Below are 57671 nucleotides of genomic sequence, written 5' to 3'. Positions count from 1 at the left end.
TCGGGTGCGAAGTAGCCGGAACGCCGTCAGCTGCGGCCTCACTCACGGACTTAACCGCGTCCACGATGACGGCCAGTTCGCCGGCCATCCTGTCCAGCTCTTCAGCACTCATCTCAATGTGCGCGAGCCGCGCTAGGTGCGCGACGTCGTCGCGGTTGATCGCAGCCATGGATCTCCCTGCAAGTTCGGAATGGGTTTCCGAACTAGTCTACTGTCACGTTGCCCTGCCGACTTCCGCCCCCGACAACGCCAAATGGCAGTTCGCGGCGGTGTTTTGCATAAACACTGCCGCGAACTGCCATCTCGCCGTCCGGGGGCCGGCTGGTTTGTTAGTGGATGCCGATGGCGCCGGTCAGGATTCCTACTCCCAGCATGACCAGGGCCACCACTGCGCTGCGCCACAGGACCTTCTTGTGGTGGTCGCCCAGGTCCACCTTGGCCAGGGAGACCAGCAGCAGGATGGCCGGAACCAGCGGGCTCTGCATGTGGAACGGCTGGCCGGTGATGGAGGCGCGGGCCATCTCGGCGCCGCTGATGCCGTAGTGGGCAGCGGTCTCGCTCAGGACGGGCAGCACACCGAAGTAGAAGGCGTCGTTGCTCATGAAGAACGTCATGGGAATGCTGAGCAGGCCGGTGATGACGGCCATGAACGGCCCCATGCTGGACGGGATGATCTGCACCAGCCAGGCGGACATGGCCTCAACCATGCCGGTTCCCTTCAGGACGCCGGTGAGCACCGCAGCGGCCATCACCATGCTCACGACGGCGACGATCGACGGCGCGTGGGCAATGAGCTGTGCGCCCTGGTCCTTGACGTGCGGGAAGTTCACCAGCAGGGCGATGGCGGAGCCCACCATGAAGACGTACGGCAGGGGCACGAGGTCGGCGACGAGCATGCCCATGACGGCGACGGTCAGGGCCAGGTTGAACCACTGCAGCTTGGGGCGCAGGGTCTTGCGGTTGGGGTCCAGGGCGGTGTCCGCCATGGCGGTGTCAGTGTCATCGACCAGGATCTCGGTGCGTTCCAGGACGGCTACGGACGAACCTTCAGGGGAACCGCCGACGGCGGGGCCTCCCGTTGCGGGGACAGGTGCGGAACCACGGCCCGAACCACCGCGGCCGGTGCGGCCGCCGACGGCGGGGGCGCCGCCGTCGAACCCTTCAGCCGTTTCCGGCGTTCCCCAGATCTCCGGCTGGGTGGCGCGGAGGCGGTTGCGTTCCTGCAGGCCGAGGATCCAGGCGAAGACCAGTACGACGGCGAGGCCGGCGATCAGCGAGGGGACCATCGGAACGAAGACGTCGTTGACGTCGATCTTCAGGGCGCTGGCGGCGCGGGCCGTGGGTCCGCCCCAGGGAACGATGTTCATGGTGCCGTTGGCGAGGCCGGCGACGCAGGTGAGGACCACCGGGCTCATCTTCAGGCGGAGGTAGATCGGCAGCATGGCGGCCGTGGTGAGGATGAAGGTGGTGGAGCCGTCGCCGTCGAGGGACACGGCAGCAGCCAGCAGCGCGGTGCCCAGGACCACCTTGGCGGGGTCATTGCCGAGCTTGCGCAGGATGAACCGGACCAGCGGATCGAACAGCCCGACGTCGATCATCAGGCCGAAGTAGATGATGGCGAACATCAGCAGCGCTGCGGTGGAGGTCATGGACTTCATTGAGTCCATGACCATGTCGCCGATGCCGAGGCCGGCGCCTGCGAAAAGACCGAAAACGGTGGGGACGATGATCAGCGCCAGCACCGGCGTCAACTTCTTCGTCATGATCAGCACCATGAAAACCGCGATCATGGCGAATCCAAGTAATACCAGCACAGCCGGCTCCTTCTAAGTGAACAGCACCACCCCGGTGTGATGCGTACTACAGAGGTTAGAGTGGCCCCGGTCACGGCAGTGCCTTTGGCTCAATTGATTGGCATACTGCTTATTGGGAGCATTTTGCGCATTTTGCTCAAACGCCCTGCTGCCAGCCTGAAACCCGTCCTGCAGCCCGTTCGACCTACGTCAGGAGCGCCATGATGAGCCCCGCCGGCAGGCTTCCGCTCAGGTTCTCCACCCAGACCTTGCTGCTGCAGCTGGGCGTGGTTCTGCTCGTTGTGCTCCTCAGCGGCGCGGTGCATGCGTGGCTGACATTCGAACGGCTGGGCCGCGAGGCGGAGAACCAGGCTCTGACCCTGGCCCGGACTGTGGCCTCGGACCCCTCGGTACGCGCCAACGTGCAGGCCATCAGCCGGCAGGCCGGCACTCCCCCGCCCGCGGAGCTGAAGGCCGGCCCGCTGATGGCGGTGGCAGAAGGTGCCCGCGCCCGTACCGGTGCCCTGTTCGTGGTGATCACCGACGAAACGGGGCTGCGGCTGGCCCATCCCGACGCCGACCGGCTGGGTGAGCGGGTCAGCACCGACCCGTCCGAGGCGCTTGCCGGCCGCGAGGTGACCACCCGCAACACCGGCACGCTGGGCCCGTCGGCCGGGGCTAAGGTCCCGGTTTTCGCGCCGGGCGCGGCCTCTGGTGCGGGTTCGGGCCCGGGTCCGGGTCCCCGCCCGGATTCCCGGACCGTCGTCGGCGAGGTGAGCGTGGGTTACTCCACGGAGTCAATCGGGCAGAGCCTGGCCCGGGACATCGTGCCGATCGTGCTGACCGCGGCCGGCTCGCTGGCCGCCGGCGTGCTGGCTTCGTTCCTGCTCCGGCGCCGGCTGCAGCGGCTCACGCTCGGGCTCGAACCCGAGGAGATCGGCGCGCTGGTGCATGACCAGGTGGCGGTCCTGGAAGGGGTGGACGAGGGGGTCGTGGGCCTCTCCGCCGACGGCCGGATCAGCGTGTTCAATGCCGCCGCCCAGCGCCTCCTCGGCCAGCCCGACCTCGCCGGCCAGGTGTGGCAGGACGCCCCGGTACCGGCCCGGCTCAAGGCCCTGACCCTGCCCGATGCCCGCGAGGGCGAGGCGGTGGAACTGGTGGCCGGCGAACAGGTCCTCGTGGCCAGCGCCCGGAAGGCGCTGCACCGCCGCGAGGACCTGGGCTGGGTGGTCATGCTGCGCGACCGCACCGAACTCCAGCACCTGACCCGTCAGCTCGACGCCGTGGGGACTATGTCCACCGCCCTGCGCGCGCAGCGGCATGAGTTCGCCAACCAGCTGCACACCATCGCCGGGTTCATGAGCATTGGCCAGCACCAGCAGGCGCGCGACTACCTTGAGCGACTGGCCGCCACTGGCCCGCTGAAGTTCCCCGTGGACCAGGCCGAACTGCTGCAGGACCCGTACCTGCAGGCGTTCATCGGTGCGAAGGGCGTGGAGGCCGACGAGCGCGGGGTATCGTTGCGGATCGGGCCGGAAACGCTGGTGCGCGGCCAGGTGACGGAGCCGCAGGACGTCACCACGGTACTCGGAAACCTCATCGACAACGCCGTCAACGCCGCAGTGGCCGGCGCCGCCGCCGACCGCTGGGTGGAGCTTGAGCTGCTGGATGAGCCGGGCGACGGCGGCGGTACCCTGCACGTCGTCGTCGCCGATTCCGGGGACGGGCTGACGGACGGCGGCAATCCGGAGGCGGTATTCGCGGAGGGATTCACGACGGCGGCCGGCAATGGTCTCCGGGGGCCGGTCCGGGCCGGGGGCGGCCAGGGCCTGGGCCTGGCCCTGGCGCGCCAGCTGGCACGGCGGCGCGGAGGCGACGTCACGGTGCTGGAGCTGGGGAACGTCGGCGGCCCGGGCGCCGTGTTCATGGCCACACTGCCGGGCACCACGACGGCAACAACCCCGGCGCGGAAAGACTGATGAAGACCGGACAAGACTGATGCAGACCGGACGGAAGGACGAGGATGTCTGAGGATTTCAGGGTGCTGATCGTGGATGACGACTTCCACGTCGCCAAGCTCCACGCGGCCTATGTGGATTCCGTGGCAGGGTTCCTGGCGCTGCCGCCGGCGGGTTCGGCGTCGCTGGCGCTGCAGTCCATCCACAGCCTGCGCCCGGACCTGGTGCTGCTGGACGTGTACCTGCCGGACGCGTCGGGGCTGGATCTTCTGCATCAGCTGGACGTGGACACGATGATCCTCAGTGCGGCATCGGACGCCGCGTCGCTACGGACGGCTTTCCGGCGCGGCGCGCTCGGGTACCTGCTCAAGCCATTCACGGCCGAGTCGCTGTCCCAGCAGCTGCGCTCCTATGCCAGGTACCGGCGGATCCTCGGCCAGCCGGGCGCCGTGGACCAGGAAACCGTGGAGCGGGCGAAGCGGGCGCTCATTCCGGGCGACGTCTCTCCGTCGGCGAAGCCGAGGTCCGCGACGGAGGCGGCGGTGCTGGAGTCGCTGATTCCCGGCGAGCAGTATTCGGCGGCCGACGTCGCAGGACGGGTTGGCGTGTCCCGGGCCACCGCGCAGCGGTACCTGTCCTCGCTGGCCGACGACGGCGCCGTCGAGATCCAGCTCCGCTACGGCACTACCGGCCGGCCCGAGCACCGCTACGGCCTCCCGGCTTCGTAAAGCGCCACGACCTAGCGCGAACTGGCAGCTAATGCCCTCAAAATGCGGATTTGGGGGCATCTGCTGCCAGTTCGCGCGTGGTGGGGAGGCTAGCTGGCGCTCTTCTGGGCGACGAGTTCAATCTCCACGAGCATTTCCGGGTCCAGGAACGGCAGCACGTGGACCAGCGACAGCGTCGGGCGGATCTCGCCGAAGACTTCGCCGTGCGCACGGCCGGCGTCCTCCCACTTGCTGATGTCCGTCAGATACAGCTTCGACTGCACGACGTCGGCGAGCGCAAATCCGGCGTCCGCCAGGACGGTCTCCAGCTTCTCCAGGATGAACTGGGTCTGCTCGTAGAAGTCGCTTCCGACAATGCCGTTCTCGCCGCTGGCAGAGGTGGCCGAGATGTAGAGCGTGTTGTCCACCTGGACAGCGCGGGAATAGCCGAGCTTCTGTTCCCAGACCGAGCCGGTGCCAAACGTCTTGCGCATGCTGCTGCGCCTTTCACTAGGGGTTTTAAGTCGGCTCCACTCTAGGCGGGCTGGACGTCCAGCCTGAAAACCAGCAGCTTTATGTCGGTGCCGGGCACATACCAGTCGCGCTCGGGCGCCCGCCGGAAACCTGTCTTCCGGTACAGCCCGTGGGCGCTCTCCCAGTCCCCGCCGGTGGTCAGTGCCACGGCACGGATCCCGTCCAGCGATCTGGCGTGCGCAATGATCGCTTCGACCATGGCACGGCCGGCGCCGCTGCGCTGCACGGCCGGATCCACCACCAGCATGCGGAACTCAAGTTCGTCGTCCAGCGCGATATCGGCATACTTCTCACCGGCCAGCGCCAGAGTCACCGAGCCGACGATCGTGCCGGCGCGCTCCGCCACCCAGATGGTGGCCCGGTCGGCACGGGTGGCCACGTCCTGGATCTGCTTCATGTACGGATGGTCCGCGGTCTCGAAGTAGCCGGCCGCCAGATAGGCGTCCCGGGTAATGCGGGCGATGGCCGCAAAGTCGGCGGGGACGGCGGGACGGACGGTGATCTGCGGCTGCACCCGTCAATGGTAGTGCCGGCTAACCGATGCGCCCTGCGAAACAGCTGTTTCCGTGACTGATCTATCACGTTCCCGACAGTGTTTCCGGCCGCGGTCCGGCGAAGTTCCAGCGACCTTGCCGAAGGGTCCCGGAGAGGCTTCCGGTGTTACGCAGCGAGGCTCCGGAAGGCTTCGAATAACCCGACATTGCGCCTTTCTTGCGGCGGATTTCCGGGAGTTTCGGCATGCGACCCGCACACTGGCGGCACGCATCAGGGACGTGTTTAGTGGTGTCCACCCACCCGCACCGCCAACCGAGGAGGATCCCCATGCCGCCGCACTTAAACCATCCGAAACGTCCCACCCGCCGCCAACTGCTGGCCTGGGCCGTTGCGCTTCCCGCCATTGCCGCCCTGACAGCCTGCAGCGTCCAGGCCACTGCAGCCGGGGAAACAGACTCTGATGCGCTGAAGGCGCCGCTGGCTTCCGAAGTCCCGGCCGGCACAGAATTGGTGGTGGGCGATCCGACCACGCAGGTGGCGCTGGAGCTGTCCGGCGAGATCGACAATTTCACTTTCCCCATCAAGTTCGCCAATCTGTCCGGCGGCCCCCAGACCACGGAGGCGTTCCGGGCCAAGGCCCTCGACGTCGGCTCGGTGGCGGACATCCCGCCGATCCACGCAACATGGACTGGCCTGGACGTGAAGATCGTCGCCAGCCAGTACCGGGCCGACGCGGTCCGGTTCCCCGTCTACGAACTTGGCATCGCGCCGAAGGCGGGAATCAGCAGCCTGGCCGACCTTCGGGGAAAGAAAATCGCCTACAGCCCGGGCCAGGCGCAGGGCGCCCTGGTCCTGCGGATTCTGGAAAAGGCGGGGCTCAAGCAAACCGACGTGAAGCTCGTGGAGCTGCCCAGCACCGGAGACGTCTATCCCACCGCGCTGGCGGCAAAACAGGTTGACGCCGCGCCTTTGGGCGGGGTCAACATCAAGCGTTACCTGGCCAAGTACGGCGGCGAAGGTGCCACCACCATCAGGCACGGCCTCCGCGACGATCCCGGCCACCTGTACGCTCCCGTCCAGGTGCTGCAGGACCCGGCTAAGGCGGCCGCCCTTCGCGAATACGTGCAGCGCTGGGGTGCCGCGCAGCGCTGGATCGAGGACCACCCCAAGGAGTGGCGCGACGGATACTACGTCCGCAACCAGAATCTGGGCGCCGAGGACGGCGACTACCTCATCAAGGCCGCCGGGCGGAAGGACATCCCCACCTCGTGGACGGAAGCCATCGCCCGGCACCAGCAGACCATCGATCTGCTGGCGCGGGAACAGCAAAAACCGCAGTTTGACGCCCACAAGCTCTACGACACACGGTTTGAATCCATCGGCGGCACCGCTTTCGCAGGTGCGGGCGCCTCGCCGGCAGCGTCGGCCGCCACTCCATCTACGGCGGCCACCGGAGCCAAGCCGTGACCGCTACCGTGCTGGTGCGGAAACTGGCCGCAGGCGCTGCACGAACCACCCACGCCTCCGGTCAGCCGGGCCGAGGACCCGGCGGCGGGGAGGAATTTGGCCCGTCCAGGGCTGCCGACCGCCGCCCGCTGACCAGGCGGCTGGGCCCTGGACCGCGGCGCCGGTTCGCCGCCCTCGCCGGCCCCGCACTGCTTCTGGCCGCCTGGTGCTTCGCCTCCGGCACGGGCCTGCTTGACCCGCGCATCCTCTCCGAACCCTGGACCGTCGTCGCCACCGCCGGCGAGCAGCTTGCCTCCGGGAAACTGCAGGAGCACCTGGGCATCTCGGCGCAGCGTGCGGCCCTGGGGCTGTTCTTCGGGATCGTCCTCGGCGTCGTCCTGGCCCTGGCTGCCGGGCTCAGCCGCGTCGGGGAGGCTCTGGTGGACGGACCCGTGCAGATCAAGAGGGCCATCCCGTCCCTGGCGCTCCTGCCCCTGCTTGTCCTGTGGTTCGGGATCGACGAGACCATGAAGGTCCTCACCATCACCCTCGGCGTGTTCGTTCCGATCTACCTGCAGACCCACGCCGGACTACGCAGTATCGAAACCAAATATGTGGAGCTGGCCCAGACAGTGCGGCTGAGCCGCCTGGCCTTCATCAAGAAAGTGGTGCTGCCGGGGGCCCTGCCCGGGTTCTTTCTGGGCCTGCGCTTCGCGGTCACCGGCGCCTGGGTCTCCCTCGTCGTCGTCGAACAGATCAACTCAACCAGCGGCATCGGCTACATGATGGAGCTCGCCCGCACGTACGGCCAAACCAACATCATTGTCCTCGGCCTCGCCGTCTACGGGATCCTCGGGCTCCTCTCGGACGGCGCCGTCCAACTCCTGCAACGAAAGGCACTGTCATGGCAACTAACGATGGCCGGCTGACCCCAAACGCCGAAACGGCAACGGTCAGCGTGCGCGGCCTCGTCCGCGGCTACGGACCGAAGGGCGTCCTGAACGGTGTGGACCTGGACATCGCCCCCGGCGAGTTTGTGGCGCTCCTGGGCCCGAGCGGCTGCGGCAAGAGCACCCTGCTCCGGGCCCTGGCAGGGCTGGACCATGAGGTGAGCGGAACCGGAACCGTCACCGTTCCCGCCAAGGTCTCCGTTGTCTTCCAGGACTCCAGGCTGCTCCCCTGGGACTCAGTGCTGGGCAACGTCACCCTCGGCCTGCAGGATCACGACGCCGAGGAACGCGGCCGCCGTGCGCTCGCCGAAGTGGGACTCGCCGGACGCGAACGGGCCTGGCCCCATCAGCTCTCCGGCGGGGAACAGCAGCGCGTTGCACTGGCCAGATCCCTGGTCCGCGACCCCGAACTGCTGCTGGCGGACGAGCCCTTCGGGGCGCTGGATGCACTGACCCGCCTCAAGATGCACAGCCTGCTCGCGGACCTGGTGGCTGCCCACCAGCCTGCCGTGCTGCTGGTCACCCACGACGTGGATGAGGCTATCGCGCTGGCGGACCGCATCGTGGTGCTGGACCACGGCAAGGTGGCGCTGGAACGCAAGGTTATCTCGGGAACCAACCGCGCTCCGGACGACGCCGGCTTTGCGGGCCTGCACGCCGACCTGCTGGGAGCCCTGGGCGTAAACCGCCACCGCGTAGAAGCCGCCGCCTAGAAACCGCTGCTTGGAAACCCACAGCCCGGCAGCCCACGCCACGGCACCCCGACACCCCAGACACTTCGAAAAGGACCGCACCATGAGCACCCCAGACCGCACGCTGCACCTGAACGCCTTCCTCATGAGCACCGGACACCATGAGGCATCCTGGCGGCTGCCGGAAAGCAACCCCCTGGCAGGGACCGATGTCCGTCACTTCCAGAACCTCGCCGCCATCGCCGAACGCGGAAAGTTCGATTCCGTGTTCTTCGCCGACTCCCCCGTCATCTTCGGCGATGTGGGCCGGCGGCCCGCCGGACGGCTGGAGCCCACCGTGCTCCTGACGGCCCTGGCCGCCGTCACGGAGAAGATCGGCCTGATCGCCACGGCCTCCACAACGTACAACGATCCCTACAACCTGGCGCGGCGTTTCGCCTCGGTCGACGTGGTCAGCGGCGGCCGCGCCGGCTGGAATGTGGTGACGACGGCGGGCCCTGACGCCGCCCGCAACTTCGGCATCGATGACCAGCCGTCCCATGCAGCACGCTACGAGCGGGCGGCTGAGTTCCTCGATGTGGCCGGCAAGCTGTGGGACAGCTGGGACGATGACGCCGTGGTCGCGGACAAAGAGTCCGGGGTCTGGGCCGATCCCGGCCGGGTCAGGCCCATCAACCATGCCGGCAAGCACTTCAGTGTGCAGGGGCCGCTGAACGTACCGCGCTCCCCGCAGGGCTATCCGCTGCTGGTTCAGGCGGGCTCGTCCGAGGACGGCAAGGACCTCGCGGCCAGGTATGCCGAGGCGGTGTTCACCGCCCAGCAGACCCTTGAGGATGCGCAGGACTTCTACTCTGACCTGAAGAGCCGTGCCGCCGCAGCGGGGCGGGATCCGGAGGGGATCAAAATCCTCCCGGGCATCGTGCCGGTGATCGGATCCACCGAAGCCGAGGCCCGGAGCCTGGACCAGCAACTCGAGGACCTCATCAAGCCGGAATACGCGAGGGCCCAGCTGGCAAAGGCTCTGCGAGTGGATCCTGACGATCTTGCCCTGGACCGCCAGCTCCCGGCAGATCTTCCCAACGAGGATGAGATCGAGGGCTCGAAGAGCCGGTACACGCTCATTGTCCAACTGGCCCGCCGGGAGAACCTGACCGTCCGGCAGCTGATCGCCCGGCTCGGCGGCGGGCGCGGGCACCGGACCTTCACGGGGACGCCGGAACAGGTGGCGGATGCCATTGAGCTGTGGTTCCGGAACGGGGCCGCGGACGGCTTCAACATCATGCCGGCGGTGCTTCCGTCCGGGCTGGAGACGTTCGTCGACCACGTGGTCCCGGTGCTCCGGGCAAGGGGCCTGTTCCGCACTGGGTACACGGGGAACACGCTGCGCGAGCACTACGGGCTGGAGCGGCCCCTGAACCGGTACTCCGGCGCGCCCGCCGTAGCGGGAGTGGCAGGCGCATAACCGCAGCGCTTTGTTTTCGGTATGGACCTGCAGGGTTGGCGGGACCATAATGCCTGCACCGCACCATCCGATGGAGTGCACAACCCATTGAAGTGCACCACCCGGAGGACTTCGCAGCGCATCGGAACGAAGGGAAATCCCATGAACGAGGAAGGGGCTCCGCGACTCGCTGTCGTTCAGCCCGGTCAGGGACGGGAAGCACCGCTCGGCGGCATCGGCGTCGTGTTCAAGCTCTTTGGCGAGGACACAGATCAAAAACTCTCGATCGTGGAACACCCGTTTCCGGTCGGTGCGCTGGTGCCGCCGCATATCCACACCCGTGAGGATGAATACTCCATCGTGATTGAGGGGGAGATAGGATTCCGGTCCGGTGACCGCGAGGCGGTCCTGGGTGCGGGCGGGTACATCACCAAGCCACGGAATGAACTACACACCATGTGGAACGCGGGCAAGGTGCCTGCCCGGATGATAGAGGTGATAAGCCCGGCCGGGTTTGAGCACTTCTTCTGGGGGCTTGCCAACCACATCGAAGCCGGGCTCCCGGACCCCGAGACGATCGAGAAACTCGCGGCCCACTTCGGCCTGCGCTTCGCTGAGGCGCCCTGGCTGCCGGACATTATTGCGCGCTACAACCTGACTCCGCCGCGCATGTGAACCACAAGCCCGGGCCGTAACTGGCCCGGGCCCCGGCGGAGCACCCGGCTAGAGCGGGAACTTGCCGGACATCTCCAGCGTGCCCGCGCAGGTCCAGGCTGACAGCCGTTCCTCGGCGGAGGGCCCGCCGTCGAGCGGGCTGGTGAGCCGCGGCCGCCGCACCCAGCAGCCGGCTTCTTCGGCCACCAGCGCACCCGCGGCGAAGTCGTGCTCGTTCAGGCCCCGCTCACCGAAGGCATCGACAGTTCCGTCGGCGACCATGCACAGGTCCAGGGCAGCTGAGCCGAGCCGCCGCACGTCCGCAAAGCCGTCCACGAAGCCGCCCAGCGCCGCGAACTGTTCCGCGCGCACCTCCGGGTCATAACTGAAGCCGGTGGACAGGATCTGGCCGGTGCGGCCGGGAACCGGACCGGTGAGCTGCACCCGCTTCCCGTCCTGTTCCAGCCACGCGCCCTGGCCCTTGGAGGCGTAGTACACGCGGCCCAACGCGGGTGCATGCACGACGCCGGCCAGCCATGCGCCGTCGGCATCGGCAACAGCCACGGAGGTGGCGTAGTAGACGATGTTGCGGATGAAGTTGGTGGTGCCGTCAAGCGGATCGATGGACCACCGCAGCCCGGTCGGCTTCTCGGGACGTGTGGTTCCGTGCTCCTCGCCGGTAATCGCGTCACCCGGGCGCGCGGTGCGGATGGCCGTGCGCACGGCTTCCTCCGCGGCTACATCGAAGGCCGTGACCCAGTCGCCGGCTTCGCCCTTGTTGCTGACCGTCCCTGTGTCCAGGGCGCCGTTGCTGCGCCCGGCAAGGACCCCGGCGCCGGCGGCCGCGGCGGCCCTGGCCACGTCGAGGAGCCCGGTCACGTCCACGGGGTCAGTTGAAACTTGCGTCATTCGGAATCCTCCTGGTCGCCGGAATCGGCGGTTGCCTCGGGGTCGTCAGGTTGGTCTTCCCCGGCAGGCGCCGGGCCGGTGGCCAGCAGCTCCCGGAAACCGTCCTCGTCCAGGACAGGCACGCCCAGCTGCTCGGCCTTGTCCCGCTTGGTGCCGGCGTTGTCACCGGCCACCAGATAGCTGGTCTTCTTCGACACCGACCCTGCCGCCTTGCCGCCGCGGACCAGGATGGCCTCCTTGGCCTCGTCGCGGCTGAAGCCTTCCAGGGTTCCGGTGACCACCACGGTCAGCCCCTCGAGGGTGCGCGGAGTGGACTCGTCCCGCTCATCCTTCATCCGGACCCCGGCGGCCGCCCAGCGGTCGATGATGTCGACGTGCCAGTCCTCGGCAAACCATTCCTTGAGAGCTGCGGCAATGGTGGGGCCGACCCCGTCCACGCCCGCGAGCTCCTCCTCGGAGGCCTGCCGGATGGCGTCCATGGTGCCGAAGTGGTTGGCCAGGGCGCGCGAGGCCCGGGGACCGACGTGCCGGATGGACAGCGCCACCAGGACGCGCCACAGCGGCTGGGTCTTGGCCTTTTCCAGTTCGATGAAGAGCTTCCCGGTGGTGGCCGTCGGTTTTGAGGGCGTCTTGGCCGTGCCCTTGCTGTAGAAATACGGCACGAGCTCGAACTCGCCGGTGGGAACACTCTTGGACCGCTTCTCGCGCCGGATCCTGACAGGTTCCAGGTCCTCCGGCGTCAGGTCGAAAAGGGCCGCTTCGCTGACCAGCGGCGGGACCTCAGGTTCCGTCGGCTGGGTCAGTGCGATGGCGGCCTCCCAGCCGAGGGCCTCAATGTCGAACGCTCCCCGGCTGGCCACATGGAACACGCGCTCACGCAGCTGCGAGGGGCATGACCTGGCATTGGGGCAGCGGATGTCCACGTCCCCTTCCTTGCCGGGAGCAAGGGGCGTGCCGCAGGACGGGCATTCCGTGGGCATCACAAAATCCCGCACCGGCGGATCCTGCTGGTCCCGGAGTGCCAACACCGGGCCGACGATCTCCGGAATCACGTCGCCGGCCTTGCGCAGGACCACGATGTCGCCGATCTTGACGCCCTTGGCCTTGACGACGTCCTGGTTGTGCAGGGTGGCCATTCCCACGGTGGAGCCCGCGACCTTGACCGGCTCCATGATCCCGAACGGCGTGACCCGGCCGGTGCGGCCGACGTTGACGGCGATGTCCAGCAGCTTGGTGTGCACTTCCTCGGGCGGGTACTTGTACGCGACGGCCCACCGCGGAACGCGCGTGGTGTAGCCCAGGGCGCGCTGGGTGGCGAAGTCGTCGATCTTCACCACGATGCCGTCGATCTCGTGGAGCAGGCTGTGCCGCTTGTCCCCGTATTTCCCGATGAATGCCAGCACCTCGGCCGGGCTGCCGAGAACCTCGAAGTACGGGCTGACCGGCAGTCCCCACTCCGCCAGGAGCCGGTAGGTCTCCGACTGGCTGGCAGCCTGAAGGCCCTCGCGGGCTCCGATCCCGTGCACGAACATCTGCAGCGGGCGCTTGGCGGTTTCGGCCGGGTCCTTCTGGCGGAGCGAGCCGGCCGCGGCATTGCGCGGGTTGGCCAGCGGAGCCTTGCCCGCCTCAATCAGGGCCTCGTTGAATTCAGCGAACGCTTTGGACGGGATGAACACCTCGCCGCGGATTTCCACCTCGGCGGGAAAACCGGTGCCGCTAAGCTGCTGCGGGATCTCCTTGATGGTGAGCACATTGTGCGTGATGTCCTCGCCGGTGGTGCCGTCGCCGCGGGTTGCGGCCCGGACCAGCCTGCCGTCCCGGTAGAGCAGGTTGACGGCGAGGCCGTCGATTTTCAGCTCGGTCAGCCAGGCGGCATCCGGATTACCGGACTTGGCAACCCCCGCCTCCGCCTTGGCGATCCAGGCCTGCAGTTCCTCGATGGAGAACACATCCTCCAGGCTGTACATCCGCTGGAGGTGTTCGACGGCGGCAAACGCCGCGGACGCTTCCCCGCCAACCTCCTGGGTGGGCGAATCATTGGAGACGAGTTCCGGATGCAGCGCCTCGAGTTCCTCCAGCCGGCGGAAGAGCGTGTCGAACTCGGCATCGGAGACGAGGGGCTCGTCCTCCTGGTAGTACGCGAAGCGGTACTTCCGGACGAGGTCCGCCAGGTTCTCGTACTCATCCCGTACCGACCCGGAGGGAATGGCTTCCGGCTCAAGCTGGTCAGTTCCGGTGGCTGCGCTGTCTGTGCTCGATATCTGCTCTGTGGGGCCTGATGGTGTGCTCACAGACCTATCTTGCCTTACGGCCCGGACATTTTGCCGAGCCGGCAGGCCTCCCGTGCCGGTAAAAGCCCTACCAGTGACCGGGGCGGTTGCGGCTCCACAGTGCGAAGGCCAGCCCGCCCAGACCCACCAGCAGGACGCCTCCCATGACGGCGAACAGGCCGAAGATGCCGATGCCGGAGCCCTTGTCCGCGACTACGATGGCGGCGGCCTGGCTGGCCTGGACAGGGGCGGGGATAGGTTTGGTCCAGCTGGACTCGGACGCCGGGGTGGAGGACGACGGACCGGGGGTGGCGGAGGCAGAGGTGACGGGAACCACCGCGGGTGTCGCCACCTGCACCGCAGCGGGCGCCATTCCGCTATCCGCCGTCGGCGTGGCCACAGCTGTAAGGCTCGGGGCCGGCCGCGCCGGTGCCGGAGCAACGCGCGGCGCCGCCGGCGCCACGGGCTGGACAGGGGCCGGAGCGGGGGCCGGCGCAGGTGCCTTCCGCGCCGGCGGTGCCGGAGCAGGCGTCGGCGCGGGAGCCGCCGTCGCTGTCGGAGCCGGTGAACCGGACGACGGCGGGGCGATGGGTGCCGGCGACTCGGTGCACTGTTGCCCGGGCAGGCAGGCCGCCTGCGCCGCTCCGGCGGCGCCGGCCGCAAGCGTGAAAGCCAGCACGGCAGCAGCAGTTCCGGGCAGCAGCGCGTCCCGCAGACGGGTGATTCGGATCATGGGAGTACCTTTGCAGCCGCGCAGGATGCTCCCGCGCCGAGTTTTGTCCCGGGTATCTTCCTACAGTCCCGCGCGGCGCGCCAAATTAGCTACTACTTGACTACTGCCGGTTTTCCGGCGGCAGCGCGATCTGGAGCTTGCGAACCTTGCCCCTGCCCACGATGTAGCCGCGTCCCGGAATGAAGTCGGTGCCGACCCGTCCGAGCGAGGTATTGAGGAGGCTGTCGCCGTCGATATCGCCCGGATTAATCAGCAGTCCCCGCCTGCCCGACTTGAACGGCTGCGCCAGCGACCAGGCCGATGACCAGGTGGAAGTCTCGGATTCCCCCACCACCCACTGGTCGGCCTTGATGGACGCCGCCACCAGCCTTTCGATGCCGGACTCGGCCAGGGTGTCGGTGAACTCTGTGAGTCCCTCGATGAAGATGGCCACCTTGCCCGGGTTGGCCGAAGCGTGGTCCGTGAGTGCTTCCACCGCCTCCTCGACGTCGTCGGCCCCCACCAGCGATCGGTCCCAGACCGGCAGGGACGCCACGGCGGACTTCCTGGCGGCGAGGTAAACCAGTTCCGCGTCGGGGTTGGACCGGCGCAGCGCATAGGCCATGGTCACCAGTGCCACGGTCCGGCCGGCGCCCGGCGGGCCGGCGAGCAGCAGCGGGCCCTTGGCCATGAGCGTGGCGGGCTGCAGTGTTTCGTCGTCGACACCGATGACGGGCAGGTCCGGCAGCCCGGCCGGCAGGATGTCCAGGTCGATCTGTTCGGGCAGCCGCTCGATCCGGGGAGCCCGTTCCACGCCCTGGCGGAGCATGGCCTCGCTGAGTTTGTGGACTTCGCGGGCCTGCAGGGCCAGGTTGGAGTTGCCGCCCAGGACGGCGAGCTGCACCTCCAGGCCGCCCAGCAGCCCGCGCCCAGGAGGCGAGGCCTTGCCCAGGACGTCCTTGGGCACGTCCATGGTCAGGTAGTCGTCCTCGGCGGACAGCCGCAGCACCAGCCGCCGCTGGATGGAGGCAAGCAACGACGCCGGGACGGAGTTGGGACGGTCACCGGTGACAACGAGGTGGATGCCCAGGGGACGGCCGTCCGTGGCCAGTTGCAGGAAGAGGTCCCAGAGGCCGGAGAGCTTGCTGTACTCATAGGCCTCGCGGAAGGCCGACATGCCGTCGACCAGCACGAAGATGCGCTTTTCATCCGGCAGGCCGGCGAGCCTGCGGTATTCCCCGATGGTGGAAGCGCGGACCTCGGCGAAACGGCTCGCCCGGTCCTCGGCGAGGTCGCGGAGCCAGCGCAGGAGCCTGCCCACACGCTCCACGTCGTCGCCGTCGATGATTCCGCCCACGTGCGGAAGCTCCTCGAGCATTTTCAGCCCGGCGGAGCCGCAGTCGATCCCGTAGACGTGGACGGGGCCGCCGCGGGGTGTGACGGCAGCGGCGATGGCTATGCCCCGCAGTGCAGCGGACTTGCCCGACCCGCCGGTGCCGTAGATGGCCATGTTGCCGTCTTTGTCCGGTTCGTAGAAGACGGTGGGCTGGTCCTGGCGGGAGGGGTTGTCCGCTACGCCCAGCAGGAGCCGTTCGTCGGTGCGCGGGTTGGGCAGCAGGGAGAAATCGTAGGTTGTGGCCAGCTGGTTCAGCCACGGCTTCCGCGGCGGTCCGATGGCCAGCAGGTCCGCGGCGGCGATGACGTTGGCGGTCATCCTGGCGATGTCGTTGGGCCCGGCGGGTTCGTCCTGCACGGCGGTGTCGGCGGCCGGTGTTTCCCACGCGGGACCGGACCCGAAGGCCATCTCCACGATGTCGATCTGCGGGCGCTGCGGGCGTTCGGTGGTCCAGCCGCCGGCGTAACCGGTCTGGAAACCCTGGATGCGGCCCGGACCGGTTTTCGCCGCGCCGCGGCCCGGGATGGAGGGGTCGAAGTATGCGGCATCCGGCACGCCAAGGATGTCCGTGGCATCGTCCTCATCAGCCATGCGCAGGGCCACCCGAAGGTTGGTGTTGGCGCGCAGGCTTTCCTTGATGACTCCGGCGGGCCGCTGGGTGGCGAGGATCAGGTGCAGGCCCAGGGACCGGCCGCGGGCGGCGACGTCAACCACGCCGTCCACGAACTCAGGCACCTCGGTGGCCAGGGCAGCGAACTCGTCCACCACGATCACCAGGTAGGGCGGGGCCTCGGGATCGGCCTCACGCTGGAGGGCGAGCAGGTCCTTGGCCTTTTTCCTGTTCAGCAGGTGTTCCCGGTAGTGGAGCTCGGCGCGAAGGGACGTGAGGGCGCGGCGGACCAGGTGCGGCGAGAGGTCGGTGACCAGGCCCACGGTGTGCGGCAGGTTTACGCAGTCGGCAAACGCGGCGCCGCCTTTGTAGTCCACGAACAGGAAGCTGACGCGGTCCGGGCTGTAGGCGGTGGCCATGCCCATCACCCAGGACTGCAGGAACTCGGACTTGCCGGCGCCGGTGGTGCCGCCCACCAGTGCGTGCGGGCCCTCGTTCTTGAGGTCCAGGTGCAGGGGCTCCACGCCCTTGGACCCCACGAGGGCACGCAGCGAGCCGTTGTCCTTGCGGTTGGCGACGGCGGTGGAGCGGACGGAGTTGTTCTCCTGCCAGCGTTCGGCCACGGCCTGCGGGTTGTCCAGGAAATCCTTGCCCACCAGCGCCGCATAGGACACGGCGCGCGGCAGGTTCGAGTCGTCCTCCACCGGCTTTCCGGCGTCGACCACGGGCGAGAGCATGCGGGCCAGCTGGCCCGCAAGTTCGGCGTCGAGGCTCTCGCAGCTCACGGGGTAGGTGTGGCGTCCCAGCCGGACCTGGCCGGTGGTGGTGCCGTGCTCGCCGTCCACCGCCATGAAGTCACGGCAGGCGGCCGGCAGGGATTCAACGCCGGCAGCCACCCACAGCACGTGGACGCCGGTATCGGGTCCGCGCTCCACGAGCCGGGTCAGCCGGCCGCGGTCCACCGGCGCGTCGTCTTCGACAATCACCAGCACCGACGGCAGCACCGGCGGTGGAACGTCCGAGGTGTCCTCCTGGATGCCGGGCCGGTGTCCGGGACCCTGTGAGCGCATCGCGGCCTCACGGAGTTCCACAAGGTCCTCGATCCGGGCCAGCAGGCTGGTGCCGCCTGCCGAGCCGGCCGCAAGGTGGTCGCCGCCGAGCGGGCTGTGGCTCGAGCCGACGTGCGGCAGCCATTGCAACCAGTTCCAGCGTTCCCGCGACCGGGCCGAGGTGATGGCAGCCACGGCTACTTCCGCCGGGGAGTGCAGGCCCGCGAGCTGCAGCACCACGCCACGTGCCACGTCGTCGACAAGTCCGCGCGGTCCGGCGAGGCCGAACGAGCCGGCTGACCGCAGCTGGGACACCACCGGCACACCCTCGATCAGCCGGAACTGGTCCAGGCAGTCCTCGATCTCGCGCCGGTATTCCGTCTCGGTCTCCGCGGTGTTCGGCTCCTCGAAGGGAATCCGGGACGGCACGGTGCCGAGCCCGAATCGGAGCGCCAGGAACCCGGAGTGTTCGGGCCGGTGGGTCCAGAGCAGGGGGCCAAGCTTGTAGATGGAGTCAACGGTGTCACTGACCGACGGCGCTTCCTGGAGCCGGACGGCCCGCTCCACGCGCTGGAGCTCGGTGGTGTCCTGCCGGAAGGCTGCCATGGCCTCCCTGAACTGCTTCAGCTGCTCCTTGCGCTCGCGCTTGTTTTGCAGCTTCTGGTCCACGTAGTGGCCAACGATGAACAGGGGCATCATCAGCATGAACAGCATGGACAGCAGGCTTTGCGTCACTGCAAACAGCACCGCGCCCATCATCAGCGGGGCGATCAGCATGATGTAGGGGAAGGGGTGGTGGTCCTGTTGTTTGGGCCCGGCCGGGGGCACCCGTTTGCCTGGAGCGAACCGGGGCACCACCCGCGGGGAGCGGTTGAAGTCCACCAGGGGCGACGTCGGGGCTGCCGCGCCGCTGCGCGCCAGCGGCACAACCGTCAGTCCGGTGTCGCCCAGCGTGACGGTGTCGGAGGAATTCAGCGTGGCGCGGGTGACGGGCAGCCCGTCCATCTGGAGGCCGTTGGCGGAGTTCGTGTCGACGATCTCGATGCTCTCCCCCACCGTGATGCGGGCGTGCCGCTTCGACGTCAGGGGGTCCGTGAGCCGGACGTCCACGTTCCGGTCCCGCCCGATGTAGCTGGTGCCGGAGGGCAGGGAAAACTCCCGTCCGACGTCGGGCCCGGAGACTATGCGGAGCGTTGCCGCGGCGGGGCCGCGGTCCGCGGCAGGGCCGGCGTCGTCCGGGTTGCCGAACTGGCTGCTGACCTGGGTGAGTGAAACAACGGACCCGGGCCGCAGGCCGGATTCAAGGAGGTTGTCCGCCCGGTCGAGGACGATGCCGCGCATGCCGCCGGCCACGAATGCCTCGTCGATGCGGAGGGACAGGTTCGGCGGAACGGACTCCTGCCGCCGGGCGGGGTCGGCCGTCCACAGCTCGGTGGCGATGTCAGCGACGGTGGCGCGGCCGTCCACGGTGACGGCCAGGTCCTTGGCCTCGGCGGGGTCCCGGCGCAGGGTCAGCCGGATCCTCATGCTTCGCCGTCCCCGCGCATCTTATCCAGCAGGTGGAGGTCGCCGGCCGTGACCAGGTGGGAAGTGACTGCATGCTCCACGAGGCGTGCCCGGCGGTTGGTGGCAAGCTTGCCGCCGCCGCCCCGAAGTCCGGCGACTCCTGCCCGGTCCAGCTTGTCGCACACGTTGTCCAGCTTCCGGTTGAACCTGGTGATGGCCCAGCCCAGGGTCCGGGCAGCCTCAGCGGAGGACGGAATGGCGCTGAATCCCGTGCCTTCCCGCCGGAGCATGGGCTCGGCGAGCGCCACGATGAGGGCCTTCTGGGAGTCCGTGAAGACCACCGGGCCGATGGTGGTGTCGCCGCCGCTGGTTTCGCTGCTGGTCTCCTGCCGGAACTGCGGCGTTTTCAGGTGGACGGCGAATTCGTAGGTGGTGGGTCCGGCCGTGAAGATGACGCTGGTGTGGCTGAAGACGAGCGGCAGCCGGGCGCCGGGCGACAGCCAGGCCTGCATGCCGCCGGATCCGTCGGCCACCGTGGCAGAGAGCCGGCTGCCCACGTTGCTGAGCCACCAGATGCCGTCATACCTGGCAATCTGCAGGAAGCGCCGGTGCAGGTACGGGTTGTCGTCCACCTCCAGGTCGCCCTCGCGGCCGATGCTGAAGATGTCCTCATCCGTCGGCTCGTACCACTCGCCGCAGAAATCTATGGCCAGGTCTCCCATGTTTTCCTGTCTTGTTGTCGGGTCTGTTGATGCCGGGCGGCTAGTTGGGCTGCCGGATGGTCACGGTGGCTGTGTGCAGGGCTAGAGGCACGCGATGGAATCCTCGCCCGCCGGTGAGGCGGATCCGTCGCTGCGGACCATGATCACCTGGACGCAGGTGGGCTCCGCCGGATTCGCCGTGACATCCACCCGGGTTGCCGACGTCGACAGGTAGCTTCCGCCGCCTTTGACCGTTTTGATCCGCCACTTGTAGGTGTCCCCGGACTTCGGCTGCGGGTTGGTCCAGGTGAAGCGGACCTTTCCCTGCGTGCCGGCGCTGCCGGCCAGCTTGGCGACGTCGGGCACGGACCCGTCGTCGACGGCGTCGGCTGGCGGCTTGCTGACCGTTTCGGTGGGCCGGGCCTCGGGCTGCGGCGCGGCCGATGCCACCACAATGCCCACGATGACCGCCAGCACCAGCAGTGTTCCGCCGGAGATGGCGAGCCACAGGTTGCGCTTTCCGTGCTCTGCCGGCGGGTCTCCAACCTGGTCCGCGGGCTCGGGCTGGTTGCTGCGCAGGACAGTAGCGTCGGCCCAGTCGTCCGTTGCAGGCTGCGGCGCAGGTGCGGCAGCGGCCGCCGGAAAGGCCGACGGCGGGACGTCCGGTGCCCGCTGTGGCGTCGGCGCAGGCGCAAAGACCGGCACTGCGCCTCCCCCGTCCAGGGGCTTGGTGCGGGCCGGGAACGTGGGGGCGCTTCCGGTCCGGTCCGGGTCGATGGAGGCGACGTTGCGGACGCGCGTCTCCTCCACGCCGTCGTCCAGGTGCACGTCCTCCGGCAGGCGTTCCTCGAGCACCTCGAACGGCGTGACGGACAGGTTGAGCTCAGCCTGGATCCGCTGCAGCGCCAGGGCGAAGGCGTGGGCCGACGAATAGCGTGAGGCCGGCGACTTCGCCATCGCGGTTGCCAGGGCCAGTTCAAGGGATTCCGGCACGTCGGCACGGCCCAGCCGGGGTGCGGGCATGCTGGTGATGCGTGAAACGAGCTCGCGCTGGGAGTTGTCGGCGCCCGGCAGCACGAACGGCGACCGTCCGGCAAGCAGTGTGTACAGCGTGGCGCCGAGGGCCCACACGTCCACCAGTACGCCGTCGACGGTGCCGTCCCTGAACTGTTCCGGCGGAGACCATGGGATGGACATCCCGGCGTCCTCGTCGACGTCGCCGGCCAGCGTGCCGGAGATGCCGAAGTCGGTGAGCGCCGGGCGGTTGTAGTCGGTGACCAGGATGTTGGCGGGCTTGATGTCCCGGTGGGCGATGCCGGCCCGGTGCGCCGTTTCGACGGCGGAGGCCACCTGGATGCCGACGGCAAGGACCTCGTCCACGCTGAAGCGCTGGCGGCGGTACCGGACGTCCAGGCTGGGCCGGGAGCAGTACTCCATGGCGAGGTAGGAATGCCCGTCCCCGGTCACCTCGGCTTCAAAGATAGTGACGATGAAGGGGTGCGAGGACAGCTGGGCCATCAGGTTCGCCTCGGACTCAAACCGGCGGCGGGCGCCTTCGGTCTTAAGGCCGGAGAGCAGCACTTTCACGGCCACCTTGCGGCGCGGCCGGTCCTGCTCGTAGAGGTAGACGTCGGAGAAGCCGCCCGATCCGAGCAGACTCACGTAGTTGAAACCGGGGATGCGGGGCGGAGGCGCCGCCGGCCGCCTGGAACTCACAGGATCTCCTCAAAGCGCAAGGAAACGTCATCGCCGAGTTCTGCGATGTCGCCGTCCAGGACAATGGCCATTTCATTCTGGGCCAGGCGCCGCGGCGGCTGCCCCTCGCGGACCAGCACGGTGCCGTTGGTTGCTTTCAGGTCGCACAGCATCACATGCCAGCCCTCCAGCCGGACCTCCACGTGCGACCGCGAAATGTCGCCGCCGGGGCTGGCCACCTGGACCAGCCGCGGCATGGTGCCGCCCTGGACCCGGGACACGGCCGGCTGCCGTCCTATCACGAGCGACTCATCGAGGTCGATCAGCTCCCCCGTGGACAGCCGAAGCCGGCCCAGCCGGGGGCGCGGCACTTGGATGGCGACGTCCGGCAGCTGCGCCCCGCAGGTGAAGCACTGTCCGCTGGTGGGAGGGTTGGCGTGGCAGGCGGGGCACACACGGGCGAGCACCCGGGGGCCGTTGCCTGCCACGGCGGCCCGGCCGGGTTCCTGTCCCGCCTGCTGGGCTCCGGGGGTGGGGAGATCGCTCTTGAGGATGGTCTGACCGTCATGGTCCCCTTCCGCCGCCTCGCCGGGCCCGGGGACGGGGATGAACGACGGCGGCACCTGGGGACCGGGGAACGGTGGCAGGGCGTCGGGCGCCGGGAGCGACGGCGGCACCTCCGGCACTGAGAACGACGGCGGCACCTCCGCTGCTGGGAACACGGGCGGCACCTCCGGTGCCCGGGCACGGTCGCTGCCGGTCGCCCAAGGCACGGAGTCGATCAGGCCTGACAGTGCGGGGGCTGACAGTGCAGGGGCGGACGGGGCCGCCGGAGCTGGTGCTTCACGGGCAACGACTGGCTGGCCGGCCTCCCGGGATTCAGCCTCCCGGGATTCGGCCGCCTGGCCTGCAGTCTCCTGGACCGGAGACTCCTGAGCAGCTGTTACCCCACTCGCCGGATCCGAAACTGCCATCTTCCCGGCCACCGGAGCACCGCCGTCGTCCTCCTGGCCGGTCCGCACGGCGGCATCCTCAATGCTGCGCACGACGGTCCTGTCCCAAAGGTGGTCGTACGAGCCGGTGAGTTCGGTGGCGGGGCTGTCTTCCGGTGGCAAGTCATCCTGACCCGGTGATTTCGGGGGCAGTGATTCCGGGGGCAGCGATTCCGGGGGCAGTGATTCCAGCGGCAGCGCTTCCTCGGGTAGTGCTTCCTGGGGCTGTGTCCCGGCAGCAGCAGCCCCGGTGAATCCTGTGACGGTTTCCTGCAGCCCCGCAACAGTCTCCGCCGACACTTCCTCCGGCGGCCCCGGCTCCAAACCGGCCGCCAAGGAAAGGTCCTCACCGGGCACCACCATGGTCTCGGCCGATGCCTCCACAGACGTTGCAGCAGCAGACCCTGCGGCAGCAGACGTTGCGGCAGTTTCCAGCCGGTCTGACGGGGTACCGCCGGGTCCGCTGACGCTGACGCGCAGCGACTGCAGGAGCACTGCCCCTTCCATCAGGGGCAATCCAGTGGCAGGCACGGCGGCGGGCATTTCAGCGGCGCGCGTGTCGGCGAGGGAGCCCGGCTCCGACGACCCGGACCGCGGTGGCGCAGCTGCGGGCACGGCCACGCTGAACCACTCGGGTGCGTCCAGCCATCGCTCGGTCCAGGTAGTGACGTTCCGGCCGTCGAGGTTTACCGGACCCGACAGGAGTTGGACGGTCAGATCGATGTCCCCGCGCAGGAATACCCGCAGCGAGTCGCTGAACCCGATGATCCCGAACCACGGACTGGCGGACAGCGGCGCGCCGAACCCTCCCGTCACGGCATGGAGAACTTCGGCTGCGTCCGGGCCTTTCGCCAGCAAATCCCACACCGTGCTGACCAGCGGCGCCGGAGTGTCAGGGTCCAGGATCACCGCAGTCCCGAACCGGATGAGGCCTAGCCATCCGCCCGGGACATAGCTAGCTGCGGCCATTGACAGCGTCCTCGCTTCCGGCACGCGGCAGCGTGTCCTCCTCTTCCGCGTCGGCGGCTGTCCGGGGCGCCGTCGTCGACACACCGGCATCGTTGAGCACGTTCCTGGCATCGACGACGATCACCGTGATGTTGTCCCGGCCGCCGCGCCTCAACGCAGCCTGGATCAGCGCATCCACTGCCTCCTGCGGGTCCTCGACTGTGCTCAGGAGTTCAAGCATCTGGCCGTCCGTCAGTTCCCCGTTGAGGCCGTCCGAGCACACCATCACCCGGTCGCCTTCCTCAATCGGCAGGAGCCAGTAGTCGGCCTCGGTCTCGTCGCCCGCGCCCAGCGCCCGCGTCACAACGTGCCGGCGCGGATGAACCGCGGCCTCCTCTGCGGTGATCTCGCCGCTCTCGACGAGCTCCTGAACCTCGGAGTGGTCAACGCTGACTTGGGCGAGGCGGCCCTGGCTCAGCCGGTACGTCCGGGAATCCCCGATGTTCATGACGAGCCAGTAGGGAACTCCCATCTGCTCCACCACCACCACACCGCTGAGCGTGGTGCCGGCACGCGAGCCGGTGGCGTCGCGGATCGATGCATCGGCGCTGGCCAGGTACTGCTGCACCACCCCCGCGGTGGCTGTCCGCTCCCCGGTGGCGAGTTGCGGCAGCTGTGCCAGCGCCCGCACGCACATGCCACTGGCCACCTCGCCGGCTTCATGGCCGCCCATGCCGTCCGCGACAGCGAATACGGGGTCCGCGGCGATGTACGAGTCTTCATTGAGCTCGCGGCGAAGGCCCCGGTCCGTTCCGTAGCCGTAGCTCAGCTTGAGGCCGGGCTCGTCGCCAGCCTCTGGAGTTCCGGCCGCCTGCTGTGAATTCATGCGTGTCCTACGTTGAAGGTGCGGTCCCCGAAATGAACTGTGGTTCCGGGGCTGACAAATGCGGGCACACCCGGCTGCAGCGCCGTGCGCATGCCGTCGGGTGTGGTGACGGCGCTGCCGTTGGTCGAGTGGCGGTCGGTGACCCAGACGCCGGTACCGTCCGTGAGCAGGTGGAGGTGCGTCTTGGAAATGGTCCTTCCCGGGTCCGGGACCGGCAGCAGCTGCGCCTGCGATTCCCCGGCGGCAGGGGCGGGGTTGCGCCCGATGAGGACTGTCCGCTCCAGGCGGAAGTCGCGGCCATCGTCGAGCGTTATCCTCAACACCGCCTCAGGGGTGTCCTGGCGGACCCCGGCACGCACCTGGGTGCGGTCCATGGCATCGTCCGGGTGAACAGCCGCGTCCGGGTGAGCAGCGTCCGGGGCGGCAGACGGGCCCGCGGCTGCAGGCGGAACCGGCTCAACCTGGGCTTGGGCCGCAACCGGGGCCTGGACCACCGGGGTTCGGGAGGCAACCGGCGAGGCCACCTGCTGCACCGGTGGCAGGTCCAGGGGCGCGAAGCTGTACGGTCCTTCGATGCCGCCGGTGGCGACCGGGTTGCGGCCATTGGCGACATCGAACACGAGGGTTTTGGCCGCACGGTCGTGCCACCCGCGGAGCCTGCCGTTTGCGTCCCACGCGCTGGATACCACAACGACGACGGCCCACGCCGTTCCGAGGAGCAGCAACGGTCCGAGGATCAGCAGGGCGGCGTCGAACCACTTGAAGACCGCCACCAGGACTGCGGCAAGGACGGCCAGCACCATGCCGGCGCCGGTCACGATGCCCCGCAGGAACACAGCACCGGTGCCCGGCGCGTAGCCATCCTTGTCAGCGCTGCGGATGCCCATGAGCTGGTTGCCGATGGTGTTCCCTGTGCGGCCCTCGACGCTTGCGACGGCGAACGCGTACACAAGGGTAAGTCCGGCTCCGATGCCCCCGAGGAGTGCCAGCAGGCTTGTGTCGTAGATGATGAGCCCGGCGCTGCGCGTGCTGGTGATGCCGGCGAACCCGAAGGACAGCAGAACCGTCAGGATGGCCACCGGTGCAAGCCAGTCGAGGACGGCTGCGCCGAGACGCTTGCCCGGCGCCGCCGGAAGCAGCGCAAGAGTGCCTGACATGTCCGATCCTTCCCCCAGCCCTACCGGGATGCTACCGGGAATCGGAGCGGCTTGCCTCCCGCCGCGGCCGGGCGGAACTCCGCGGCCAGGCGGATTTCCCCGGCTAGGCGGAACTGCGCTGCCGGGCGGAACTTCCCGATCGAGCGGGGCTCCCCAGCTGACCATGGCTCCCCTGTTGGGCAGCGGGGTTCCGCACGCACCGCAGAAGCTCGCTCCGGCGCGGACCGGCTGCCCGCAGCGCAGGCACGGCCCTGTTCCCTCGCCAGCTGCTGGTCCCTCGCCAGCCACAGGCCCGCCGCCGGCTACAGGCCCGTCTCCGGTCACGGACGAACCCTTCACCGCCGGAACCCCCGTGCGGCCAGGGCGGCCCGGGCCTCGGCCAGCAGCGACCGCGGCGAGAACCGCGCCTGCTGGCGCCGCCAGAAGCCGACCGTTCCGGTCATCTCCTTGAGCGAGCCGTCCACGACGTCCCAGTACTCCCGCACCTCATCCTCGCTGGGCTGGCCCGCCCCGAAGATGGAGGCATCAGCCCGGTGCGCCAGCAGAGTTGTGGTGGCGCCGGTGGCGGGGAAGGCTTCAGCGACCACGGCCGCCGTTTCCCGCCTGGTTGCTCGGGTGTCCACGGCGGCACCCATGTCCGTGGCCAGGCTGAGGACCTCGTTCCAGCCGCCGCCGACGCGCTGGGCAGGGTCGCCGCCGGCGAAACGGGCCTTCCGGCGCCGGGACTTGAGCAGGGCGATGAGCAGCAGCGGCAGGGCGAGGATGCCGACCGGAACCATCGCGATACCGATGGCCGTGAGAATGGGGCCCCAAAGCAGCCAGGGGTTGTTCTTCTTCTCGTCGGCGTCGAGCGCGTCGGGAGAGGAATCCGGCGGCAGATCGGCAGGTTCCTGCGGCGGTGGCGGCGGCTGCAGGACCTGGGGCTTCGGCTTGGACTTGTTTTCCGGGTCGGGCGGGATGGGAATGTTGTCCTTGGGCGGCGTGGGGTCGAAGGCCACCCAGCCCACCCGGTCGAACGCCACCTCCACCCAGGCGTGGACGTCCTTGCCCAGGATCTTGATTTCGCCGGCACCGTTCTCCGGGCTCTTCGGGTCCGGGTAGAAACCCATGACCACGCGCGAGGGGATGCCGAGATGGCGGAGCATCAGGGACATCGCCACGGCATACTGCTCATCGTCGCCCAGCATCTGCTTGGCGGTCAGCAGGTCGCGGATGCGCGCCGCGCCGTGGCCGGAGACACTGGGGAGCTGCCCGTCGGCGATGAGCCCGTTGCTGAAGGCGCCCTTCTTCTGGAAGTGGGCCTCGATCTGCCGTACCCGGTCCACGGCGGTCGGGGCGTCCGCGGCCAGGTCATTGGCCTGGGCGCCCACTACCGGCGGCACGTCGGTGGTGTCCGGCAGGCTGACGCGGGCGAAGCCGTATTGCGTCAGCTGCCCGTGCTCGAGCTTCACCGGGTCCGAAACCTGGACGGTGTAGGAATCGCCCCGGGCCAGGCCCTGGGTAGTCACCGCAGTGTCGGTACCGGAGTTGAAGTACAGCCCCGAGGCAGCGGCGGATGACCCCGGGCCGAAGCTGAGTCCGGTGGTCCGCCGGCCGCCCGGGACGAAGTAGCCCTGGTAGCCATCAATGGTGATGTCCAGGCTGTAGTCGTCCGTCGGTACCGCGTCCGTGGAGTCGGCGAGCGTGTTGATCGATTTCGCATCGCCCACCTTGCTGAAGCTGCCGGAGCCGTTAGGATCCATCGTGTAGTTGGTGCCGTTGAAGGAATCGAGTGCCCCGAGCCGGACACGCCCGTCCTTGGGCAGCCCCTTAACGGTGAACAGGGCCTCGTCCTTCTTGTCCTTGACGAAGTTGCGGAAGCTCGCCAGCGGCGTGACGTATGCCTTGGGGTCAAAGGGCGGTACGACGACGTTGCGGAGGACGCGCCGCTCGTCACCGGCGTCGATGAGCGGCGCTACCGCCGCGGTGATTCCCACCGTCGCCGCCAGGACGGCGGCTCCGGCCGCCAGGCGGCGCATGCGCGCCTTCCCGGCCGTGCCGGCGTCGTGCTGGGGACGGTTAACCGAAACCTTGTGGGTGTCCCGCCGGCGCAGGGCGTCCCGCCGGAAGGTGGCCCAGGCGATGCCCGCCACCGTCAGCGCGATACCCCTTTCCATCGTCAGGAACCCGGTATTGGTGCTGAAGGCGATGCCCGTGACGAACAGTACAAGGACCGGCAGCAGCGGCCAGTAAGGGCTCCGGACCCGCCAGGTCAGGACTCCTGCGGCAATCGCCGTGATGAGTGAGCTCAGGAAGGGGACGATCAGCACGCCACCCGCGGTGCCAACCGGAACTCCGACGGTCAGCATGTCCTTCCACGAGAAAACGACGCCCAGCAGCAGCGTCCGCAGCGATTCCAGGCCGGGCAGCAACCCGGCCACCGCGGCGTCGGGCACGGCCAGGGCCGTCCCAAATACCAGGTAACCGCCGAAGGCCAGGGCCGTGGTGATCAGCAGCCCCAGCCGGAAATGGGCGTTGCCGGCAGCGATGGCCAGGCCCAGGATGATCCCGCCAAAGCCGGCAACCAGGTAATGGGGGTCGCCGCCGAAGCTGAGGCCGAACCCCAGGACACCCAGCCCGAGCAGAACGGTGAGGGCACCGCCGTCGAGCACATAATGCCACAGCGGCCGGCCGTCGGCGAAGGCGGACCCGGCAGCAGGCCGGGCTGGACGGCGAGGGGTGTCCGAACGGTCTTTCCGGTCCGGACGGCGGCGGCTGTCTGGACGGCGGGGGCGGAGACCGGTGGCCTCGCTCATGCTGCGGCCTTTCGCAGGACGGAGGGAAGGTCGGAAAGGTCCCCGACCGTGAGCACGGTGAGGTCCCCGATGTTGGCGCGGGCAGGGGCAGCGCCAAGGTCGACGAGCACGGCGAGGCTCCGCACGCCGGGTGGCACCGAGGCGGCGGCCGAGCGCAGCTGGGCGGGTGTCACTTGGCTGCCGACGACGAAGAAAACCACCGAGGCGTTGGGCACCGTGTCGGCAAGTGTGCGGGCGAGGTCGACGGCGGTCTTCCGCAGCGGCGTGCCGACGATCCGGGTCATGTCGTCCAGCATGTTGCGGCCCGTCTCGCACCGCAGCGGACCGGACTGGGTCAGGACGTCCAGTTCGCGCTGTTCGCGGATGGCCTGCCGGCCGATGGATGCCGCTGCCGAGATGGCCAGCTCGAATTCGTCTTCCGACGCGTATTCGTCCGTGTTGATAGACAGCGAAATGGCCAGGTGGGCGCGGCGGGTTTCCTCGAACTGGCGGACCATGAGCTTGTTGGTCCGGGCGGTGGTTTTCCAGTGGATATGCCGCCGGTCATCACCCGCGACGTAGTCGCGCAGCGCGTGGAAGGAAACGTCCGCGCTGGACAGCTCCGTGGTGGGCATGCCCTCCAGGTCGCGGATGAACCCGGCGGCGGAACCGGCCAGCGCCACCGTCCGGGGGTGCACGTAGAGGTCCTCGGGTTCCGTCCAGAGCACCTGCCGGCGGAGCAGGTGCAGCGGATCGGCCCGGACCGAGCGGACGGGACCGACGACGATAACGGCACGCCGCGCCGTCGGGATGGTGAAAAGGTCCTCATGCACCTGCTGCGGCTTCATCCGCGGGAGATGGAAGATGGCGGTGGCTGCCCCCACGGGCAGTTCAAGGTCAGCGGGCAGGAGCGGCCGGGCCGACGTGTTGGACACGGCGATGCTTCCGACAGCGCTGTCCCCCACCGCCACCCTGGTGCGGGCGAGGTCGAGCACGACCCCATAGGAGGACCGGCCCAGGATGAAGCCGACGGCAATGACGAAGAGCACCAGCGCCGCAGTGGCTGCCGCCTTGGCTTCCTGCCAGCCGTAGGCGTTTCCGGCCGCCCACAGGAGAATCGCTGCGGCCAACACGGACCAGCCCAGAACGCTGACCACGGACAGTACGGGGCGCACACGGCGCCCCCACACGCCGTCGGCTATCCGCCAGGCCGGGCCGAGCGCCAGGCGCGCGGTGCTGCCGGCATCCGACCACACCGTGGATTGACGGCTTCCCAACCGGACCTTGGACCATTGCACCCTCGGCAGCCGTACTTTGGGCAACCGCACTCTGGACGGCTGCACCCTGGGTAGCCGCACCTTAAGTTGCCGCACTTTAGACAGCCGCACCTAGACGGTGGCGCGCTGCTGCGGCGCCGCGACATCGGCCAGGACGCGTCCCAGAACGGCTTCGGCCGTTGCCCCGGAGAACTCGGCTTCGGGGTCCATGACAAAGCGGTGGGTCCAGACGACGGCGGCGAGGTCCTTGATGTCGTCAGGCAGGACGAAGTTGCGCCCCTGGCTCGCGGCCCAGACCTTTGCCGCCCGGACCATGGCGAGGGCACCACGCACCGACACACCCAGGCGGGTTTCGGGCGCGTTGCGGGTTTCCTCGCAGAGCCGGGAAATGTACTCAAGCACCGCGGTGTCGACGTGCGTCGTGGCAGCGAGGTCCGCCATGTCAGCCACGGCCTGTGTGGTGATGACGGGTTGCAGGTCCCGGGACCGGTCCTTGAGGTTGGTCCCGCCCAGGAGCTGGACGGTGGAGGCGTGGTCCGGGTAGCCGATGGAGGTCTTGATCAGGAAGCGGTCCAGCTGGGCCTCGGGCAGCCGGTAGGTGCCGGCCTGCTCGATCGGGTTCTGGGTGGCCAGCACCATGAACGGGCGGCCGGCTTCGTAGCTGGTGCCGTCCACGGTGACGCGGGACTCCTCCATGACTTCCAGCAGCGCCGACTGCGTCTTGGGCGAGGCCCGGTTGATTTCGTCGGCGAGGACGATGTTGCTGAAGATCGGTCCCTTGTGGAATTCGAACCGCTGGGTCTTCTGGTCGTAGATCGTCACGCCCGTGACGTCGGAGGGCAGCAGGTCAGGCGTGAACTGGATGCGGCTGTTGGACCCCTGGACGGTGGCCGCGAGGGCCCGGGCCAGGGAGGTCTTGCCGGTGCCCGGAGCGTCTTCGAAGAGGACATGGCCTTCGGCGAGCATCGCCGTGAAAGTCAGGCGGATGACGTGGGCCTTGCCCAGGACAGCCTGGCCCACGTTGGCGACGAGCTTCTCGAACGTCCCTTCAAACCAGGCGGCCTGCTCGGTTGTCATCGTCATGGCTTGTTCCTCTTCTGTTTCATTCCGGGCATGTTCGTTGTCAGCGTAGGGTGTGTCGGATGGTTCAGCACTGGCCGACGCCCGGGCCGCGGATGTCCACCGTGACGCCCTTGACGTACCAGCCGGAGTGCGGGCCGCCGTTCATCTTGTACCAGCGGCTTCCGTTGTTGTAGATGTCGGACCAGCAGGGGGTGGCTATCCACCCGTCCGACCAGGAGACCCAGTTGGCATCGCTGCCGCCGCAGCTGCGGGTCGCGGCGTTGTACCGGTCCGGGACACCGGGCTTGCCGGGGCAGCTGTTGTTGTCACTGCGCTTGACCCTGACCTCTGTCAGCGGCGGCGTCGGGTCCGCACCGGAGGTGGCTGATGCCCGCCCGAAGTCTCCCGCGACAACGGTGACGGCCCTGACCCGCAGCGTCCGAGTGTTGTTCCAGCCGCCGCCGGAAGCGTCGAACCTGGTGACCTTGCCAACGTTGGTCCAGGCGCCGCCGTCGAGACTGACCTCGTAGTGGTTCAACGGACGGCCGTTTGTGCCGGTGGAGTTCCAGGTCCAGTGGACCTGGGGGTCGCCCACGGCGGACTTGCCACCATTGACGTTGGGCGCGTTCGGCGGCGCGTACGGGTTTCCCGAGCCGATGGCCTTGCCATCGCCGGACACGTTGTTCTTGGTGGAGGCGGCGATGATGTTGACCGTCACGTCCCGGCCGTTGGGCTGGCCGGTGATAGTTCCGCCGCCGGCGTTGATGGGCCCGGACCCGTACGCGGTGGACCACCTGTAGCTGATCTCCGACGCCTGCGAGCCGTTCCGTTGTGCCGCCGTGAGCGGGGTGAAGGTCACATCCAGCTGTCCGCTCTTCCCGTTTGCGCGCACGGTGCCGCCATTCACGGTGCCCGGTTTGCCGGCGGCCCTGACCGGCGCCGACTGGGCGCTGGTGCCGGACGTGCCGGCCTTGTTCGTGGCGGAAACGGTGAAGGCATAATCGGCCTCGGAGTTGTCCACCGTGACATTCAGCGACGTTCCGGAGGCCACCTTCTGGCTCTTCACCACCGCTCCGCCCCGCAGGGTGGTCAGCGTGTAGGCGGAGACCGCATCGCCGTTGTTGTCCGGCGCCGTCCAGCTCACGTTCACCTGGGACTGGCTGCCCACGGAACTGGCACCGGCGGCGCTGGGGGCAGCCGGCGTCACCGGAACCCCGGCGGGAACCTCGGCAGCGGAGTACGGGCTCCACTCGGACGGGTCCTTCGCGTCGTTGCGGGCCAGGACGCGCACCTTGTAGGCCACGCCGTTGGTGAGTCCCTTCCAGACGTAACTGGTGGAGGTCAGGTTCTGGATCTGCGGGTTCTGGCCGGCGGGTCCGGGCGAGATTTCAAGGTCGTAGGACTTGACCGGGGAACCCTTGCTGGCGGGTGCCTTCCAGGCAACAGAGAGCTGTTTGTCGCCGAACTTCAGCGAGGGCGCCAGCGGGGTGTCCGGCTTGACGTCGGGCCGGACCTCGGCCGAAGCCGGTGACCGGTCGGATTCACCAAAGTCATTCGTTGCCGTCACCTGGAAGTGGTACCGCGTGTTGTTCACCAGGTTGTTCAGGGTGCACGAGTTGGCCGGGCAGTCCTGCTTGTAGCCGCCTTCGCCGTACACCGTGTACTTGGTGATGGGTGAACCCCGGTCCGCCGGCGCCGTCCAGTTCAGCAGCGCTGTCCGGTCGCCGACGCTCTGCGCCTGCGGCGTGGTGGGGGCCAGTGGCTTGTCCTTGACCGTGAGCCGGATCCGGGCCGTGGCGTACCTGGAGGCGTCATCGGTCTTGTCGCCCACCGTGTAGGACACGATGAGGGTTCCGGAGAATCCGGCCGCGGGTGTGACGGTGACCGAGTCCCCGCTGATGGCGGCGGTGCCCTGCCCGGTTTCCGTGGCGACGCCGATGATCTTCAGCGGCGCGTCCTGGAACGGGTTGGCGTCGTTCGCCAGCACCTTGACGGTCACGGGCTTGCCGGCCGCGGCGTTTTCCTCGATGTCGTCGTTGGCTACCGGCAGCGGGCGGTTGGTTGCCGTCACGGCGAGCCGGAACGTGGCAGTGGATTCAAGGCCGCGCGGGTCCTTCGCCTTCACCTGCACGGCGCCACCGTCGCCGGTCCTCATGCCGTCCTTCGCCGAGACCTTGAGCGAAGCGCCGTCGATGGCCACGTTGAAGCCCTGGGGTACCGCGCCGGCGATCCCGTACTTCATGTTCGCGGCGTCGTCACCATCCGGGTCTGTGGTCAGCTTCGCGAGGTCTGCCGAGGCGGAGTCACCCAGCGGAACATCCACCGAGCCGCCGAGCAGCACGGGCGGGTTGTTCCGGTTGGGGTCGGGAAGCACCTTGGTGCGGATGCTCAGCGTGGACTTGAGTCCGGCGGCGTCGTCAGGGCCCGAGCCGTCCGTCACCTCGAAGGTGATGGACCCGGGGCCCACGTAGTCCCTGTCCGCCGTGTACCTGAGGGCGGTGCCGTTGCCGGCCACCGGGTTGCTGCCATCCGCACCGATGAGTTTGATCCGGTCGGCCTGGGTCAGCCGGGGCGAACGGCCGTCCCGCACCTTGACCCACTCGGCGAGGTCGGCTGTCACGGACTGGCCCGCGACCACTTCGAGGACCTGGTCCTTGGCGAGGGTGGGAACCTGCTGGCCCAGGCCGGGCACCCAAATGATCGCCGTCGACTTTTGGCCGTCGACGTCCTCAACCGTGTAGGGCACCAGCTGGGGCTGCTCGGTCAGTTCCACGATCATGGTGCCGTCCGGCCCCGGCCGCGCGGTCCCGGCGCTGCTGCTGATTTTGAGGTTCTCGCCCACGCCGTCAGGGTCCTCGTCATTCTTGAGGACGGGGACGTCGACGGCGGTCTTGCCGAGCGTCTGCGCGGAGGTCACCCGGTCATCCCGGGCGATCGGTGCCTGCAGCGGGACGTTGCTGTCCACCACCATCCTGATGGCTGCCTGCGCGGAGGCTCCGCGTTCGTCGGCCACCGTGTAGCGGATGTTAACGGTGCCCTCGGTGGCCGGTGCCTGCAGCAGGATGCGTCCGCTTTGCTTGCTGACCGTGGCCTTCAGTGCGGCATCGGCTTCGATGCCGTCGGCGAGGATCCGGATCAGGTCCCCGTCCGGGTCGGTGTCGTTGCCTGCTGCGTCGACGGCGATCTGCCGCCCGGGCCGGACTTTTACCTGGTCGTCCACGGGAGTGGGCTTCTGGTTGGTGTCGCTGCGGGGTGCGATCCCCACAGTGACGGTGCCGGTGTTCACGGCGCCCTGGCGGTCCACCACCTTGTAGCGGAACGTGTCGGTTCCGGCGCCGTTTCCGGCCGCGACGAAGTCGATGAAGTTGCTGCCCGCCGTCGCGGTGCCCATGCCCGGCGTGCTGTCGATGCCGGTCAGCTGGACGGAGTCGCCGTCGGGGTCTATGCCGTCCAGCGGCACCGGGATGCGAACTGTGCCGGCGGCCACCACCCGGGCCGTCAGGTTCCTCGGCTGCGGCCGGGAGTTCTCGGCGCCTTCCAGCGGCAGGATGTGGATGGTCACAGCGGCGGCACTCTTCTGGCCCTGCGGGTCCACCGCGTTGTAGATGGCGCGCACGGTTTTCGGCTGGCTGCCGGCGATAAACCTGAGGGTGTTTTCCGAGACGAAGCTCTTGCCGTCCTCCGCCGGGACTGCCTGCGGCAGGACCGGGTCAACGGTCAGCTTTTCGCCCTGCGGGTGGGTGTCGTTGTCCAGGACCGGGATGGTCACGACGTCGTTGACGCGGACGTTGACTTCGTCGGGCCTGGGCTGCGGCGCCTCCACCACGGCCGGGGCGGGAACAGGCACCACCGAGACGCTTCCGGTGGCGGACGACTTGCCATTGGACATCGTGTACCGGAACAGGAAGGGGTCTTTGGTGCCGGCGATGTCGGTGATCCGCAGCACGCTGTGGTCGATCACGCTCACCGACGCCGTGGCGTTCTCCGGTACCGCGACCGACTGCAGGACCAGGACGCCCCCGGACGGGTCGGAGTCGTTGGCCAGCGGGTCCAGCAGGACGCTGCCGCCCACCGGCAGAAGCGCCACGTCGTGGACGGCGACGGGATTTCCGGTGTCCTTGCCGGATTCCACATCCACGCGGATGAGGCCCTGGCTGCTTTGCGGTCCGTTGCTGGCAAGGTACGTCAGGTACACCGGCCCCGGGGTGCGGCTGCGGAAGGTGAAGGTGCCGCCGTCGGTGACCGGGCCCAGTTCTGCGGCTCCGCTGGCTTCCACCTGGGCGAGGCGCAAAGCGCCGCCGTTGGGATCGACGTCGTTCTTCAAGGGTGCGATGACCAGGTCCTGGCCCACCACGGCCGTGACGTGGTCGGCGTTGACCACGGGAGCGAGCGCTCCCGGCGGCTGGACGTTGACCACCACCTTGCCCGTGGTGGTGGCGCGGCCGTCCCAGACGGTCACGGTGACGCTTTTCTTGCCGGCCGAGGCGCCTGAGTCCTGGTAGGTGAGCAGGCCGTCGCGGCGGACCTTGACCTGGTCCTGGTCGTTGTCGGCGGTCGCTGACATCAGGACGAGGTCGTCGCCGTCGGGATCGGCCCAGTCGGTGAGGATGTTCTGGCTGACGGTCTTGCCCTGTTCCACCAGCAGCGTGGTGGGGTCGCCGCGCTTGAAGGCCGGGGGCCGGTTCTCGTCCGGTCCGACGACGCTCAGGCTCACCTTGCCGCCGGCGGACAGGCCGCGGCCGTCCGCCGCGGTGTAGTCGAAGGTCTCGGTCCCCGGCGCGGCGTCGGCCGGCACCGTGACCTGGAAAGCGGACCCGCCGTAGATACTTTCGATGCTGCCGGCCTGGGGACCTTCCGCACCCAGCGAGGCGGTCAGCACGTCGCCGTCGGGGTCGGAATCGTTGTCGAGGACGCTCAGGACCGTGGTGCGCCCCGGCCGGACGCCGACGACGTCGGGCTTCGTTTCGGGGGGACGGTTCGGTTTGGTGCGGTCCGGCAGGACGTTGATGGTGTTGTCGTCGGCGGACTCCTCATTGGGGTCGTCAGCCTGGTTCTTGGGCGGGACAACGTCGTCCCAGTTGTTGACCAGCTGCATGTTCTGGTTGACCAGCCACACGTTTCCCGAGTTCACGTCGTTGAGGACCACGACGTCCCGGTTGACCCGGAACACGTAGCTGGGCGATGCGCTGGCCTTGGGCACGGCCACGTTCTTGTTGTCGGCGTCGTTCGCGCAGTCCCGGACGTACTTGTTCGCACCCGACCATGCCGCGTGGACGCAGCCGCCCAGCTGCACGGGCGCTGCCGGCGCGCCCTGGCCGCCGAAGGTGACGGTCTTGGCGGCGGAGCCGTTCAGCGGCTGCTTGAGGAGCGCCTTGCCGGTGGCCACGGCCACGGAGTCCGACGCCGGACCCGACTGCTGCAGCTTCGCCTCCCGCGCGTCGGCCAGGGGCACTTCGCGCCCGCCGGGCAGGAACAGTTTTCCGGCGGCTGCGTCCAGGACCACGGGCTGGTCCCCCACGACGGAGAGCTGGAGGTCCCCTGCGCCCTTCAGTCCGTCCCATGTGCTGGATTCGGTGCCGGTGGTTGTTCCTGCGGCGTCCACGGTGGTCACCGTCACCTGCCCCGTCTTCGGGTCCGCGGAATAGATGCGGTCATCCGGGCCGACGGCGGACACGAGGCCCTGGGAGCCCTTTACCGCGGGCTCGCTGGACTCCTCGTCGAAGGCGTTCACGGTTGACGGGGACATCGCCCATGTCTTGCCGTCGGCGGGGTCGGTGACCGAGATGACGTCGGCGCCGAAACTCACCTGCGCCGTGCCGGGAAGCTTCTTGTCGCCGCCGAGCCTCATGTTGGCGGCGGACACCTGGTTCAGCGTGGAGCCGGATTCGTCGTCAACGAACACCTTGCCGGCGTTCTGCAGGACATCAAACGTGGTGCTGGCCGGGGTCACGGCACCGTCAAGGACCCGCGAGGGGTAGTTGAGCCGGCCGACGGCGTTGCGGGCCTTGCTGACCACCCAGACGCCGCCGTCGTTAAGGTCAACCTCGGTTGTCTTGAACCCCGGGTAGATCACGGCACCGGCCACCAGCGCTGCAGCGGCAGCGGAAAAGACGGTTCCGGTGACGATCTTGTTGCGGCGGTTCCTCAGCCCCAGCTTGCCGAACAAAGTTGACACAGCGTTATTATTCCCCCGAAATCACAGCCGCCTGAGCGCGGCTTACTGGCCCCTGATGTTCATCACGGGCCGGTGACATTCCGCCACTCCCCCATAGAGACGCCGGAACAATTCTGAGTCTCGACTATTACATGGGCGCTGGCGGCTTGTCCAAGAACAGCACTGTGGCCGTCCGGCACCCCGCCAGCCTACCCGCGCAGTCCCGCCCGGGCGATGGGGAGGACTGCCCACGCTGTGGGTACGGGTTCAGGAGAGCCTAGTCCAGGACCAGGCCCTTGCCCCGTCCCCGGGCCAGGGTGACCGGCTGGATCTCCCCGAATCCCCGGACGTTCTCCACGTCCTGGGGAATGAGCACGAACCGCTCGTCCTGGTCCAGCGCCGCCGCCGTCATCGAGTCCACCAGCACGGTACCCGGATCGGCCAGCGTGGTGAGGCGCGCGGCGAGGTTGACGGTGGGCCCGTAGATGTCGCCCAGGCGGGAGAGGATCCGCCCCCAGACCATGGCAACGCGTGCCTCGGGCAGGATCTCGTCCCGGGTGAAGGCCTCGGCCAGGGCGAGTGAGATTTCGGCGCCCGCTGCCGGCGTCTCGGCGATGTAGAGAACTTCGTCGCCCACCGTCTTCACGAGGCGGCCACCGCCCACCGAGATGATCTCGGCGCATTTGTTCTCGAACCGCTGCACCAGCTTGGCGAGGGTTTTCTCGTTCATCCGGCGGGAAAGGCTCGTGTAGGACACCAGGTCGGCGAAGCCCACGGCGCGCGCCAGGGGAAGCGGCGCGTCGTCCTCGTCGCCCTCGCGGCCTTCCTCGCTGGCCTGCAGGCCGGCTTCAGCCCGGACGGCCAGCCGCTGCACGCCGGCGTTGAGCTGGCGCCGCCAGGAGTAGACCAGCATCGCCTCGAGGGGGTCCACCAGCGCGGGCAGCTCATGGACGAGGCGCTTACGGGCCTGGGCGTCCGTGAGCCCCTGTTCGTGGACCATGTCCTCCACCAGGGCCTCGATCTGCCACACCACCATGCGGTCCGTCATCTGCCCGATTGCACGGGTCACCGAGATGGCGGCCTCCTCCGTGAGCATTCCGGCCCGGACCATGCCCACAGCCGTGGACAGGGCAGCCTGGTCACGCTCCGTGAAGGCGACGTCGTCGTCACCCCAGTTGGGGAAGCCCAGTGCACGCCACAGTTTGCGCGCCGAAAGCAGCGACAGGCCCACACCGCCCGCCACCTCGCGGCGGCGCAGCTTGCGTTCGCCGCCCAGAAGCCGTGATTCGAGGGTTTTTGCCGCGATTCGTTCCGCGGACAGGGTGCCGGTGGCAGGATTTTGGACGACGGCGTCCGTCACCTCCCGGTGGCCGGTCTCCTGCGTGCCGGAATGGTCTGTGCCAGTCCCGTGCGTGCCGGTCCCGTGCGTGCCGGCCTCCTGTGTGCCAGTCTCCTGGCCGCCGCGCTGATCCTCATCGTTCATCTCTTCCACCTTCTCTCACATCCCGCGGAAACCGGGCGTCGGGCTCATCCGGCGCCAGACCAAATCCAAAGGGTTCGTCGTCCGGAAGCTCATCAAGGGCATCCAGCAAAAACCTGTGGAAGGTGGCAACTTCCGGCACATCCTTCAGCACGGTGCCGAAATGGTGCCCGGCATCCAAGGATATATTCCCCGAACGCAACATCCGCTGGAGCATCGACTGGCTGATTGTGACATTACGCACTGAGGCCAGGAAAACCTGCCGGTCCCTGCGGCGGAGCATGCCGTGGCGTGCCAGGATCCGCTGGCTGGTCAGGAAGTACCGGGTGGACTGCCACCGCAGCAGCCGCGGCAGGCAGTAGCCCAAGAGGATCCACAGGCCGGCAAGCACGCAGCCGGTAACCGCCCAGAACGTCCATTCCCCGGTGATGGCCGGTGCCAGCGCGGACAGGCCGCCGCGGATGATCCACGCGCAGGCAAATGCAGCAAGGGCGGGCACCACAATGAAAACCACCGCCGGGAGGAACAGCACCCTGGGCTGCGGGCGGGTCACCACAATGACCTGCTCGCCCGGGAGGAGCTCTTTACGCATAACCGCTTTCGCCGGACCCCTGCTTGTCAGAGCTGTGCGCCTCAGAACCGTGCTTCTCAGACCTGTGCCATCCAGCCCCGCGTTTGGCAGAGCCGTGCTGGTCAGAATCCTGCGGGGACCACGGCCGCAGGTGGATGACGTCGCCCGCGGTCACCACGTGCTCGTGGGCAGAGGCATCCACCACCAGCAGCGAGCCCGAGTCATCAAGCCGGGACGCGTGGCCGATGATCTCGTGGTCGCCGGGAAGCTGTGCGCGGACCTGCTGGCCGAGGGTGACCATCGCCGTTTCGACGCGCTTGTGCAGCGAAGGGCCGCCGGCCAGGCCGGCGGTGGCATCGCCGTCGGCATTGCAGAAGCTGCGGTACAGCGTGCAAAAACGGGAGAGGTAGCTCTTCAGCAGCGCGGTGCGGTCCACTGTTCCGGCGCCCTGCAGCTGGACGGACGTGGCTGTGGGCACCGGCAGCTCGTCCTCGGTGAGGGTGACGTTCAGCCCCGTGCCGAGGATGACGGGCGGCACCGAGCCGCCACCCAGGGGGCCGAGCTGGGCGAGGATGCCGGCGATTTTTCCGCCGCGCACCAGGACATCGTTCGGCCACTTCAGCTCCGCAGGTATTCCTGCCGTCTCATCCAGCGCATCGCGCAGCGCGATGGCGGCCAGGAGGGACAGCCATGAGTAGGTCTGGGTGGGCAGGGGGCGGCCGTCAGCGTTGACGGGCCGCAGCACCAGCGAGACCAGGACCGAACTGCGGGCGGGCGCTTCCCAGGCCCGGTCGAGGCGGCCGCGGGCGGCGGTCTGGTGCTCCGCCGTCAGGACTGCCAGGTCGGGCCAGGCCTTGGGATCCTCGTTCACGGCCCGCAAGAGGTCGGCATTGGTGGATCCGGTTGTCTCCACGACCGTCAGCTGCGCGATGCCGGTGGCGGCGAGGAAGTTGGCGTCGGACAGGGCTTCCCGGTCCAGGGCCGGCCGCTCGGGCAGGCCCTTCGCTCCGGTCAGGTTTTCCTGCTGTCCACGGCTATCGTCAGGGCGTGCGGCATCCATAGTTGAATCCTAGCGACTCGGCGGGCCGACCGGCCGGGAAAGCGGGCGGTCAGAGGCAGCTCACAGGAAGATGTCAGGGACGAGGTCCGCTTCGGCGGCCCCCAGGCTGTAGGGACGGAAATCCGTGACGCCGGCGGCGGCCAGGACCTGCTCGTCCGTGTAGAAGTTGCCGGTGTTGCAGGAGCCGGGGCCGGTGCCGCCCGCCGGGTTCGCAGCCCCGGTCAGGACGGCGTGGGCTGCGTCGGCCATGATCTCGGGACCGCGGGCAGCCCTGGCCATCGATTCGCCCCCGGCCATGTTCCGGATGGCCGCCGTATCGATCAGCGTCCGCGGCCATAGCGAGTTGACGCAGATGGCGTCGTTCCTGAGTTCCTCCGCCAGGCCCAGCGTGGTCAGGCTCATGCCGTACTTGGCCATGGTGTACGCCAGGTGCCGGCCCGCCCACTTCGGGTCAAGGTTGAGGGGCGGCGAGAGCGTGAGGATGTGGCCGCCGGATGATTTCCGCAGCGCGGGCAGTGCCAGCTTGGACAGCAGGAAGGTGCCGCGGACGTTGATGTCCTGCATGAGGTCGTAGCGCTTCATGTCCACGGCGTCCGTCGGCGAGAGGTCAATCGCCGAGGCGTTGTTGATGACGACGTCGATTCCCCCAAAGCGGCCGACGGCGGCATCCACGGCGCGCGCGACGTCGTCGTCGCTCCGGACGTCCCCCACCAGCGGCAGGGCACTGCCGCCCGCGGCCTCGAGTTCTTCGGCGGCGCTGTAGACCGTGCCCTCGAGCTTTGCGTGCGGCTCACCCGTTTTGGCGAGCAGCACCACGTTGGCGCCGTCGTGCGCTGCCCGCCGGGCGATCGCCAGGCCGATGCCGCGGCTGCCGCCGGACATCAGTATGGTCCGGCCCCGCAGGCTGCCGGTGGCCCGGTAGGGTGTGGCGGGAACAGGGTAAGCGTCGCTGCTCGATGTCATAGGGACACTCTAGCCGCGGCTTGTTACTCTCGAGTAACGTCGGTGCTTCCGTCGGCGCCACGGACGAAAATTGTAGGAACCCTACAGCGGTCCCGGGAATTTGCGTCACTAGACTAGCCATCAGGGCTTTGGATTTGTACGGATGCTACTTAACCCGCCAACCGGGGCCCTGCATTTCGCTACTACAGCACCTGCACGCTGCCGCAGCAGAACAGCTACAGCACAACAGCTACAGAGCCGGAGACACTTCATGAGCCACGATCTGACCACGACGGCGGGAAAGATTGCCGATTTCCGCGACCGCCAGGCCCGTGCTGAGCAGCCTTCCGGCCCTGAAGCCATCGAGAAGCAGCATGCGCGCGGCAAGAACACCGCCCGCGAGCGCATCGACCTGCTCGTGGACGAAGGCTCCTTCGTGGAGTTCGACGCGCTGGCAGTCCACCGCTCCACCGCCTTCGGCATGGAGAAGAAGAAGCCGCTCGGAGACGGCGTCGTGTCGGGTTACGGAACCGTGGACGGCCGGCTTGTGGCCCTCTACAGCCAGGACTTCAGCGTCTACGGCGGCTCCCTGAGCCAGGTCAACGGCGAAAAGATCGTGAAGGTCCAGGAATTCGCCCTCCGCAACGGCTGCCCGGTGGTGGGAATCAACGACGGCGGCGGAGCCCGGATCCAGGAAGGTGTTGCCTCCCTTGCCATGTTCGCGGACATCTTCCGCAACAACGTCCACGCCTCCGGTGTTGTACCCCAGATCTCCCTCATCATGGGCCCCTGCGCCGGCGGCGCTGCCTACTCCCCCGCGCTGACCGACTACGTGGTCATGGTGGACAAGACCTCCCACATGTTCATCACCGGACCGGACGTCATCAAGACCGTCACCGGCGAGGACGTGGACATGGAGACCCTCGGCGGCGCCCGGCAGCACAACGCCACCACCGGCACCTCCACCTACCTCGCCTCCGACGAGGCTGACGCCATCGAGTTCGTCCGGGAACTGCTGGACTTCCTGCCCTCCAACAACCTCTCCGAGGCGCCGGTGCAGGAGCACCAGCAGGAGCTGGAGCTCGACGAGGACGACCTCAGCCTCGACGCGCTGATCCCGGATTCCGCGAACCAGCCCTATGACATGCGCAAGGTCATCGAACAGATCGTCGATGACGCCCACTTCCTGGAAATGCAGGCGCTGTACGCTCCGAACGTGATCATCGGCTACGGCCGCGTTGAAGGCCACACGGTGGGGATCGTGGCCAACCAGCCGCTGCAGTTCGCCGGCACGCTGGACATCTCGGCCTCCGAGAAGGCGGCCCGCTTCGTCCGCCATTGCGACGCCTTCAACATTCCGATCATCACCCTCGTGGACGTTCCGGGATTCCTCCCGGGCAAGGACCAGGAGTTCCAGGGCATCATCCGCCGCGGCGCCAAGCTCCTCTACGCCTACGCCGAAGCCACTGTGCCCAAGCTGACCGTGATCACCCGGAAGGCCTACGGCGGCGCCTACATCGTGATGGGCTCCAAGAAGCTCGGGGCTGACCTGAACCTCGCGTGGCCCACCGCCCAGATCGGCGTGATGGGCGCCCAGGGCGCAGTCAACATCCTTTACCGTCGCGACCTTGCCGCCGTCGCCGAGGCCGGGGGCGACGTCGAGGCCAAACGCGCCGACGTGATCCGGCAGTACGAGGAAGAGCTGCTCAACCCGTACCAGGCCGCAGAGCTGGGCTACGTTGACGCCGTCATCGCCCCGTCGGACACAAGGCTGCAGATCATCAAGGGGCTGCGGGCGCTGCGCGACAAGCGTGCGAGCCTGCCCACGAAGAAGCACGGGAACATCCCGCTGTGACCGCCCAGAATCCGGCGGCCGAGCCGGCCGAAACCCTGTTCTCCGTCACCAAGGGCGAACCGACGCCCGAGGAGCTGGCGGCGCTTACCGCCGTCGTACTTTCACTGGGTTCCGGCGCAGCGGCACGCCCCGAGAAGCCGAGCATCCGGCAGTGGATGCGGCGGCAGCAGCTGCGGATGGAGCCGACGCCGGGTCCGGGCGCCTGGAAGCGGAGCCGGGGCTGAAAAATTCAGTAAGTCTTTCATAACTGGAACCGCCCCGTTAGTCTCGTGGGGTGACTACTGAATCTGCCGCCCCAGCGCGCCCCCGGACCGCCATCGACGCCGTCGCCGACGCCCACACCGACACGCTCCTCGCCCTGGATCCGAGCCTGGCCACCACGCTCGGCATCCCGGGGCACGACACCGAGTTCCAGGACTTCTCCCCCGCCGGACTCGGCAGGTTCGCCACGGCGGAACGAAAGACCCTGGCGGCCCTCGAGGGGCTGGAACCCGTTGACGACGTCGACGCCGTGACCCTCGATGCCCTGCGCGAACGCCTTGGCCTCCAGCTGGAGATCCACGACTCGGGCTGGAATCTCGCCGACCTGAACAACATCGATTCCCCGGCGCAGAACCTCCGGTCGATCTTCGACCTCATGCCCACGGACACCGAGGAGCACTGGGCCAACATCGCCGGCCGGACGCACAGCGTGCCGGCGGCCATCAGCGGCTATATCGAGTCCCTGCGGACGGCCAGGGACGCCGGCAAGGTCTCGGCCCGGCGCCAGGTCTCGATCGTGATCGAGCAGACCACCAAGTACGCCGCGGAGGACGGCTTCTTCGCCAAGCTCGCGTCGGATGCCAAAACAGCGGATGGCCCGCTGCCAGCGGAACTTCAAGAGAGGCTCGACGCCGGAGCTGCCGCCGCCCGGGCGGCGTACACCGAACTGGCCGCGTTCCTGCAGGCGGAGCTGCTGCCCATTGCCCCGGAGAAGGACGCCGTGGGCCGGGAGCGCTACGCCCTCGCTTCGCGGGTGTTCCTTGGCGCCGCCGTCGACCTCGAGGAAACCTACGCCTGGGGTGTTGAGGAACTTGGGCGGATCATTGCCGCGCAGGAACAGGTAGCCGGGGAAATCAAGCCGGGCGCTTCCATCGCGGAGGCCAAGGAAATCCTCAACAGCGATCCCGCGCGCCGGCTCAAGGGAACGGATGCGCTGACGGCGTGGATGCAGGAGCTGTCCGACCGTGCGGTATCGGACCTTGCCGGCGTCCACTTCGACATTCCCGACGTCATGAAGACGCTGGAATGCCGGATCGCGCCCACCGACGAGGGCGGCATCTACTACACGGGGCCGTCGGACGACTTCAGCCGGCCCGGGCGCATGTGGTGGTCCGTGCCCGCCGGCGAGGACGCCTTCACTACCTGGGCCGAGACCACCACCGTGTTCCACGAGGGCGTGCCCGGCCACCACCTGCAGGTGGCCACTGCCGTCTACCGGCGCGAACTGCTTAACAGCTGGCGCCGGAATGTCTGCTGGACCTCGGGACACGGCGAGGGCTGGGCCCTGTACGCCGAGAAGCTGATGGAGGAACTCGGCTACCTCAAGGATCCGGGCGACCACATGGGCATGCTGGACATGCAGCGCATGCGCGCGGCACGGGTGGTGTTCGACATCGGTGTCCACCTGGAACTGGATATTCCCGCGCGCTGGGGAACGGGCACCTGGACGCCGGAGAAGGGCTTCGATTTCCTCAAGGCCAACCTGGACATCAGCGAGGGCAACCTACAGTTCGAGTTCGCACGCTACCTCGGCTGGCCGGGCCAGGCCCCCTCTTACAAAGTGGGCCAGCGGCTGTGGGAGCAGATCCGTGAGGAGCTCGAAGCCCGGCCGGATTTCGACCTCAAGGCCTTCCACACCAAAGCGCTGAACATCGGCTCCGTAGGGCTCGACACCCTCAAGCGCGCCATGCTCGACTAAGCGTTCCGAGTTTTTGTCCAGATATCGCGAGTTGGAGGGCCCCGAAGTCATGATATCTGGGCAAAAACTCCACCCTCATGGGCGAGATGTTGGCCACACGCGCGGAGGGAATAACTTCATAAAAGTGCGGTGTGGCGCCGATTTTCCGGGCATTCGGACGGCCCGCAGCACTTGTAGCCGCGTAATATTTCTCAATGTCCGCTGGAAGCTGTATTTTGCGCGGCCTAGCTTGTTGTGGTGAGCAATCAAACCACTTCATCCTCGGCCGGGCGTCCCGGTTTCCAGCTGCCCCGGTGGGCAGGTTCCTTCGGCTTCCAGATCATCGCGGCCCTGATCGTCGGGCTGGGCCTTGGCCTGCTGGCCAAGTACACCGGCAGCACCAAGGCGAACCCCAACGGGCTGGGCGCCACACTGCAGACCATCGGCTCCAGCTACGTGTCGCTGCTGCAGACCGCCGTCGTGCCGCTGATCTTTACCGCCGTGGTGAGTTCCATTTCCAATCTCCGCGAGGTTTCCAACGCGGCACGGCTCGCCTGGAACACGCTGCTGTGGTTTGCCATTACGTCGCTGGTCGCCGTGCTGATCGGCATCGGCCTGGGCGTGCTCCTGCAGCCGGGCGCCAACACCGGGATCTCCGGCGACGCGGAGTACGACGGCAAGCAGGGCGACTGGTGGGCCTTCCTCATCGGGCTGTTCCCGAAGAACTTCCTGGGCCTTGGCGCCAGCTCCACGGTCACGGACTCCGGCGCCGTGACCACCTCCGTGAGCTTCAACGTGCTGCAGATCCTGGTGATCGCCATCGCCGTCGGCGTTGCCGCCCTCAAGGTGGGCAAGCAGGCCGAGCCGTTCCTGGCCCTCAACGCCTCTGCACTGGCCGTCATCCAGAAGGTGCTGTGGTGGATCATCCGCGTCGCACCGCTGGGCACCGTGGGCCTGATCGGCAACGCGGTGGCCGTTTACGGCTGGGACACCATCGGCTCGCTGGGCAAGTTCACCGTTGCCATCTACATCGGCCTCGCCCTGGTGCTGTTCGGTGTCTACCCTGTCCTGGTCCGCTCCAATGGCCTGTCGGTCAGGCAGTACTTCTCCGGCGTATGGCCGGCCGTCCAGCTGGCCTTCGTGTCCCGCTCCTCCATCGGCACGCTGCCGCTGACCCAGCGCGTCACCGAGCGCAACCTCGGCGTTCCCCGCGGCTACGCCTCCTTCGCCGTTCCGCTGGGCGCCACCACCAAGATGGACGGCTGCGCGGCGATCTACCCGGCCGTCGCCGCGATTTTCGTGGCCCAGTTCTTCGGGATCCAGCTCGACTTCAGCCAGTACCTGCTGATCGCACTGGTCTCCGTCCTCGGGTCGGCTGCGACGGCGGGAACCACCGGCGCCGTCGTCATGCTCACACTGACCCTCTCCACGCTGGGACTGCCCCTGGCCGGCGTCGGACTCCTGCTGGCCATCGACCCCATCCTGGACATGGGCCGCACGGCCGTCAACGTGGCCGGCCAGGCTCTCGTGCCCGCCATTGTGGCCAAGCGCCAGGGGATCCTCGACGAAACCCTCTACAATGCACCGCGCACCGGGGAGGCCTTCCGCGAGGAAGAGGCCCCCGCCGCCGTCGAGCGTGAGCTGGCTGGTTCGAAAGCCTGATCGCCGTCGAATGGGTGCGCCCCGTGGATTCCTGAACTGGCGTCCCCGGGGCACACCCATTTGAGTCCGGCCGCCCAAATGGGCCCCCGGCGGCAGGCAGCAAGGGTAGGGTACCGGCATGGACATCATTCTGGTTCCCGGTTTCTGGCTCGATGGTTCATCCTGGTCCGGCGTCACTCCGCCGCTCGTGGAGGCCGGCCACCAGATCCACGCACTGACCCTCCCGGGGCTCGAAGCAAAGGACGCCAAGCGTTCCGGCATCGGGCTCCGCGACCACATCAACGCAGTTGTGGAAGCCATTGACGGCATCGAGGGGCCGCTGGTCCTCGTTGGCCACTCCGGTGGAGGTGCCATCATCCATGGCGCCGTGGACGAACGCCCGGACCGCGTAGTCCGGGCGGTATACGTTGACAGCGGACCGCTCGGCGAGGGCGGCGTCATCAATGATGAACTGCCGGCTGACGGTGATGAGATCCCCCTGCCCTCGTGGGACGTGTTCGACGACGCCGACCTCACCGACCTCGACGACGGGCTTCGCGATGCATTCCGTGCACGGTCCATCCCGCAGCCAAAGGCTGTGGCCTGCGACAAGCAGCACCTTCACGATGTGCGCCGCTACGACGTCCCTGCCACGGTGATCGCCTGCGAGTTCCCGTCCTCATTGCTGACGGAGTGGATGGACGCCGGGCACCCCTACGTTGAGGAGCTCGCCCGCATCCGGGATGTGGAACTCGTGGACCTTCCCACCGGGCACTGGCCCCAATTCACCAGGCCCGCGGAGCTCGGAGCGGCGATCCTCGCCGCCGTCGAGCGCACTGGCTGACTCGCCGTCCGCACAGGCGCGCGCAGCCCGGAACGGTTCCCCGCCCGCTCGCCCGGGGCTCTAGCGGCCGCCGATCACACCCTTTTCCACGGCCTTCGTGACGGCGTCGGCTTCGGCCTGGGTGAGCGTGCCGTCCTTCACCGCCTGATCGAGCCGGCTCTTCAGGGCTGCCGCACGGTCTGCCTGCGCCTGGGTGCGGAGTTCGTCGAGTGCGGCCTTGACCTTGGCTTCATCGATGCCCAGGGATTTGGCCAGCGATGCTGCCAACGCCGCCTCCCTGGCCGCCCTGTCCGGCTTGGCGCCGTCTGCATTCCGGGCGGGCGGACGGTTTGCCTCGCGGAATGCCCTGAGCGCATCCTCCAGCTTGGCCTGGTCCACGCCCAGCTTGGCCGCGAGCGCCGCGGCGTCCGCCTTGAGGACCCCGTGACCGCGCCCGTCCCCATGTCCGTGTCCGTGCCGGCCGCCGTCGAGACGCAGCCCGTAGTCGGGACCGCTGGACGGGCTGCTTGATGTGGGGGTGGGTGCGGGAGTGGCCGTTGTCGCGTCTGCGATGCCGGTAACACCGAATCCTGTGCCTAGTGCCAAGGCAGTCGCGCCCAGTCCGAGAGCCACTTTCTTTGAACGCTCCATGGTCCGCTCCTCGATTCGCCGGCCTTGAGGCATCATTGCCGCCGTGCCGGCTACGACAACAGGATGCACCATCCTCCTCAAGAACAGCTTTTGCCTGGCTGTGAAGACGCTGTGAATGTGGCGGGGCAAGCTGTGAAGCACTCCAAGCCCAGTTGCGCAGAGTGCAAACTTGCACGTAGTGTAACTGCGTGTCCACTTCCACTTCCCCCTCGTCCCCCACGCCGGGTTCTGTGCCGGCCGACGGCGGGCCGGTTTCCCGGCGCGAGCTGAACAAGGCTGCCACCCGGCAGGCGATCACCGGGTCAACGCTTGCCCTCCTGCGGCAGAACGGCCCCGGCAACTTCACGGTCGAGGACATTGCCGAAGCGGCGGGCATCTCACGGCGGACCTTCTTCAATTACTTCAGCAGCACGGAAGCCGCGATCGCGTCTGTGACCAACGGCTTCCTGGACAGCGCCCTCGAGCAGTTCCGGCGTCGCCCGGCGGACGAACCCATCCTCGAGTCGGCCCGCGCCGCCCTGGTGGAACTGGCGGATCCCCTGACGGTGGCTCCGCTGGCCGAGCTGTTCGGCCTGACCCAGGGCAATCCCCTGATGGCGCGCTCCGAGCTGGAGGCCTGGGACCACTGCACCGAGCAGATTGTTGCTGCGGCCCGGGAGCGTTCCCCGCGGGGACCCGAGGCCGAACCGGACGAACTCTACGTCCGGGCCCTTGCAGGTTCGGTCGTCTCCTGCGGCAAGGCCGCGATGGACGTGTGGTTCCGCCGCTGCGGCCCTGACCTCTCCCCCGAGTCTCTGGCCATCCTCCGCCAGCTGCTCATCGATTCGATGGGCCTCCTCGGATCAGGTTTCTCCGGGCCCCCAACGGATCCGACTGAATCTTCCGCCAATCCCTCCATCCGCAACGCAGAACGGTCCTGACATGGCACTTCTCCTGTACCGCCTTGGCAAGTTTTCCTATCGTCACCGGTGGCTCGTCGTCTCAATCTGGCTGGCGATCCTGCTGGCCGTCGGCGGCGCCGCGGCGGCCTTTCACGGCACGCTGTCCAACAACTTCCAGATTCCAGGCACCGAAACCCAGCAGATGGCCGACAAGCTCCAGAAGGAGCTGCCCGCGTCGTCGGGCGGCTCTGCCGGGGTTGTCTTCCAGGCAAACGACGCCCAGTTCAGCCAGGCCGGCAAGGACGCAGTGTCCGCCGCCCTGACCAAGCTTGAGACCCTTCCGGACGTCCGGGGAACCGTCGACCCGTTCGCCACCCAGGCCCAGCTGGACAAGGCTACGGAAGATCTGGCCGCGGGCGAGGCCAAGGCAGCCGCGGGCAAGGCCGAACTGGATAAGGCCGCCGCCGGGCTGGCTGCCGGCAAGGAACAGCTGGCCGCGGCTGAGGCTCAGATGACTGCTGCCGGACTCCCGGCGCAGGCCATCGAGGCCCAGCTGGGTCAGCAGAAGGCCGGTTTGGCCGCCGGGCAGGCAAAGCTCGACGCCGGCACCAGGGAAGCGGCGGCGGGCGCAGCCAGGCTGGCACTGGCCAAGCGCCAGGTCGAAGCGTCGCAGGGATTGCGTTTCGTCTCGGCAGACGGCAAGGCTGCCATAGCGCAGGTGCAGTTCAAGACCTCCATCAACGGGCTGGACCCGAACGTGCGCCAGGAGGTCCAGGACATCGTGCAGGAAGTCTCCCCGGCCGGGGTCACCGCGCTGCCCAGTAAGGAAATCAGCGAGGACGTCTCCGAGATCTTCGGTGTGGCTGAGATCATCGGCATCGCCGTCGCAGCACTGGTCCTGATCATCATGCTCGGGACACTCGTCGCCGCCGGGCTGCCACTGCTGATGGCCGTGATCGGCGTGGCGGTGGGCGTCGGCGCCACCATGGCACTGAGCAGTGTCATCGATATGAGCTCCATCTCCCCGATGCTCGCCCTCATGCTGGGGCTCGCGGTCGGCATTGACTACTCGCTGTTCATCGTCAACCGCCACCGCGGGCAGCTGCTGGCAGGCATGGACGCCGGAGAGTCGGTGGCCCGTGCCACCGGAACCTCCGGCAACGCCGTGCTCTTCGCCGGCCTGACGGTCATCATCGCCCTCGCCGCGCTGGTGGTCCCGGGCCTTCCGTTCCTCGGGGTCATGGGCGTGTCCGCGGCCGGGACCGTCGCGGTGGCCGTCCTCGTCGCACTGACGCTGACGCCCGCGATCCTCTCCCTCGTGGGCAGGAAGCTGATCTCCAGGCGGGCCTGGGCCACGGCGGCGAAGCACCATGCCGACCCCAACCGCGAGGCCGAGGACCGCGCCAAGGACGAGCACCGCAGCAGCCACGGCTGGGGCGGGCTGGTCACCCGGCACCCGGTTCTGGCCATGCTTGCCGGCGTCCTGGCGCTGGGCATTGTGGCCCTGCCCGCCGCCCAGCTGCGGCTCGCCCTGCCGGACGGCGGCTCCGAACCTGTCGATTCCCAGGCCTTCAAGGCCTATGACGCCACCAAGCGCAGCTTCGGCGAGGGCATGACCGGACCGATCATCGTGGTGGGTGACTTGCCGGACGGCCTGAACGAAACGGAAGCAACGGCCAAGCAGCTGGACGTCGCTGCCATCCTGCGCAAGACGGAGAACGTCACTGCGGCCATTCCGGTGGCACTGAGCGAGGACCGCGGAACGGCAGTGTTCCAGGTCATCCCGAAGGAGGGTCCGGCCAGCGCCAGCACCGTGAACGTGGTTTCCGACATCCGTGCCGAGAGGGCCGAAATCAAGGACTCCACTGGCGTCAGCATCGGCCTTACGGGCCAGACGGCAGGCAATGTTGATGTTTCGGCGAAGCTGGGCGACGCCCTGCCGTCGTACCTGGCCATCGTGGTAGGCCTCTCGCTGATCCTGCTGCTGCTGGTGTTCCGCTCGATCGTGGTGCCGCTGCTGGCGACCGGCGGCTTCCTGCTCTCGCTGGCGGCCGCATTCGGCGCCGTGGTGGCCGTCTACCAGTGGGGCTGGCTGGGTACCGTGTTCGGCGTCGACAACCCCGGCGCCGTGCTGAGCTTCCTGCCGATCATCCTGATCGGCGTGCTGTTCGGGCTGGCCATGGACTACCAGGTGTTCATCGCCTCGGGCATGCGTGAATCCTTCATGCACGGCGAGTCCGCCAAGCACGCCGTCCGCTCCGGCTTCAGCCACGCCTCGGCGGTGGTCACCGCCGCGGCCATCATCATGGTCAGTGTCTTCGCGGGCTTCATCTTCTCGCACCTGAACATGGTCCGGCCGCTCGGCTTTGCGATGGCGTTCGGCGTGCTGGTTGACGCCTTCGTGGTGCGCATGACGATCGTCCCGGCCGTCATGTACCTTCTCGGCGACAAAGCCTGGTGGCTGCCGCGCTGGCTGGACCGCATCCTGCCGGACGTTGACGTGGAAGGGGCGAGGCTACGGGAGCACGCACCGGTGACGGTGGCCGCGCCCGACTCTGAGCCGGACGCTGAGCCCGCGGAGGTTGCCGCCCGCTGAATCAACGCGGGATCACTCAGTAGTGCGAAGCCGCCCGCCGATCCTTTGAACCGGCGGGCGGCAAACGGGAGGCTGTCAGGGGGTCCTGCTAGCGTTGCGACCATGACGACTCCCCCGATCACCCTTGGTGCAATCAACTTAGAGGCCCGGAATCCAGCCGCACTTGCCGAATTTTGGGCATCCGTGACCGGCGCCGTGCCTTCACCTGGTGGTGACAGCGTGTACCTGCCATCCGCCGGCCCCGGAGGGTTCGCTATGTTCTTCCAGCCCGTGACCGGTCCGCGCCCCGAGCACCAGGCGTTCCACCTGGACCTGACCGTCCCCTGGGGGTCACGACAGGCCGAGGTCGAACGCCTCCTCAGCCTCGGGGCCACGTACCAATGGGATGTCCTGGACGAATTCCCACACGTGCAGTGGACCACTCTTGCTGATCGGGAGGGGAACCTCTTCTGCGTGGCCGAACACCCACCTACAGACCAACAGGGCGTGTGACCGGCACCCTGGCCGGCATCGGCTGCGTGAGAGGGTCCGCGGATGGGGCACGCCGCCACCGGTGTCGCTTTCTGAACGTACTAGGCTGGAGCCGTGACCCGCCTCATTCTTGCCTCGCAGTCCCCCGCCCGCACCAAACTCCTGACTGAGGCAGGCATCGAACACGAGGTCCTCGTGTCCGACGTCGACGAGGACGCCGTGCAGGAACGCTACGGCGTCACCGATCCGCACGACACCGCCCTGCTCCTGGCCCGCGCCAAGGCTGAGGCCGTCGCCTCGCTTCCGGAAGCCGAAGGGGCCCTGGTGCTCGGCTGCGACTCCGTGTTCGAGTTCGACGGCGAGTCGCACGGCAAGCCGTACACCGTGGACGTTGCCCGGCAGCGGATGCTGCGGATGAGCGGCAGCAGCGGGGTCCTGCACACCGGCCACTGGCTGGTGGACTGCCGGGACACGGACGACGACGGCGGCTCCGGCGCCACGCTGGGCAGCGTCGCCTCCGCGGAGGTGCACTTCATGGAGATGCAGCTCGCAGAGATCGACGCCTACATCGCCACCGGCGAGCCGCTGCACTGCGCCGGATCCTTCACGATCGATGGCCTGGGCGGCGCCTTCATCCGGAAAGTCGACGGCGACCCGCACGCCGTCGTCGGGCTGTCGGTATCCACCCTGCGCTCCCTGCTGGCCCAGGCGAACGTGAGCATCACCGAGTTCTGGCAGGACCTGCCCGGCTCGGCAAATCCCGGGGAGTTGTAGCTTCCCTACAAAGGCTTGGCCTCTTACACGCGGATTCCGCCAGTAATATCAGCGGAATCCTCAAAATCAGGCTAGGCTCCCTGAAGGAAAGAAGGAGACGCCTTGTCAGTAAAGCCGGAGCAGTCCGCAGGTCCAGTGCATTCAAAACTCACCAAGGTTCTGATCGCGAACCGCGGTGAAATCGCCGTCCGCATCATCCGTGCAGCACGGGACGAGGGCATCGCCTCCGTCGCCGTCTACGCCGATCCTGACCGGGATGCCCTGCACGTCAAGCTCGCCGACGAAGCGTTCGCCCTGGGCGGCAACACGGCAGCCGAGTCCTACCTCGTGATGGACAAACTGATCGAGATAGCCCGCCAGTCCGGCGCCGACGCCATCCACCCCGGCTACGGCTTCCTGTCCGAGAATGCCCAGTTCGCAGCGATGGTCATCGACGCCGGCATCACCTGGATCGGCCCCTCGCCGGAAGCCATCTCCGCGCTGGGCGACAAGGTCCAGGCCCGCCACATCGCCGAGAAGGTGGGTGCCCCGCAGGTGCCCGGCACCGCCGACCCCGTTGAGTCCGCCGAAGAGATCCTGGAATTTGCCGACAAATTCGGCCTGCCCATCGCCATCAAGGCGGCCTTCGGCGGCGGCGGCCGCGGCATCAAGGTGGCCCGCACCCGCGAGGAAATCCCCGAGCTCTTCGATTCCGCCGTCCGCGAGGCCACTGCAGCCTTTGGCCGCGGCGAATGCTTCATCGAGCGGTTCCTTGACGCCCCGCGCCACGTTGAAACCCAGTGCCTTGCCGACGCGTACGGCAACGTGGTGGTCGTCTCCACCCGCGACTGCTCACTCCAGCGCCGCAACCAGAAGCTCGTGGAGGAGGCCCCTGCACCGTTCCTGACGGCGGAGCAGAACCAGCGCCTCTACGAATCGTCCAAGGCCATCCTGAAGGAAGCCGGCTACCTCGGCGCCGGAACCTGCGAGTTCCTCGTCGGCCAGGACGGCACCATCTCCTTCCTCGAGGTCAACACCCGCCTGCAGGTGGAGCACTGCGTCTCCGAGGAAGTCACCGGCATCGACCTGGTCCGCGAGCAGTTCCGCCTGGCCCGCGGCGAGGAGCTGGGCTACGGCGACCCCGAGGTGCGCGGCCACTCCTTCGAGTTCCGCATCACCGGCGAGGACCCGGGCCGCAACTTCATGCCCGCACCGGGCACCGTGAGCACCCTGAAGAACCCCACCGGCCCCGGCATCCGCATTGACTCGGGCATCGAAGAGGGCGACGTCATCAGCGGCAACTTCGACTCCATGCTGTCCAAGCTGATCGTCACCGGAGCGAACCGCCCGCAGGCCCTGCAGCGCGCCCGCCGCGCCCTCGAGGAGATGGTGGTGGAAGGCATTCCCACCGTCATCCCCTTCGACCTGGCCGTGGTCAGCAACCCGGCGTTCGCGCCGGCGGAGGGTCCGTTCAGCGTCCACACCCGCTGGATCGAAACCGAGTTCGTCAACGACCTTCCCGCCTGGACGCCCAACGGCGCCGCACCGGAGGGTGAGGACGCCACTGAGCGCCGCACCGTGGTGGTGGAAGTGGGCGGCAAGCGCCTCGAGGTGGCACTCCCGGCCAGCCTGGGCTTCAGCGGGGCGGCAGCCGCCGGAGCGAAGCCGGCAAAGTCCAAGAAGCGCGGCCGCACCGGCGCCGCCACCGCCGCCGCGGGCGGCAACGCCCTGACCTCCCCCATGCAGGGAACAATTGTTAAGGTGGCCGTGGCCGACGGCGACGTCGTCGCCGAAGGTGATCTCGTCGTCGTCCTTGAGGCGATGAAGATGGAACAGCCGCTGACGGCGCACCGTGCCGGCACCATCACCGGCCTGTCCGCCGCGGCGGGCCAGACGGTGGCCGCCGGTGCCGTGATCGCCACGATCGAGGACTAAGCGCTTATTAGAGAACATGAAAATGCCCGGTGTGATTCACACCGGGCATTTTCGTTTCCGCAGCTAAACCTGGGATCAGGCCACGTTGTTCTCGTAGTCCGTGTCCTTGGTTTCGCGGGTGAGCCACAGCGCAATGAACGTCAGCACCGCGGCCGCGGCCATGTACACGCCGACCAGCCACGTGCTGCCGCCGGCTGCCTGCCACAGGGCAATGGCGATGAACGACGCCGGAGCGGCGCCGATAACGCTGGAAAGGTTGTAGGCCACGGCTGAGCCGGTGTACCGCACATTGGACGGGAACAGCTCGGGCAGGATCGCGGCCATCGGGCCGAAGGTGAGTCCCATCAGCGTGAAGCCGATGATGAGTCCGACGATTGCTGCGCCAGGGCCGGGGCCGAACATGGTGAACCACAGCGCGCCGAACACGAAGATGCCTGCGGTGACGCCCATGAGGAACTTGCGGCGGCCCCACTTCTCGGCCAGCGGACCGGACACGAGGGTGAAGATACCGAAGAAGACGACGCCGAGGATCAGCATCCAAAGGAAGTCGCCGCGGGAAACGCCCAGGCCGGGAACGAAGTTGGCCACCTCGGCGGCGGACATCGGCTTGCCTGCCTTTTCGGCGGCAGCCTGCGCGGCCTGGACGGACGCGGGCTTGGTGCCGTAGGTCAGGGTGAAGGACGTCATGATGTAGAACAGCACGTACGTGGCCAGCATGATGAAGGTTCCGGCCAGGACCGGCCGCCAGTGGCTCTTGAAGGTGGCGGTGAAGGGAACCTTTGCCACCTTGTCTTCCTTAAGGACCTTCTGGAAGGAGACGCTCTCCACGAGCTTCAGCCGGACGTAGAGGCCCACGATCACCAGCACGGCGCTGAGCAGGAACGGAACCCGCCAGCCCCAGGCGATGAATTCCTCGGGGGTGAGGGCAGCGTTGAACCAGATGAAGAGCAGGTTGGCCAGGATGAAGCCGATGGGGGCGCCGAGCTGCGGGAAGGTTCCGTAGACGGCGCGCTTGCCCTTGGGGGCGTTCTCGGTGGCCAGGAGCGCGGCGCCGGACCACTCACCGCCCAGCGCCAGGCCCTGGGCGAAGCGCAGCAGCACCAGCAGCAGCGGCGCCAGGATCGTCCAGCCGGCGACGGTGGCAGTGGGCAGCAGGCCGATGAAGAAGGTGGCAAGGCCCATGGTGAGGAGCGAGGCCACCAGAGTGCCCTTACGGCCGAACTTGTCGCCGAAGTGCCCGAACAGGACCGAGCCGATGGGCCGGGCGATGAATGCGACACCGAAGATCGCGAACGAGCTCAGGAGGGCGTTGATCTCCGTTGCCTGGGGGAAGAACAGCTTGGGGAAGACCAGCACCGACGCGGTGGCGTAGATGTAGAAGTCGTAGAACTCGATCGTCGTTCCGATGAGGCTGGCAAAGATCACTTTGCCCTTGGAGTTCACCGGTTTGGCGGTGCCATGTTCCGTTGATGTTGCAGGCGATGACATGTGGGGACGCTTCCATGAGAACTGGACGGACCTCGCTCGGAAGTCCCTCCAAACATAGGGATAAAACAGAGTTCAATCTTAGTTCCCGCCGTCCACGGAACGGACAAGCGGTCCATGATACGGACTTTCCGAGTTGTCTCAGCATGAGGTCGTCCAGCAAGCCTAACGCCGCCCAAAGCGGTCTGATAGGCAAATGTCACAGCACGTTAACAAACCGCGACCGTCTGCGAAACGCGCTGTCCCTACCTTGGAAGAACAACATTCCCCAAGGAGGTATACCGTGACTGCTGACCGCACCGCAGACGCCGGAACCCACAATTCCCTCGATCTTGCCGCCGCCACAACCACCGACGCACCTGCCCTTGAAGAGCGTCCCGGACGCTGGATCGCCAACTGGGACGCCGAGAACAGGCACCAGTGGGAATCCCAGGGCCGGTCGATCGCGCGCCGCAACCTCAACTGGTCCATCTTCGCCGAATTCCTCGGCTTCGTCGTCTGGCAGCTCTGGTCCATCGTCGTCGTCCAGCTTCCCGCCGCAGGATTCACGTTCACCACCTCCGAGATTTTCTGGCTGATTTCGATGCCGAGCCTCGTGGGTGCCACGCTCCGGATTCCCTACACGTTCATGGTTCCGCGTTTCGGCGGCCGCAACTGGACCATCGTCTCGGCGCTGCTGCTCCTGATCCCTTCCACCGGGCTGGCACTGTGTGTCTCCAATCCGGAAACACCGTTCGGCGTCATGCTGTTCGTGGCCGCACTTGCCGGCTTTGGCGGCGGCAACTTCGCCAGCTCGATGGCCAACATCACCTTCTTCTACCCCGCCCGTGAAAAGGGCTGGGCACTGGGCCTGAACGCCGCCGGCGGCAACCTCGGCGCAGCCGTGGCGCAGCTTGCTGTCCCGATCGCCATCACGCTGCTGGCCGCGGGCACCGTCAACCTGCCCGTGGCCGGCCTGATGTGGGTTCCGCTGATCCTCCTGGCAGCCTTCGGCGCCTACAAGTACATGAACAACCTCACGAGCGCCAAGGGCGACGTCGCGGGATCCCTCGCCGCCATCAAGGAACCCCACCTGTGGGTCATGGCCCTGCTGTACATCGGAACCTTCGGCTCCTTCATCGGCTTCGCCGGCGTGTTCCCGAAGCTCATCAAGGACTACTTCCCGGCGTTCTCCTCCATCCACGTTGGCGCCGTGGCCCTCTCGCTGGCTTTCCTCGGCCCGCTGGTCGGCTCCCTGGCCCGCCCCTACGGCGGCCGCATGGCTGACCGCATGGGCGGAGCACGGATGACCGTGTCGGCCTTCGCCGCCATGGCCGTGATCACGCTGACGGTGATCTGGACGCTGCCGCTGAAGAACTTCTGGCTCTTCCTGGCCCTGTTCCTGATGCTGTTCACGGCCAGCGGCTTCGGAAACGGCGCCACCTACCGCATGATCCCGGTGATCTTCGCGACGTCCAGCCGCGCGGCCCGCTCCGGAGCCAGCTCGGTGCAGACCCAGCGCCTCGCGTCCTCGGCGCTCGGCCTGATCTCCGCCATCGGCGCCTACGGCGGGTTCGTCATCCCGCAGGTACTGAACGCCTCCAATACGGCCAGCGGCTCCTACACCCCGGCTTTCTACGGCTTCGTCGGAGCGTACGCCCTGATGCTGACCGTCTGCTGGTTCTGCTACATCCGCAACGCCAACCGAAACGCGATGGGACACGTCTAACATGACCAAAAGCGCCGACACGCACTGCCCTTACTGCGCTCTGCAGTGCGCCATGACGCTCAAGTCCCCTGCGGCTCCGGCCGCTACGGGCCTGGCCCCGGCTGCCCAGCCG

General features: G+C 67.9%; 41 protein-coding genes (1 of these 41 running past the window's edge). 18 read left to right on the top strand and 23 right to left on the bottom strand.

The genetic code is table 11. The features are described from left to right. Both gatC and ACFQ50_RS03460 read right to left on the bottom strand, forming a co-directional pair. Positions 1–169 carry the 5' portion of an Asp-tRNA(Asn)/Glu-tRNA(Gln) amidotransferase subunit GatC gene (gene gatC, locus ACFQ50_RS03465; protein WP_377994124.1) on the bottom strand. 128 nt of this gene lie to the left of the window's left edge, so the window shows 169 of its 297 coding nt (coding positions 1–169); the start codon lies at positions 167–169; its stop codon lies off the left edge, out of view. A 160-nt stretch (positions 170–329) separates the two neighbouring features. Beyond that, positions 330–1814, bottom strand: a complete 1485-nt coding sequence (locus ACFQ50_RS03460; RefSeq protein WP_377994123.1) for a CitMHS family transporter — start codon at positions 1812–1814, stop codon at positions 330–332. A gap of 200 nt (positions 1815–2014) precedes the next feature. Between ACFQ50_RS03460 and ACFQ50_RS03455 the strand changes: the two genes are divergently transcribed. Beyond that, a complete protein-coding gene (locus tag ACFQ50_RS03455; RefSeq protein ID WP_377994122.1) occupies positions 2015–3772 on the top strand; it encodes an ATP-binding protein in 1758 nt (585 codons plus the stop codon). 44 nt (positions 3773–3816) lie between these two features. Next, positions 3817–4479, top strand: coding sequence for a response regulator (locus tag ACFQ50_RS03450; protein WP_377994121.1), 663 nt, complete (start codon positions 3817–3819; stop codon positions 4477–4479). A gap of 89 nt (positions 4480–4568) precedes the next feature. Here ACFQ50_RS03450 and ACFQ50_RS03445 read toward each other — a convergent pair whose 3' ends face one another. After that, positions 4569–4952 (bottom strand): RidA family protein, encoded by a 384-nt coding sequence (locus ACFQ50_RS03445; RefSeq protein ID WP_377994120.1) that lies wholly within the window; start codon positions 4950–4952, stop codon positions 4569–4571. Positions 4953–4993: 41 nt separating this feature from the next. Further along, complete coding sequence (locus ACFQ50_RS03440; protein WP_377994119.1) at positions 4994–5506, bottom strand: GNAT family N-acetyltransferase; 513 nt, start codon at positions 5504–5506, stop codon at positions 4994–4996. Positions 5507–5814: 308 nt separating this feature from the next. Here ACFQ50_RS03440 and ACFQ50_RS03435 point away from each other — a divergent pair, with 308 nt between their 5' ends. From ACFQ50_RS03435 to ACFQ50_RS03415, 5 genes are all read left to right on the top strand, one after another. Beyond that, on the top strand, positions 5815–6954 hold the full coding sequence (locus tag ACFQ50_RS03435) for an ABC transporter substrate-binding protein (protein WP_377994118.1): 1140 nt from the start codon (positions 5815–5817) through the stop codon (positions 6952–6954). Next, a complete protein-coding gene (locus ACFQ50_RS03430; RefSeq protein ID WP_377994117.1) occupies positions 6951–7862 on the top strand; it encodes an ABC transporter permease in 912 nt (303 codons plus the stop codon). Before ACFQ50_RS03435 ends, ACFQ50_RS03430 begins: the two co-directional genes overlap by 4 nt. Continuing rightward, a complete protein-coding gene (locus ACFQ50_RS03425; RefSeq protein ID WP_377994116.1) occupies positions 7838–8596 on the top strand; it encodes an ABC transporter ATP-binding protein in 759 nt (252 codons plus the stop codon). The genes ACFQ50_RS03430 and ACFQ50_RS03425 overlap by 25 nt, the downstream gene beginning before the upstream one ends. Before the next feature lie 82 nt (positions 8597–8678). Beyond that, on the top strand, positions 8679–10037 hold the full coding sequence (locus tag ACFQ50_RS03420; protein WP_377994115.1) for an LLM class flavin-dependent oxidoreductase: 1359 nt from the start codon (positions 8679–8681) through the stop codon (positions 10035–10037). Positions 10038–10178: 141 nt separating this feature from the next. Further along, entirely contained in the window at positions 10179–10691 is a 513-nt protein-coding gene (locus tag ACFQ50_RS03415) for a cupin domain-containing protein (protein WP_377994114.1), read from the top strand. 48 nt (positions 10692–10739) lie between these two features. Here the strand turns inward: ACFQ50_RS03415 and ACFQ50_RS03410 are convergent, their stop codons facing one another. From ACFQ50_RS03410 to ACFQ50_RS03330, 17 genes are all read right to left on the bottom strand, one after another. Beyond that, complete coding sequence (locus tag ACFQ50_RS03410) at positions 10740–11579, bottom strand: inositol monophosphatase family protein (RefSeq protein ID WP_377994113.1); 840 nt, start codon at positions 11577–11579, stop codon at positions 10740–10742. Next, on the bottom strand, positions 11576–13840 hold the full coding sequence (ligA, locus tag ACFQ50_RS03405; protein WP_377994208.1) for an NAD-dependent DNA ligase LigA: 2265 nt from the start codon (positions 13838–13840) through the stop codon (positions 11576–11578). Before ligA ends, ACFQ50_RS03410 begins: the two co-directional genes overlap by 4 nt. Positions 13841–13937: 97 nt before the next feature. Next, entirely contained in the window at positions 13938–14582 is a 645-nt protein-coding gene (locus ACFQ50_RS03400; protein WP_377994112.1) for a hypothetical protein, read from the bottom strand. 100 nt (positions 14583–14682) lie between these two features. Beyond that, on the bottom strand, positions 14683–19143 hold the full coding sequence (locus tag ACFQ50_RS03395; RefSeq protein WP_377994111.1) for an FtsK/SpoIIIE domain-containing protein: 4461 nt from the start codon (positions 19141–19143) through the stop codon (positions 14683–14685). Then, on the bottom strand, positions 19140–19844 hold the full coding sequence (locus ACFQ50_RS03390; protein ID WP_377994110.1) for a hypothetical protein: 705 nt from the start codon (positions 19842–19844) through the stop codon (positions 19140–19142). Before ACFQ50_RS03390 ends, ACFQ50_RS03395 begins: the two co-directional genes overlap by 4 nt. Positions 19845–19925: 81 nt before the next feature. After that, positions 19926–21539, bottom strand: a complete 1614-nt coding sequence (locus ACFQ50_RS03385) for a serine/threonine-protein kinase (protein WP_377994109.1) — start codon at positions 21537–21539, stop codon at positions 19926–19928. After that, positions 21536–23479, bottom strand: coding sequence for a hypothetical protein (locus ACFQ50_RS03380; RefSeq protein WP_377994108.1), 1944 nt, complete (start codon positions 23477–23479; stop codon positions 21536–21538). The genes ACFQ50_RS03385 and ACFQ50_RS03380 overlap by 4 nt, the downstream gene beginning before the upstream one ends. Beyond that, positions 23466–24344, bottom strand: coding sequence for a PP2C family protein-serine/threonine phosphatase (locus ACFQ50_RS03375; RefSeq protein WP_377994107.1), 879 nt, complete (start codon positions 24342–24344; stop codon positions 23466–23468). The genes ACFQ50_RS03380 and ACFQ50_RS03375 overlap by 14 nt, the downstream gene beginning before the upstream one ends. Then, positions 24341–25789, bottom strand: coding sequence for an RDD family protein (locus tag ACFQ50_RS03370; protein WP_377994207.1), 1449 nt, complete (start codon positions 25787–25789; stop codon positions 24341–24343). Before ACFQ50_RS03370 ends, ACFQ50_RS03375 begins: the two co-directional genes overlap by 4 nt. Before the next feature lie 47 nt (positions 25790–25836). Then, positions 25837–28296 carry a transglutaminase domain-containing protein gene (locus ACFQ50_RS03365; RefSeq protein WP_377994106.1) on the bottom strand — a complete coding sequence of 820 codons (2460 nt, stop codon included), beginning with the start codon at positions 28294–28296 and terminating at the stop codon, positions 25837–25839. Further along, entirely contained in the window at positions 28293–29573 is a 1281-nt protein-coding gene (locus ACFQ50_RS03360; protein WP_377994105.1) for a DUF58 domain-containing protein, read from the bottom strand. Before ACFQ50_RS03360 ends, ACFQ50_RS03365 begins: the two co-directional genes overlap by 4 nt. A 90-nt stretch (positions 29574–29663) precedes the next feature. Next, positions 29664–30635 (bottom strand): AAA family ATPase, encoded by a 972-nt coding sequence (locus tag ACFQ50_RS03355; protein ID WP_377994104.1) that lies wholly within the window; start codon positions 30633–30635, stop codon positions 29664–29666. A gap of 64 nt (positions 30636–30699) precedes the next feature. Continuing rightward, positions 30700–36789 carry an Ig-like domain-containing protein gene (locus ACFQ50_RS03350; RefSeq protein WP_377994103.1) on the bottom strand — a complete coding sequence of 2030 codons (6090 nt, stop codon included), beginning with the start codon at positions 36787–36789 and terminating at the stop codon, positions 30700–30702. A 256-nt stretch (positions 36790–37045) separates the two neighbouring features. Further along, entirely contained in the window at positions 37046–38251 is a 1206-nt protein-coding gene (locus ACFQ50_RS03345) for an adenylate/guanylate cyclase domain-containing protein (protein WP_377994102.1), read from the bottom strand. Next, positions 38241–38840, bottom strand: a complete 600-nt coding sequence (locus ACFQ50_RS03340; RefSeq protein ID WP_377994101.1) for a PH domain-containing protein — start codon at positions 38838–38840, stop codon at positions 38241–38243. The genes ACFQ50_RS03345 and ACFQ50_RS03340 overlap by 11 nt, the downstream gene beginning before the upstream one ends. Next, positions 38833–39879 carry a biotin--[acetyl-CoA-carboxylase] ligase gene (locus ACFQ50_RS03335; protein WP_377994100.1) on the bottom strand — a complete coding sequence of 349 codons (1047 nt, stop codon included), beginning with the start codon at positions 39877–39879 and terminating at the stop codon, positions 38833–38835. The genes ACFQ50_RS03340 and ACFQ50_RS03335 overlap by 8 nt, the downstream gene beginning before the upstream one ends. 60 nt (positions 39880–39939) lie before the next feature. After that, on the bottom strand, positions 39940–40842 hold the full coding sequence (locus ACFQ50_RS03330) for an SDR family oxidoreductase (protein WP_377994099.1): 903 nt from the start codon (positions 40840–40842) through the stop codon (positions 39940–39942). Between the two features lie 250 nt (positions 40843–41092). On the opposite strand from ACFQ50_RS03330, the gene ACFQ50_RS03325 reads away from it, so the two are divergent. The 5 genes from ACFQ50_RS03325 to ACFQ50_RS03305 all read left to right on the top strand — a co-directional run bounded on the left by ACFQ50_RS03325 (position 41093) and on the right by ACFQ50_RS03305 (position 47100). Further along, on the top strand, positions 41093–42676 hold the full coding sequence (locus ACFQ50_RS03325) for an acyl-CoA carboxylase subunit beta (protein ID WP_377994098.1): 1584 nt from the start codon (positions 41093–41095) through the stop codon (positions 42674–42676). Next, positions 42673–42900: an acyl-CoA carboxylase subunit epsilon gene (locus tag ACFQ50_RS03320; protein WP_377994097.1), complete on the top strand. Its 228-nt coding sequence runs from the start codon at positions 42673–42675 to the stop codon at positions 42898–42900. The genes ACFQ50_RS03325 and ACFQ50_RS03320 overlap by 4 nt, the downstream gene beginning before the upstream one ends. Before the next feature lie 50 nt (positions 42901–42950). After that, positions 42951–44636, top strand: a complete 1686-nt coding sequence (locus ACFQ50_RS03315; RefSeq protein WP_377994096.1) for a DUF885 domain-containing protein — start codon at positions 42951–42953, stop codon at positions 44634–44636. Positions 44637–44873: 237 nt separating this feature from the next. Then, on the top strand, positions 44874–46277 hold the full coding sequence (locus ACFQ50_RS03310) for a dicarboxylate/amino acid:cation symporter (protein ID WP_377994095.1): 1404 nt from the start codon (positions 44874–44876) through the stop codon (positions 46275–46277). A gap of 118 nt (positions 46278–46395) precedes the next feature. Continuing rightward, positions 46396–47100, top strand: coding sequence for an alpha/beta fold hydrolase (locus tag ACFQ50_RS03305; protein ID WP_377994094.1), 705 nt, complete (start codon positions 46396–46398; stop codon positions 47098–47100). 60 nt (positions 47101–47160) lie between these two features. Here ACFQ50_RS03305 and ACFQ50_RS03300 read toward each other — a convergent pair whose 3' ends face one another. After that, positions 47161–47730, bottom strand: coding sequence for a hypothetical protein (locus tag ACFQ50_RS03300; RefSeq protein ID WP_377994093.1), 570 nt, complete (start codon positions 47728–47730; stop codon positions 47161–47163). A 188-nt stretch (positions 47731–47918) separates the two neighbouring features. Between ACFQ50_RS03300 and ACFQ50_RS03295 the strand changes: the two genes are divergently transcribed. From ACFQ50_RS03295 to ACFQ50_RS03275, 5 genes are all read left to right on the top strand, one after another. Further along, positions 47919–48650 (top strand): TetR/AcrR family transcriptional regulator, encoded by a 732-nt coding sequence (locus tag ACFQ50_RS03295; protein ID WP_377994092.1) that lies wholly within the window; start codon positions 47919–47921, stop codon positions 48648–48650. A gap of 1 nt (position 48651) precedes the next feature. Then, entirely contained in the window at positions 48652–51207 is a 2556-nt protein-coding gene (locus ACFQ50_RS03290) for an MMPL family transporter (protein WP_377994091.1), read from the top strand. 102 nt (positions 51208–51309) lie between these two features. Beyond that, on the top strand, positions 51310–51699 hold the full coding sequence (locus tag ACFQ50_RS03285; RefSeq protein ID WP_377994090.1) for a VOC family protein: 390 nt from the start codon (positions 51310–51312) through the stop codon (positions 51697–51699). Positions 51700–51792: 93 nt separating this feature from the next. Continuing rightward, positions 51793–52452, top strand: a complete 660-nt coding sequence (locus ACFQ50_RS03280; protein WP_377994089.1) for a Maf family protein — start codon at positions 51793–51795, stop codon at positions 52450–52452. 102 nt (positions 52453–52554) lie between these two features. Beyond that, positions 52555–54366, top strand: coding sequence for an acetyl/propionyl/methylcrotonyl-CoA carboxylase subunit alpha (locus ACFQ50_RS03275; protein WP_377994088.1), 1812 nt, complete (start codon positions 52555–52557; stop codon positions 54364–54366). Positions 54367–54441: 75 nt separating this feature from the next. Here the strand turns inward: ACFQ50_RS03275 and ACFQ50_RS03270 are convergent, their stop codons facing one another. Continuing rightward, a complete protein-coding gene (locus ACFQ50_RS03270) occupies positions 54442–55854 on the bottom strand; it encodes an MFS transporter (RefSeq protein ID WP_377994087.1) in 1413 nt (470 codons plus the stop codon). Positions 55855–56134: 280 nt separating this feature from the next. Here ACFQ50_RS03270 and ACFQ50_RS03265 point away from each other — a divergent pair, with 280 nt between their 5' ends. After that, complete coding sequence (locus ACFQ50_RS03265; RefSeq protein ID WP_377994086.1) at positions 56135–57559, top strand: MFS transporter; 1425 nt, start codon at positions 56135–56137, stop codon at positions 57557–57559. Positions 57560–57671: the final 112 nt, after the last annotated feature.

The organism is Arthrobacter sp. NPDC056493, from assembly GCF_042795115.1.
Classification (GTDB): domain Bacteria; phylum Actinomycetota; class Actinomycetes; order Actinomycetales; family Micrococcaceae; genus Arthrobacter.
This window is presented reverse-complemented; position numbering and strand designations above follow the sequence as displayed.

Coding starts and splice junctions, on each gene's coding strand:
- ACFQ50_RS03340 (WP_377994101.1), bottom strand. CDS start 38,840: ATGCGTAAAGAGCTCCTCCCGGGCGAGCAGGTCATTGTGGTGACCCGC.
- ACFQ50_RS03285 (WP_377994090.1), top strand. CDS start 51,310: ATGACGACTCCCCCGATCACCCTTGGTGCAATCAACTTAGAGGCCCGG.
- ACFQ50_RS03435 (WP_377994118.1), top strand. CDS start 5,815: ATGCCGCCGCACTTAAACCATCCGAAACGTCCCACCCGCCGCCAACTG.
- ACFQ50_RS03420 (WP_377994115.1), top strand. CDS start 8,679: ATGAGCACCCCAGACCGCACGCTGCACCTGAACGCCTTCCTCATGAGC.
- ACFQ50_RS03305 (WP_377994094.1), top strand. CDS start 46,396: ATGGACATCATTCTGGTTCCCGGTTTCTGGCTCGATGGTTCATCCTGG.
- ACFQ50_RS03410 (WP_377994113.1), bottom strand. CDS start 11,579: ATGACGCAAGTTTCAACTGACCCCGTGGACGTGACCGGGCTCCTCGAC.
- ACFQ50_RS03325 (WP_377994098.1), top strand. CDS start 41,093: ATGAGCCACGATCTGACCACGACGGCGGGAAAGATTGCCGATTTCCGC.
- ACFQ50_RS03270 (WP_377994087.1), bottom strand. CDS start 55,854: ATGTCATCGCCTGCAACATCAACGGAACATGGCACCGCCAAACCGGTG.
- ACFQ50_RS03455 (WP_377994122.1), top strand. CDS start 2,015: ATGATGAGCCCCGCCGGCAGGCTTCCGCTCAGGTTCTCCACCCAGACC.
- ACFQ50_RS03380 (WP_377994108.1), bottom strand. CDS start 23,479: ATGGCCGCAGCTAGCTATGTCCCGGGCGGATGGCTAGGCCTCATCCGG.
- ACFQ50_RS03330 (WP_377994099.1), bottom strand. CDS start 40,842: ATGACATCGAGCAGCGACGCTTACCCTGTTCCCGCCACACCCTACCGG.
- ACFQ50_RS03400 (WP_377994112.1), bottom strand. CDS start 14,582: ATGATCCGAATCACCCGTCTGCGGGACGCGCTGCTGCCCGGAACTGCT.
- ACFQ50_RS03375 (WP_377994107.1), bottom strand. CDS start 24,344: ATGAATTCACAGCAGGCGGCCGGAACTCCAGAGGCTGGCGACGAGCCC.
- ACFQ50_RS03365 (WP_377994106.1), bottom strand. CDS start 28,296: ATGAGCGAGGCCACCGGTCTCCGCCCCCGCCGTCCAGACAGCCGCCGC.
- ACFQ50_RS03445 (WP_377994120.1), bottom strand. CDS start 4,952: ATGCGCAAGACGTTTGGCACCGGCTCGGTCTGGGAACAGAAGCTCGGC.
- ACFQ50_RS03345 (WP_377994102.1), bottom strand. CDS start 38,251: ATGAACGATGAGGATCAGCGCGGCGGCCAGGAGACTGGCACACAGGAG.
- ACFQ50_RS03390 (WP_377994110.1), bottom strand. CDS start 19,844: ATGGGAGACCTGGCCATAGATTTCTGCGGCGAGTGGTACGAGCCGACG.
- ACFQ50_RS03415 (WP_377994114.1), top strand. CDS start 10,179: ATGAACGAGGAAGGGGCTCCGCGACTCGCTGTCGTTCAGCCCGGTCAG.
- ACFQ50_RS03355 (WP_377994104.1), bottom strand. CDS start 30,635: ATGACGATGACAACCGAGCAGGCCGCCTGGTTTGAAGGGACGTTCGAG.
- ACFQ50_RS03425 (WP_377994116.1), top strand. CDS start 7,838: ATGGCAACTAACGATGGCCGGCTGACCCCAAACGCCGAAACGGCAACG.
- ACFQ50_RS03395 (WP_377994111.1), bottom strand. CDS start 19,143: ATGAGGATCCGGCTGACCCTGCGCCGGGACCCCGCCGAGGCCAAGGAC.
- ACFQ50_RS03290 (WP_377994091.1), top strand. CDS start 48,652: ATGGCACTTCTCCTGTACCGCCTTGGCAAGTTTTCCTATCGTCACCGG.
- ACFQ50_RS03450 (WP_377994121.1), top strand. CDS start 3,817: ATGTCTGAGGATTTCAGGGTGCTGATCGTGGATGACGACTTCCACGTC.
- ACFQ50_RS03300 (WP_377994093.1), bottom strand. CDS start 47,730: ATGGAGCGTTCAAAGAAAGTGGCTCTCGGACTGGGCGCGACTGCCTTG.
- ACFQ50_RS03335 (WP_377994100.1), bottom strand. CDS start 39,879: ATGGATGCCGCACGCCCTGACGATAGCCGTGGACAGCAGGAAAACCTG.